Here is a 57,671-nt window from a genome sequence, read left to right on the forward strand (position 1 = left end):
GCGAGCGCGGGGAACTCGGCCGTCAGGTCGGGCGTCGCGGTGAACAGCACGCTGATCACGTCGTCCGGAGTCAGGCTGTTACGCTCCATGATCACGCTGACCAGCTCGGTCGTGCCCGAAATGATGGAGTCGCGGTCGTTGGCGTCCACCTGGATCGCACCACGGATGGCCCGCACCATGTGCTTCGTCCCCTTCCAGAGCCGTAGAGCCCGTACGGAGTTCCCGCACGGGCTCCTCGCGTCCGGCCAGATTACAGCTTCACCGCCGCGTAGAGGTCACCGACTTCCTTCAGCGTCAGCGCCCTGACGGTGCCCGGCTTCGTCCGGCCCAGCTTCACCGGGCCGAACTCGATCCTCGCCAGGTCGATCACGCGGTGGCCCACCGCTTCGAGCAGCCGCCTGACCACGTGCTTGCGGCCCTCGTGCAGTACCACCTCGACCAGCGCCTGCTGGCCGTGCTCCTGCACCACCGAGAACGAGTCGACCCTGACGATGCCGTCCTCCAGCTCGACGCCCTCCTTGAGCCTGCGTGCGAGGCTGCGCGGGATCGGGCCCGGCACCTTCGCCCAGTACTTCTTCGGCACGCCGTAACTGGGGTGGGTCAGCCGGTTGGCCAGCTCGCCGTCGTTGGTGAGCAGCAGCAGGCCCTCGGTCTCGGTATCGAGCCGCCCCACGTGGAACAGCCGGGGCGCCAGGTCCTCGACATAGTCGGCCAGGCACGGCCGGCCCTGGGGGTCGTTCATGGTGGACACGACGCCGATGGGCTTGTTGAGCGCGTAGTAGACGAGGTCGGGCGCGGTCGGGATGCGCCTGCCGTCGACGTGGATGACCTGCTTGGCCGGGTCCACCTTGGCGCCGAACCTGCGCACCACCTGGCCGTCCACGGTGACGCGGCCCTCGCCGATCATCTCCTCGCAGGCCCTGCGGCTGGCCACGCCCGCCTGGGCGAGCACCTTCTGCAGGCGTACGCCGTCGGGGACCTCGGTGGTGTCGCGCTCGTCGGTGTAGCCCTCGGGGTAGAAGTCGCGGTCGCGGATCGGCTGGCGGGCCGCCTTGACGCGGTCGCGCTGCGGGCTGCCGGTGCCGCCGCCGCGCCGGGTGCTGCCGCCGATGGTCTGCACGACGTCCTTGCGCCCGCCACGCGTGGCGGGGCGGCCGCTGCGCACGCTCCCCGGCCTGTCGCGCCTGACGGAGCGCTCCTGGCGGCCCGCGTACTCGTCGCGGTCGCGCTCGGGGCGGTCGGCCCGGTCGCGCCTGCCCGGCCTGTCGTCGTCACGCCGGCCGTAGCGGGCGCGGGTGGAGGTCACGGGCTTGGCGGCGACGTCCTCGCGGCGCCCGCCGCGTCCTGCCCTGAACGTGCTCGGGCCGCGCTCGTCCCGGCGGTCGTCGCGCCAGTCGTCATAACGGTCGTCGTAACGGTCGTCGTAACGAGTGTCGTATCGGTCGCCGTAACGATCGTCGTATCGGTCACCGTAACGATCATCGAAACGGTCGTCGCGCCGGCCGGACCGGTAGCCGTCCCGGCCCTCGTCGCGGAACCGCTCGTAACGCTCGGTCCTGTCGCCGCGGCCGTACCGGGCGCGGGTGCCGCCCCGGTCGGCGCGCAGGGAGTCGCGCGACGCACGGCCGCGGACGTCGTCCCGGCCACGGAAGTCGTCGTCGCGGAAGTCGCCCCGGCCGCCGCGGGCACCACGGGAGTCCCCTCCACGCGTGCCGCCGCCGCGGGTGTCACCGGAGCGGAAGGCGGGACGCCCGCCACGGCCGGAGCCGCCGGCACGTCCACGACCGCGTCCATCACCGGACGGGGTGCTACGCCTGTTGATCACTTTGTCGTCTCCTCGAGATTTTCCACGTCGTCGGGGAGGAAGGGGGCGAGCTCGGGAAGCTCGCTCAGGTCCCGCAGTCCCAGACGTTCAAGGAAGTATGAGCTTGTCCGGTAGAGCACTGCCTGGCTCTCCGGGTCGGTGCCGGCCTCCTCGACCAGCCCCCTGGCGACGAGCGTCCGCATGACGCCGTCGCTGTTGACGCCGCGCACCGCGGAGACGCGGGCCCGGCTCACCGGTTGCCGGTAGGCAACGACCGCGAGTGTCTCCAGCGCGGCCTGGGTGAGCCGCGTCTGCTGGCCGTCGCGTACGAACCGCTCGACCATAGGCGCGCACTCGGCGCGCGTGTAGAAACGCCAGCCGCCCGCGACTTCTCGCAAATCAAAACCCCGCCCTGCGGCGGTGTATTCCGCCGCGAGCGCGCGCAACGCAGCGGCCACCTCGTGCGTCGGCCGCTCCAGCACCTGAGCCAGCGTCACTTCGGCGACCGGCTCGTCGACCACCATCAGGATAGCCTCAAGCGCCGCCTCCAACGACGGGCCCTCCGCAGAGCCCCCGCCTTCGCGCTCCTCGGGGGCGCCTTCGCCGCCGACGGACGTCCCCGAAGCGCCGCCTCTCCTGCCCTCATCCCGCCGCTGGGAGCCCGAAGCACTACCGGCACCCGCCGCAGAGGGAATTCCCAGAGCGGCCGGCGGCACCGCCCCCTCCCCCGGGGGCTCACCGTCACCGACGGCGGCGAACGCCCCTGTGCCGAGGGCTTCACCGCCACCGGCGGCCCCCGCCATCGCGCCCGAGAGCTCGTCCGGCTCTCCGCCGGTGGAGGGCGCCGGCGCTGCGGTGCGCGGTCCGGCCGCCGTGGCGGACGCTGACGCCCTTGCCGCGGGCTCCGGGGCGGCGGGGACGGTCGGCTCCTCGGACGCGGGCACGGTGTCGTGCAGCGCCTCTCGGCCCCGGGCGCCGGTGCTCCCCGCGGCCTCCTCCTCGCCCGGCTCGGACGCACCCGGGCCCGCCACGCCCGGCTCGTCTCCGCCGCCCTCCGCGGGCGCGTCCGCGCCGCCGGAGCCCGTGTCGCGCGCGTCCGTGCCAGGGGTGTCCGCGGCGGCGGGGCGAGCGGGCGGCTCGCCGGGCTCCGGGTCCGCCGGCGCCGGGTCCTCCCCGCCCGTGATGGGGGGGAGGAGGTCGGGGGCGGGGCGGGGAGCGCCCGGCTGGGCGAGGGAGCCCGGGAGGGTCATCCAGGCGGGCAGCGGCGGCTCGGAGCCGGGCGAGCGGTGCGGTCCTGGCAGCCGGTTGTCGTCAGTCATGGGTCGCTTTCTCCGCCGATTCCTCGTAGTCGTCGCCCACCGAGACCTCGCCGTCGTCGGTGCCGGTCCAGGTCACGTGCAGCTCGCCGAGCGGCTCGGCCTGCTCGAACGTCACCGCCGACTCGCGGAACAGCTCCAGCACGGCGAGGAAGCGCGCGATGACCTCGAACGTGCCCTGGCAGTCGGCGGTCAGCGCGCGGAACGTGGCCCGCCGCAGCCGGCGCAGGTGGCTCACCAGGATGGCGGCCTGCTCCTTGACGCTGGCGAGCGGCTGGTAGATGTGGCCGACGCTGACGGTGGGCGGCAGCTTGGGGGCGAACGCCTTGGCCGCGATCTTCGCGAGCTGCTCGGGCCCGATGCCGAGCACCAGCTCGGGCAGCAGGTTGGCGAACTGCGGCTCCATCGGCACCGTACGCGGGTAGCGCAGGGACTCCTCGGCCATCCGCGCGGCGAAGATCTTCGCGACTTCCTTGTACGCCTTGTACTGCAGGAGCCGCGCGAACAGCAGGTCCCTGGCCTCCAGCAGCGCCAGGTCCTCTTCGTCCTCGACCTCGCCGGACGGCAGCAGCCTGGCCGCCTTGAGGTCGAGGAGGGTCGCCGCGACCAGCAGGAAGTGGCTGGTCTGGTCGAGGTCCCACTCCGGCCCCCGCGAGCGGATGTAGGCGATGAACTCGTCGGTGACCTTGGAGAGCGAGACCTCGGTGATGTCGAGCTTGTGCTTGGCGATGAGGCCGAGAAGCAGGTCGAAGGGTCCTTCGAAGACGTCCAGGTGGACCTGGAAGCCTTGGGGCTCGGTCTGCTCTTCGGTCACCTGGCCATTGTGGCAGGCTGGTGCCAGCGCGCGAGCACCTCGCGGGCCAGCTCACGGTAGGCGTTGGCGCCGAGCGACGACGGGTCGAACGTCGTGATCGGCTCGCCTGCCACGGTGGCGTCGGGGAAGCGCACCGTACGGTTGATCACGGTGTGGAACACCTTGTCGCCGAACGCCTCCACGACGCGGGCCAGCACCTCGCGGCCGTGCAGGGTGCGGGCGTCGTACATGGTGGCGAGCAGGCCCTCGAGCTCCAGGCCCTCGTTGAGACGTTCCTGCACCTTGGAGATGGTGTCCATGAGCAGGGCGACACCGCGCAGCGCGAAGAACTCGCACTCCAGCGGCACCATGACGCCGTGGGCGGCGGTGAGGGCGTTGATGGTGAGCAGGCCGAGCGACGGCTGGCAGTCGATGAGGCAGACGTCGTAGTGGGGCAGCAGCGGCTTGATGACCCGGCTCAGCACCTGCTCGCGGGCGACCTCGGTGACGAGCTGCACCTCGGCCGCGGACAGGTCGATGTTGCTCGGGAGCAGGTCGAGGCCCTCGACGCCGGTCTGCAGCAGGACGTCCTCGGCCGTGACCCCGCGCTCCATGAGGAGGTTGTAGACCGTGAGGTCGAGCTGCAGCGGGTTGATGCCGAGGCCGACGGAGAGCGCGCCCTGCGGGTCGAAGTCGACGAGCAGCACCTTGAGGCCGTATTCGACGAGCGCGGCACCGAGGTTGATGGTCGTGGTGGTCTTGCCCACGCCGCCCTTCTGGTTGACCATCGCAACGACGCGCGCCGGGCCGTGCACCGTGGGAGGCACCGGCTCGGGGAACACGGGTCTGGGCCGCTGGGTCGGGCCCAAGTTGACGCCGTTGGAGGGCGCGTTGGTCTTGGTGTCGCCCCAGGGGTTGTCGGGGGTCCCCGGGGTCGAACCGTTGGTCGTCACAGTCACCAGCTCGAACCTCCCTGACGATCCCGAACCGGACCGTCCGGACGGACACTATGGCGTCACCACTTAACGCGGCAAGGCGGCACGCCGTGGGCGGCGCACGTCCCAAAAGACTATAGATCACTGCCGGGCACGCGGATGCGCGGCGGCGTAGACCTCGCGGAGCTTGTCGACCGTGACCAGGGTGTACACCTGGGTGGTCGTCACCGAGGCGTGGCCGAGCAGCTCCTGCACAACCCTAACGTCCGCGCCGCCGTCCAAAAGGTGGGTTGCAAAGGAATGGCGGAGTACGTGGGGGCTTATCCCGTCGAGTCCGGCTCGCTCGGCGGCGGCCTGCAGCACCTCCCAGGCGCCCTGCCTGGTCAGACGTCCGCCGCGGGCGTTGAGGAAGACGGCGGAGGTGCCGCGCCCGTGGGCGAGCAGGCCGGGCCTGGCCCGCACCAGGTACGCGTCCAGCGCGGCGCGCGCGTAGCGGCCGAGCGGCACGATGCGCGTGCGGCCGCCCTTGCCGCGCAGGCGCACCTGGTCGTCCTCGAGGTCGTCGACGGCCAGCCCGACGGCCTCGGAGATGCGCGCGCCGGTGCCGTAGAGCAGTTCGAGAAGGGCGCGGTTGCGCAGCGTCAGAGGGGCGCCGTCGGGGCCCGAGGCGGCGATCAGGCGCTCGACCTCGTCCACGCTGATGGCCTTGGGCAGGCGGCGCAGCCGGCGCGGCGGGCGCACCTCGTGGGCGGGGTCGTGCGCCGTGACGCCTTCGCGCAGCGCGAAGCGGTGCAGCCCGCGCACGGCGGAGACGGCGCGGGCGGCGGAGCTGGCCACGAGGGCGGGGTGCTCGCCGTCGCCCTCGCGCAGCGCGGCGAGGAAGGCCTGGACGTCGGCCTCCCCCACCTCGTCGAGCCTCAGGCGGCCGCGCGCCCGGAGATGCTCGACATAGCGTTGCAGGTCACGGCGGTAGGACGCGAGCGTGTTGGCAGCCAGACCACGTTCCACCGCGAGGTGGGCGAGGTAGCTGGAGAGCACCGCCTCCACGAACAGGTCCTTCCGTCACGCCTCCGGGGCGTCGGCGGGGCGCAACCGGGCGAACCCCTCAGCCGAAGCCGCGTACGCGGCGAGGATACCGGCCACGGCCGTGGAATTGTGGATCATTCCCTGGAGGACCTTCTCGACCGCGTCGGCGAGCGGCACCCATTCGACCGGCATGCCGATCTCCTCGTGCCGGTGGACGAAGTCGTTCTCCTCGTCGGGGATCCTGGTGAGGCCGCGCGCCAGGAACACCCTGACCCGCTCGTCGGTCATGCCGGGCGACGAGCGCAGGTCGGCCAGGGTGTGCCAGGTCTCGGCGCGGTAGCCGGCCTCCTCGGCGAGCTCGCGCGCGGCGGTCTCGACCAGCGGTTCGCCCTCCACGTCGCGGATCCCGGCGGGCAGCTCCCACATCAGGTGGCGGGTGGGGTGGCGGTATTGCCTGATGAGCAGGACGCGGTCGTGCTCGTCGAGCGCGAGCGCGGCCACGGCGCCCGGGTGGACGACGTAGTCGCGCTCGGCGACCTCCTCGCGCGGCATTTTGACGGTGTCGGTGACGACCTCGATGATGTGGCCTTTGAAACGGTGCCGCGTTTCGACGACGTCCCACGACTCGGGCGTGTCGGCGATCAGCGGGCCGTCGGCGTGCCCGCTCACGGGTGCACCTTGGCGCTGCCGACGCGGCTGTCGGCGTAGACGAGCGCGGCGGCGATCAGGCCCTTGAACATCGGGTTGGCCCGGGTCGGCCGCGACTTGAACTCGGGGTGCGCCTGGGTGCCGATGAAGAAGGGGTGGACGTCGGTGGGCAGCTCGGTGTACTCGACCAGCCGGCCGTCGGGCGACAGGCCGGAGAAGACCAGGCCGACCTGCTCGAGGCGCTCACGGTAGGCGTTGTTGACCTCGTAGCGGTGGCGGTGACGCTCGTCGGCCTTGGCCTTGCCGCCGTAGAGCCGGCGGGCCAGCGTGCCCTCGCCGAGCTTGGCGGTGTAGCTGCCGAGCCGCATGGTGCCGCCCATGTCGCGCTCGCCGGCGATGACGTCCTCCTGGTCGGCCATCGTGGAGATGACCGGGTGCTTGGTGTCGGGGTCGAACTCCGAGGAGTTGGCGTCCTCGAGCCCGGCCAGGTTGCGTGCGGCCTCGATGACCATGCCCTGCATGCCCAGGCAGATGCCGAGCAGCGGGATCTTGTTCTCGCGGGCGTGGCGGATGGCGCCGATCTTGCCCTCGATGCCGCGCACGCCGAAGCCACCGGGGATCAGCACGCCGTCGACGCCGTCGAGCTCGCGCTCGGCGCCTTCGGGGGTCTCGCAGTCGTCGCTCTTGACCCAGCGGATGTTGACGCGGGCGTCGTTGGCGAAGCCGCCGGCGCGCAGCGCCTCGGTGACCGAGAGGTACGCGTCCGGCAAATCGATATATTTCCCGACCAGCGCGATCGTGACCTCCTTGGCCGGGCGGTGCACCCGGCGCAGGAGCTGCTCCCACTCCGTCCAGTCGACGTCCCGGAAGGGCAGGCCGAGCCGGCGCACCACGTACGCGTCGAGGCCCTCGGCGTGGAGCACCTTCGGGATGTCGTAGATGGAGGCCGCGTCGACGGCGGAGACGACCGCGTCCTCGTCGACGTCGCACATCAGGCTGATCTTGCGCTTGATCGCGGTCTGCACGGGACGGTCGGAGCGCAGCACGATCGCGTCGGGCTGGATGCCGATGCTGCGCAGCGCCGCCACGCTGTGCTGGGTCGGCTTGGTCTTGAGCTCGCCCGACGGCCCGATGTACGGCAGCAGCGACACGTGCAGGAAGAACACGTTGTCGCGACCCACCTCGTGCCGGATCTGGCGCACGGCCTCCAGGAACGGCTGGGACTCGATGTCGCCGACCGTGCCGCCCACCTCGGTGATGACCACGTCCACGTCAGGACCGGCCATGCCCCGGATGCGGTCCTTGATCTCGTTGGTGATGTGGGGGATGACCTGCACGGTGTCGCCCAGGTACTCGCCCCGCCGCTCCTTGGCGATGACGTTGGAGTAGACCTGGCCGGTGGTGACGTTGGCCGAGCCGTGGAGATCGGTGTCGAGGAAGCGCTCGTAGTGACCGATGTCGAGGTCGGTCTCCGCCCCGTCCTCGGTGACGAACACCTCGCCGTGCTGGAACGGGTTCATGGTCCCGGGGTCGACGTTGAGGTAAGGGTCGAGCTTCTGCATGGTGACCCTGAGACCGCGCCCCTTGAGAAGGCGACCGAGGCTGGATGCCGTGAGCCCCTTGCCGAGACTGGAGGCGACACCGCCGGTGACGAACAGATGCTTGGTTTGCGATGCGCTGCGCAAAGGGGCTCCCGTGGCTCGAGGTGTGGTCGGAATGTCCACGGGCTCTCAGGATATCAAACAACGCCCTTCACATGCCCGAACGGCTTGACCTAGCGGTAACTTTGGTCCCTATGTCACTCGTTCGGCGGGCTTTGGGGGCGTTGATTCACCGTACGTACGCGGCGATCCGCCATGCCGGAGCGATCACCCCGTCCACGCCATCGGGCTACCGGTTCCGGCGCATCGGTGACGGTGTCAGCATCGCCTTCCCCCCTGGCGCGATCTTCGGCGAGGAGTGGATCGAGATCGGCGATCACACGCTCGTCGGCGAGCGCGTGTCGCTGTCGTGCGGCATGGTGCCGGGCCACGACCTCGGCCCAGACTCCATCCTGCGCATCGGCGGCGGCTGCTCGATCGGCCGCGGCTCGCACATCGTGGCCCACCAGTCCATCGACATCGGCGACCACGTCTTCACCGGCCCGTACGTCTACATCACCGACCAGAACCACGTCTACGACGACCCCGACGTGCCGATCGGGCGGCAGTGGCCGCGCAACAGCCCGGTCTCCATCGGCTCGGGCTCCTGGCTGGGCGCCGGCGCGATCATCCTGCCCGGCACCACGCTCGGCCGCCAGTGCGTGGTCGCGGGCGGCGCGGTGGTGCGCGGCGAGTTCCCCGACCACAGCGTGGTCGCCGGGGTCCCGGCCAGGCGGATCCGCGGCTACTCGCCCGAGCTGGGCTGGCACACGCCCGTCACGCAGGACGCCACCACGAACTGAGCCCCGCCGCTCCCGGCCCTCGCACGCCGAGACCCGGCCCGCCGTCGCGGTCTCGCTCTCCGGCCCCCGCGCGCCGCGGCGCGTTCGGGCATGGACCGAACAACCTTCTGACGGTTAGCGTCGGTGCATGCGGACCGCGATATGTGAGCGTTTAGGGATCGAGTTCCCGCTGTTCGCCTTCAGCCACTGCCGCGACGTGGTGGCGGCCGTCACGAACGCGGGCGGGTTCGGGGTGCTGGGCGCGGTCGCGTACTCGCCCGAGCAGCTCGACACCGAGCTGACGTGGCTGGACGAGCAGGTGGGCGGCCGGCCGTACGGGGTGGACGTGCTCGTCCCCGGCAAGATCGACGCCTCGGCCCACGACCGCCGCGTGCACCTCATGGACGCCGTACCCGGCCGGCACCGCGACTTCGTCACGCACCTGATGAACAAGTACGGGGTCGGCACGCCCGTCAGGCCGATGGGCGCGACCGCCGACGAGATGGGCAGGCGGGTGACCGCGGCCGGCGCGACGGGACTGATCGACGTGGCGCTCAAGCACCGCATCGGCCTCATCGCCGGCGCCCTGGGACCGCCGCCGCCCGAGATGGTGACCAAGGCCAGGGAGGCGGGTGTGCCGGTGGCGGCCCTGGTGGGCACCGTCGAGCACGCGCGCAGGCAGGTCGCCGCCGGGGCCGACATCATCGTGGCTCAGGGCACGGAGGCGGGCGGCCACACCGGTGACATCTTCACGATGGTGCTGGTGCCGCAGGTCGTGGACGCGGTCGCGCCCGTCCCCGTGCTGGCGGCGGGCGGCATCGCGTCCGGCCGGCAGATGGCGGCGGCCATGGCGCTCGGCGCGGAGGGCGTGTGGTGCGGCTCGGTCTGGCTGACCACCGAGGAGGCGGAGACGTCGCCCGCGGTCAAGCGGAAGCTGCTCGCCGCCTCGTCGCTGGACACCGTGCGCTCGCGCTCCCGTACGGGAAAACCCGCCCGCCAGCTCAAGTCCGCCTGGACCGAGGAGTGGGACGGCGCCGAGGAGAGCCCGGGACCGCTGGGCATGCCGCTGCAGCTGCTGCTCGCCGAGGGCGCGATGGCACGGATCGGCGCGGCGGCGGAGAAGGGCGAGCCGGGCGCGATCGAGCTGGTCAACTACTTCGTCGGGCAGGTCGTCGGCCAGCTCGACCAGGTACGCCCGGCCAAGGACGTGGTGTACGACATGATCAGCGAGTTCGGCGCGGCGGTCGAGCGCCTGGGCGGGCTCACGGCGGAGTGACCCGCGAGATGGAGGAGCGCGACCGGGCGCTGACCGAATCCACCGAGCGGCGTCATGGACGAGGCGGTCAGGGCAGACTAGGGGGATGCTCGCCGCTCTGACCGGTTTGGGGCTGTCCACGGCGGCCGGCCTCAACGCCTACATCCCCCTCCTCATCGTGGGCGCTCTCGCCAACGTCACCGACGCCGTACGCCTGCCCGACGGCTACTCCTGGCTGTCGAACTGGGGCGTGCTCGCGATCATCGCCGTGCTGCTGATCGCCGAGCTGGTGCTGGACAAGGTGCCCGCCATCGACAGCGTCAACGACGCCATCCAGACCGTGATCCGCCCGGCGGCCGGCGGCGTGGTCTTCTCCGCCACCAACGCCGCCGCCGAGTTCGAGCGCTCGGCCTGGATGAGCGAGCACCCCTGGGCCGGGTGGCTGATCGGCATCGTGGCGGCGCTGGTCGTGCACGCGGTCAAGGCACTCGTCCGCCCGGTGGTCAACGCGGGCACGGCGGGGTTCGGCGCGCCGGTGCTGAGCACCGCCGAGGACGCGGGCTCCATCGGGATGAGCCTGGTCGCGGTCTTCGCGCCCGTGCTGGTGCTGGTCGCGCTGCTGGTGCTCGCCGTACTCGCCTTCCTGCTGATCCGGCGGGTACGCCGGGCGCGCGCTCGCAAGCGGGAGGCGCGCGCCCTTTGACCGCAGCGGCGACGGCTCGCCGCCGCCGGTGCAGAAGAGCCGGACGTCCGGACCGACCTGCGGCGTACGGCACCTGCCCCGCCGATCCGCCCTATGTGAACGCCGCTCCGCCCTATGTGAACGCCGATCCGCCCTATGTGAACATGGCCGCCCTGCCGCCCATGCCGGCACGGTGTCCGTGGCCGATCAAGAGCTTGCTCGGGTACGCCGTACGCGGTGCGCGCCGGAGCCGCCCGCGCGCACTATCCTTCAAAGCAGCAGCGCCAACAGGAGGTGGCAACGATCAGCGAGTTCCTCATCGTCGTCCTGGTGATCCTGGCGTTCCTCCTGCTCCTCGGCGGCATCGGCATCTTCCTCATCGTCAAGCTGGCCAAGAAGGCCGCGAACAAGGCCAGGGAGGCCACCGCCCGCATCACGACCCACGTCAACGCCATGGGCACCGGCGACGCCGCCGAGGTCGAGCGTCTCCGGCTCGAGATGCGCCGCGAGGTCTCGCTCACCCGCCAGTCCATCGAGCAGGCCCAGCGCCAGGGCTGGGACCTCGGCGAGCTGCCCCGGCTGCTGGCCGACCTCACCGCTCAGGCCGACGTCCACGACCAGCAGCTCGGCATGTACGCCCAGCAGCGCCGCATGTCCTCGTTCGCCGATCACGCCACGCTCGACCGGCTGCGCCAGAACCAGGCCACGCTGACCGCCATGTGCGCCCGCCTCCGCTCCGACCTGCTGCACACCCAGGTCCGGCACACCGGGGCCGGCATCGCCGACCTCACCCAGCGCGCCGACCTGGAGATCGAGGCCCGCCGCCCTGCCCCCGACCCGCTCGACGAGATCGACGACCTCTACCGCCGCACGATGCAGGAGCGCAAGGACCTCCCCTGACGGTCCCGGCTCTCAGGACGGCAGAAGGCCGGCCAGCGTGCGCGCGAACGCCTCCGGATTGTCGAGCATGATGTTGTGCCCCGACTCCGGGATGCCCAGCACGCGCACCCCGGCCGCCCGCAGCTCCTCGGCCCCCTCCGGCTCGGCGCCTTCAGGGAAGAGGAACGCGCGCGGGACGGACGTCAGCCCGACCAGCAGCTCGCGCATGGTCGGCGTGGTGCCCCGGGCCAGGCTGACCGCCGTACGGTGCAGGCCGCGCAGGTCGGCCAGGCGCATCGTGGACCACCAGTGCGGCCCCACCCGGTCGCGCACCTCCTTCCAGCCGCCCGACACGAACTCCTCCTCGCCGTAGGCGGCGATGCCGCTGGTGCCGGGCTGCGGGGGCGTCGCGGGATAGGGGTCGAGGTTGGCGTCCACGAGGATCAGGTCGGCCACCAGGCCGGGATGCCGCGCGGCCAGCACGATGGCGACGGCCCCGCCCATGCTGTGCGCGATCATCGCCGCGCCCTCCACGCCCGCCTTGCGCAGCGCCTCGGCGAGCGCGTCGGCATGGGCCTCCAGCGTGTACGGGAAATCCTGCGGGCGATCGCTGATGCCGAACCCGAGCAGGTCGATGAGGAGGGAACGGCGGCGCGGCAGCGCCGGGTGCGCCGCGACCTCCGCGTAGTAGGGGGCCGATGTGGCGCCGAGGCCGTGGACGTACACGCGGGCCGGCTCCGCGCCGGGCAGCTCGACCCAGCGCATGCGGGCGCCGCTGGGATGAACGATGGCATCGTGCATGACACCCCTCCTCATGTATCGGAGCCAATATACATCGACCCCGATGTATCATCGGAGCCATGCTGGAGCTGGCCATTCTGGGATTCCTCCGGGATCAGCCGTTGCACGGATACGACCTGCGCACGCGCGTGGCCGCCCTGATGGGCCACGTACGCCCGATCGCCGACGGCACCCTCTACCCCGCGATCAAGCGCCTGGCCGACGCCGGCTGGGTGCTCAGGAAGGACGAGCCCGGCGTGGCCGCGGCGCCCCGCCGCATGCTGTACCTGACACCGGAGGGGCAGGCCGAGCTCGAACGCCGCCTGCGCGAGCCCGCCGACCTCGACATCAGCGACGAGAACCGGTGGTTCACGCTGCTCGCGTTCCTGCGGCACCTCGGGAAGCCGAAGGAGCAGGCGGCGGTGCTGCGGCGGCGGCTCGCCTTCCTGGAGGAGCCGACCAGCTTCTTCTACGACGGCGACCGGCCGATGGCCGCCGAGGAGTTCCCCGACCCGTTCCGCCAGGGCCTCCTCACCATCGCCCACGCCACCAGCCAAGCCGAGCTGACCTGGCTCCGCACCACCCTCGCCACCCTGGAAGCCCCGGGTTGAACCGCCCTCCTGCAGCGAGGAGGCCCCAGCACGGCGCTTGGACCGCCGCACATCGCCCTCACATCTACGCGACCCAAAGGCGCCCAGCCGCCCCCGGCCTCCGCCGCGCCGAACGCCCCGCCCCAAGCCCCGGAACAGACCGCTGGAATCCCGCCTCGAACCGCCCGATGCGCAGGCCAGGCCACCAAAGACCACGCGAGACGCACGGCGGTACGAGGCGGGCAGACACGAGCAGCGCGGCGTGACCGCGCGTTGTCGTGGCACGAGGCGGGCGGCCACAGGCACCGCGGTGGAGGTGCGGGCCGGACCACCGCGAGTCGCGCGTCACGCAGGAGTGGCCCTCCGCAAGCCACGAGAGCAAACGTCCGCGAGGGCGCGCCCGCCACGCGAGACGCAGACCGGACCCGCCGCGGAAAGCATGGACACGGGCCGGTCCTCCGCAAGCACCTGACGCCTGACGAGCGAAGAGCGCGTGCCGGGCCGCACAACACGCAAAGGGCATTGAGCGAGCCGCCACAAGCCGCGCGAGGTGCGAAGACACACGGGCGAACCGCGCAGAACACGCGAGGCACACAGAGGCGCCGGCGAACCACGCAAGACACGCGGAGCGCGAAGAGACACGGGGCAAACCGCAGCAAGACGGCGGGAGGCGCGTAAGAGCCGGGGGTGGGCCGCCACCACGCTCGGGGTGGTCGGTGCGCGGCGGCCCCAAAGGGGTTCTCGAAGTGAAAAGTCAGGACGGACTGGGGCTGGTGCGGGTGACGTCGCCGGTGACGGCGTCGACGGTGACCTCATGCTTGGTGCCGTCAGTCGTGACGACGTCGGACTCCCAGACGGTCTTGTCGCGCTCGTCGTCCAGCGCCAGCTCCGTGATGCGCCCCTCGGGCACCGCGGTGGCGATCTTGTCGGCGGCCTGGGCGTAGTCGAGCTTGGCCGCGGCCACCCGGTCGCGGAGCTCGGCCTTGTCGTCGGCGTCGTCCTGCTCGATGGTGGGGCCGGTGACGACCTTGCCGCCCTCCACGTCGAGCTCGTACTCCGTGCCGTCCTCGCTGACGACCTGGATCTCCCAGCGGCTGCCGTTCTCCTCGGTCTCCATGGAGATCACCTTGGAGCCGGGCACGGCCGCCACCGCCGCCTGCCCGGCCTGCTTCAGGTCCTCCAGGCTCTGCTCGGCGGAGCCCGGCGTGCCGGGGCTGCCGTTCGGTGTGGCCGGGCTGCCGTTCGGCGTGGCGGTGCCAGGGCTGATCGGTGTGTCGGTACTTTCGGCCGTAGGCGTGCCGAGGCTCGGCGACGACCGTACGGACAGCCGCTCGGCCTCGCTCGTCACCGCGCCGCAGCCTCCCGCGAGCACCGTGGCGCCGACCAGGGCACCGATGATCGACTTGTTCATACCCTGGACGCTGCCCGCTGGCAGGTAAAGCATTCTCCCAGGTCAGCCCACCCGCAACTGCCACTTACGCCGCCATCACCACACCTGGCGCCCCCACCGGGCACCACCACCGTCACCGCACCTGGCACCCTGATCAGACGTCACCACCGTCGCCGCACTGGCACCCTGATCGGGCCGCGCCGCCGTCGCCGCACCTGGCACCTGATCAGACACCACCGCCGTCGCCGAACACGCCTGCGCACTCGACGGCCCAACGCATCCGGCCATCGGCCAGGCAAGCCTCCCGCGCCGGACCATCGCCGAGCACACCTCCGTGCCCGTACAGCCCAACGCCTCCGAGCACCACCGGCAGACCCGCGCCCAGCCGTCACCGAGCGCGCCCCCCGTGTCCGGCCACCTCCACACCCATCCGCGCCCACGCTCGGGCATCCCCGCGGCTCAGCAGGCGCGAGCACGGGATCCGGGCACGCACACGGGAGCCGGCGAGGTGGCAGGCACCAGCGGCGGGCATAGCGGACACAGGCACGGGGCAAGCCGACGCGGGCGCGGGCACGATCACGGGCACGGGAGACGGGACGGCAGGCGCGAACGCGGACGTGAGCGCGGCAGGCACCGGCACAAGCGCAGCGGGCACAGGCATGGGGCGAGCCGACGCGGGTGCAGGCACGAATACGGGCACGGCAGGCACGAGCATGAGCACGGGCGCAGGCACGGGAGGCGAGGCGGCAGGCGCGAACGCGGACGTGAGCGCGGCAGACGCCGACACGAACACGGCGGGCACGACCGGCGAGCGCTGGCCCGAGCACAACCACGGCAAGCACCGGCACAGGCACGGCGGGCACAGGCACGGCGGGCACAGGCACGAGCGGTGTGCACGGCGGGCACAGGCACGGGGCGAACCGGCACGAGCACGGGCACGGGAGACGGGGCAGGCACGAACGCGGGCGTGGGCACGGCAGGTAGGAGCGGTGGGCGCGACAGGTGTGGGCACGGGATGCACGGGCGGCGAACGCGGGCGCCTTGGTCGGCGCTGAACCGTGCCCGGCGCGCAGCGTGGCGCCGTCTCCTGCGACGCTGCGCCACATCCGGTGAATAGCCCGGCGCCGCCAGCCCAGTCCTGCCCTGCGCGGGACTGCGCTACACCGGACCGCCCAGCCTGAGACCGCCCAGCCCGGGACCGCCCGGCCCGAGACCGCCCAGCCCGGGACCGCCCGGCCCGAGACCGCCCCTGCGCGAAACCGCTCAGCCCGGGACCACCCGGCTCGGGTCCGCCCCGCCCAGGGCCGCCGCGTTCGGTGTCGCCCCGCGTCGGTTACTCGACGCCCGCCTCGCGCATGTCGCGCAGCTCGCGCTTGAGCTCCTTGATCTCGTCGCGCAGCCGTGCCGCCACCTCGAACTGCAGGTCGGCCGCCGCCTGGTGCATCTGCTCGGTCAGCGACTCGATGAGGGACTCCATCTGCGCGCGCGGCATCTCGCCCGCGATGGCCTTGGCGTGCTGGCCGGCCTGGCGGGCGCTGAGGCCGGGCACGGGGGCCTTGCCACGGGACTGCTGGCGGCCGCCGCCCATGAGCTGCTGGGTGTCGGCGTCTTCGCGCTGGAGCGAGTCGAGGATGTCGGCGATCTTCTTCCGCAGCGGCTGCGGGTCGATGCCGTGGGCCTCGTTGTAGGCGATCTGCTTGGCCCGGCGCCGGTTGGTCTCGTCGATCGCCCGCTCCATGGACGGGGTGATCTTGTCGGCGTACATGTGGACCTGGCCGGACACGTTTCGGGCGGCGCGGCCGATGGTCTGGATGAGCGACGTCTCCGAGCGCAGGAAGCCCTCCTTGTCGGCGTCGAGGATGGCCACCAGCGACACCTCGGGCAGGTCGAGGCCCTCGCGCAGGAGGTTGATGCCGACCAGCACGTCGAACTCGCCGGTGCGCAGCTCGCGCAGCAGCTCGATGCGGCGCAGCGTGTCGACCTCGCTGTGGAGGTAGCGGACGCGGATGCCGAGCTCCAGAAGGTAGTCGGTGAGGTCTTCCGCCATCTTCTTGGTCAGCGTGGTGACGAGCACGCGCTCGTCGCGCTCGGCGCGCTCGCGGATCTCGTGGACCAGGTCGTCGATCTGCCCCTTGGTGGGCTTGACCACGATCTCGGGGTCGACCAGGCCGGTCGGGCGGATGACCTGCTCGACGACCTCGCCCTTGACCCGCCCCAGCTCGTACGGCCCCGGCGTGGCCGACAGGTAGACGGTCTGGCCGATGCGCTCCAGGAACTCCTCCCACTTCAGCGGCCGGTTGTCGAGCGCCGACGGCAGCCGGAAGCCGTGCTCGACCAGCGTGCGCTTGCGGGAGGCGTCGCCTTCGTACATGGCGCCGATCTGCGGGACGGTCTGGTGGGACTCGTCGAGGACCAGCAGGAAGTCTTCGGGGAAGTAGTCGAGCAGCGTGTTGGGCGCGCTGCCCGGCGGGCGGCCGTCCATGTGGCGCGAGTAGTTCTCGATGCCGTTGCAGGTGCCGATCTGGCGCATCATCTCGATGTCGTACGTGGTGCGCATGCGCAGCCGCTGGGCCTCCAGCAGCTTGCCCTGCCGCTCCAGCTCGGCCAGCCGCTCGGCCAGCTCGGCCTCGATGCCCGCGATGGCGGCGGCCATGCGCTCCTCGCCCGCGACGTAGTGGGAGGCGGGGAAGATGTAGAGCTCTTCGTCCTCCGTGATGACCTCGCCGGTGAGCGGGTGCATGGTGGAGAGCTTTTCGATCTCGTCGCCGAACATCTCGATGCGGACGGCGAGCTCTTCGTACTTCGGGATGATCTCGATGGTGTCGCCGCGCACCCGGAACGTGCCGCGGGTGAAGGCCATGTCGTTGCGGGTGTACTGCATGTCGACCAGGCGGCGCAGCAGCTGGTCGCGGTCGATGTCCATGCCGACGCGCAGGCGGGTCATGCGGTCGACGTATTCCTGCGGCGTGCCGAGGCCGTAGATGCACGACACCGATGCGACCACGACGGTGTCGCGGCGGGTGAGCAGGGAGTTGGTGGCCGAGTGGCGCAGCCGCTCGACCTCGTCGTTGATCGAGGAGTCCTTCTCGATGTAGGTGTCGCTCTGCGGGACGTACGCCTCCGGCTGGTAGTAGTCGTAGTAGGAGACGAAGTACTCGACCGCGTTGTTGGGCAGCATCTCGCGCAGCTCGTTGGCGAACTGCGCGGCGAGCGTCTTGTTGGGCTGCATGACCAGGGTGGGCCGCTGCAGCCGCTCGATCAGCCACGCGATGGTGGCGGTCTTGCCCGTGCCGGTGGCGCCGAGCAGCACGCTGTCCTTCTCCCCGGCCTTGATGCGGCGCTCCAGCTCGGCGATGGCCGTCGGCTGGTCGCCTGATGGAGTCATCTCGGTGACGACCTTGAACGGCGCCACCTTCCGCTGCAAATCAGTGACCGGTCGCATGGTGCCACTGTAGGCGGCCCGACCGACAGAAAAAGTCAGGCCGGAGGCCCGCGCGGGCGCCGGCGGCGACGGCGCGCCGGGATCCCTTACCGGGCAGGGGATGCGGCGCCGTGATGATCGCCGTTGGTCGCCTCACCGCTACAGCCAGCAATACCCATATGGCATCACATTGCAAGCGAACCGTAAGCCATACCCGATACGGTCGAATCCGCCTGTAGCGGAAAAGGAAGGTTCGATGTCACGACCCAGAGAGGCACTGATCCAAGCAGGACGGGGTGTAGCCCAAGCGGTGGCCCAAGGGGGTGACGTCCGCCAGGCCGTCGGACAGGCCATGGGACAGATGGCCGGCCAGGCCGGAGGAATGCCGAACCAGGGCGGTCAGCCGGGCCAGGGCTTCGCGCTGAACCCCCACGACTTCGCCGCGGCCCGCGACGGCGGTCAGGCGCTGGGCACGTCGATCGAGGCGAGGAGCGCCTCGCTGAACGAGGCCGGCGAGATCGTCAACCGCAGCTGGACCGAGAACGGGATGCACGTCATCTCCCCGGTGGTGATCCCCAAGAGCAGCACCGCCAAGGTGGTCGTGCCGCTGAGCATCCTGGTGCTGCTCGGCCTCATCGGCGCGCTCGGCAACATCATCCCCAACGCCGACGTGCTCTTCGGCCTCCACTACTGGATCGTGCTGGTGCTCGCCGCCGCGTTCCTGTGGTGGCGGCGCAGCGTCGTGATGGTGCCCGAGGGCTGCAAGGCGCTCATCACGCAGTTCGGCAAGCTGGTGCACATCGCCGACCCCGGGCGGGTGACGCTGTTCAACCCGTGGAAGCGGGTCAGCTACATCGTCAACACCACGCGCGAGTACCCGTTCAACGCCCCGATCAGCGAGGCGCCGACGCAGCAGGGCGTCAAGGCCAGCGTTGACCTGTTCCTGCAGTTCAGGATCGAGAACCCGGCCGAGTTCATCTTCGTGCTCGGCTCGGTCAGCGGTTTTCAGTCCAAGCTGCAGAACGCCATCAGCGAGGTCACCCGCTCCCTGATCTACGCCCAGCGGGCCGAGGAGATCTACGACCTCGTCGGCGAGAGCACGGTCGGCATGCTGGAGACCCTCAACCAGCAGTTCCTGCCCGCCGTACGGCTGACCGACGTCAACATCACGCACGCCGAGCCCTCCAGCCAGGAGTACCGCATGGACCTGGCCGCGCCCGAGATGGTGCGCGTCGCCAAGGAGGCCTACACCTACGAGTACGAGCTCCAGCTGCGCAAGGAGCAGAACGAGGGTGACCTGGTCAAGGAGCTGGCCGGGCTGCAGGAGACGCTGAGCGCCATCCAGGCGGAGATCGCGAGCTACCAGGCCCGCATGGACACCGCGCTCGAACGCGCCACCCACCAGGCGACCGCGCAGGCCAGGCAGCGCCTCATCGAGGCGGAGTCCAAAGCGAACGCCAACGCCGCGCTCCTGGAGGCGCAGGCGCTGGACATCAGGGCGCTGTCGGCAGCCGAGGCGCCCGAGATCCTCGACTACCGCTTCCAGCAGGACCTGCTGAACAAGCTGGAGTCCGTCGCCGCCAGGCTGCCCCAGGTGGTGCAGGTGGGCGACGAGACCGAGATCGACTTCCTGGCCCTCGCCCAGCAGCTCGTGGGCGGCAAGGACGCGGCGCTGTTCTCCGAGGAGGACATGGCCGCCATCCGCGGCAGGCTCGACGAGATCGCCGCGCGCGTCCGGGCCCGCGAGCCCGAGATCGCCGGTCTGCTGCAGAAGGCCGCGGCCGACGTCGAGGAGCCGCCGGACACGCCGCCGCAGACGCCGGCGGCCGACGCCGACCTCGAGCGCACGGTCGAGCGGCTGCTGCCGAACGGCCCGCACCGCGGACAGCCTGGGGGTGCCATCTGATGAGCAGGGAATTCTCGAAGATCAAGGAGTCGCTGGCCTCCTGGGGTGAGATCCGCCAGCTCCTGCGCGGCGGCGAGCAGGGCCAGCTCGTGCCGGTCGTCATCCCGAAGGACCGGCGCGGCTTCGCGTGGATGACGCTCATCTTCCTGGCGATCTACTTCGCCGGCATGGCCGTGCTGACCGATTTCACGCTCATCGCGGCGTTCGCCGCGCTGGTGTTCCTGCTGCTCGCGCTGCTCACGATATGGCGCAAGGCGATCATCGAGATCGAGGAGGGCACCACCGGCGTGCGCAGCCGCTGGGGCGCCATCACCGGCACGCTCCCGCCGGGCCGCCACTACCTGTGGCTGCCGTGGGACCGGGTGGACGCGGTGGTGGACACCTCGACGGAGATCCCGTACTCGGCGCCGATCGTGGCCTGCCCGACGGCCGAGAACGTGCCGCTGAAGTCGATCGAGTTCTTCCTGAAGTTCCGCATCGTGGACCCGGTCGCATTCGTGCGCACGATCGGCGCGAGCAACTTCGACCTGGTGCTCTCCAGCGCCGTGCAGGACGCCATCAGGCAGCGCAGCCGCAAGGTCCACACCGAGCGGGCCTACGACCTGCGCGGCTCCGACGTCGGCGACATGCAGGACGCGCTCAACCGCCAGCTCGGCCGCTACGGCGTGCGCATCACCGGCGCGAACATCCCCGACGTGCAGCTGCCCGACCAGTACCAGCAGCACCTGGCCACCCGCGAGAAGGTCGCCAAGGAGATGTCGGCCTACGAGCGCGAGTGGGAGCTGACCCGCAAGCGCCGCATCGACACGCTGCTGATGGAGATCGAGCGCTCGAAGAAGACCCGTGACGCCCGCGTGGTCGAGGTCAAGGCCGCCTACAACACCGCGCGCAAGGACGTGGCGCGCATGCTGGAGGAGCAGGAGACCGAGGCGCAGCGGGTGACGTGGGAGATCGAGGCGCGCGGCAGGGCCGAGCTGACCGCCGCCGAGAACGAGGCCAAGGCGCTGCGGCGGCTGGCCGAGTCGTACCGCGACAACCGGGCCGTGCTGCAGTACGAGCTGGCCCGCAAGCGTCTCGACGTGGGCGCCAAGCTCGCGGAGAACGCGCCGCAGCCGCTGGTCGTGCGCACCCAGCAGGGCCAGTCGGACTCCGCGCTCAGCACCCTCCTGCTCGCCCAGCTCCTCCCCCGCATCTCGGGAGCCGGAGCGGGAAACGTGAACGGTCACACGCCTTCCGCTTCCGCTTAGGAGAACCTCCATGGTGTTCCGCAGGCTGATGGCCGCGCTCGGCGCGGGCGTCGAGGTCGACACGGTGCTGGCCAACAAGGACGTACGGCCGGGAGAGCTGCTGCGCGGCGTCGTCCACTTCCGTGGCGGCAAGTCCGACTACAAGGTCGAGGGCATAGTCATCGACCTCACGGCCGTGGTCGAGGTCGAGTCGGGCGACAGCGAGTACAAGACGAGCTACAGCTTCCAGCGCACGCAGGTCGCCGGGGCGTTCCAGCTCGCGGCCGGGGAGCAGCACCAGCACCCGTTCGAGGTGCCGATCCCGTGGGAGACGCCGATCAGCGCGGTGGGCGGGTATCCGCTGCACGGCATGAAGCTGGGCGTGCACACGGAGCTGGCGCTGGCGGGCGCGCTCGACAAGAGCGACCTCGACCCGCTGTACGTCAGCCCGCTGCCGGCCCAGGACCACCTGCTCGCGGCGGTGGACCGGATGGGCTTCCGTTTCAAGAGCGCCGACCTGGAGCGGGGCACGCTGTACGGCTCGACGATGCCGTTCTTCCAGGAGATCGAGTACTACGCGGGAGGCCAGTGGCGGCGCCACTTCAACGAGCTGGAGCTGACGTTCATCGCCGGGCCGCGGCAGATGGACGTCATCCTGGAGGCCGACAAGAAGGGCGGTCTCCTGACCTCCGGCCACGACGCGTACAACCGCTTCACCGTGCGCTACGACGACCCGCCGCAGGCGGCGGAGGCGGCGCTGCAGCGCGGCCTGGAGGCGATGGCCCGGCGCAGGGGCTGGTTCTAGCGCGTCCTACAGCCGCGCCACCGCGAGCAGGTGGCCGCTGACCCCCAGCAGCGACGGCACGGACTCCACCCGGCGGGCGGCGTCGAGCAGCAGCTCGCGCCGCCCTTCGTCGTCCAGCCAGTCGTTGACGTCGCCGTAGAGCCAGAAGGCGCCCTCGAGGCCGTAGCGTCGCGGCTCGGGCAGCCCGGCGTCGGCGAACTCGCCGGGGATGTCGTCGGGGTCGTGCAGGTAGGCACGGAACCCGCTGTCGGCCGCGCCCTCCCCGGTGATGAGGATGCCGGTCTCCAGCGAGGCGTGCACGGCCGCGCGCCAGTCCTCCCGGGGGTAGATGCCGAGGTGCACGGTGTCGTGGAGCGCGGCGTACCGGCTGATGAAGGCGGCGGTGATCATCCCGCCCGGCTTGGCGGCGCGGCGGGCCTCGCGCAGCGCGCGCAGCCGGTCGTCGCGCTCGGGCAGGTGGTAGAGCGGGCCGAGCAGCAGCACCGCGTCCGCCTCGCCGTCGGGGACCGGCAGGTCACGGGCGTCGCCGAGGCGCGCCGTCACGCCGGGCAGCTCGCCCGCCTCGGCCACGTGCAGCGGCACCGGGTCGATCACCTCGACCTGGTAGCCCTCCTCGGCCAGCCATTCGGCGTGCACGCCGGTGCCGCCGCCCACGTCGAGCACGCGGGCGGGCGCCGGGGGCAGGGTGCGGCGCAGGACATCGCGCGTGCGCCAGTACTCCAGCCGGCCGCGTCCCTCTCGCAGCCGTGTACGCTCGCCGCCGCGCTCGTAGTAGGCCATGAGGACGGGATCTTCGATCATGGCTGGGGATCCTACGCGCCGCCGTGCGGGCCGGGCGAGCGAATATCCCCGGCGCAGGAGGGGATTCGCTCCTTTGCGCGAGCTGGCAGGGCCTTGGTGCGATCGTTACCATGACGTCAGGCACTGACTGATCATGAGACGGCGGGGCGGGGGCGCATGGGACGGTTCAAGGCGGCGATGCGCACGACCGCCCTGTGGGGGGCGCGCAACGCCGACGGCGCCATCGCGCTCGGGCTGGCGTTCGTGGTGGGCGTGCTCGGCATCCTGCCGCCGGAGCTCTTCGGCCCCGAGGGCGAAGAGATCCAGACGCAGCTCGTGAACGCGTCCGCCCTGGTGATCATGGCGCTGGTGGCCACCGCGCTGCTGCGCGACCGCGCCCGCCAGGCCCCCGTGGAGAAGACGATCACCTCGGGCGCGCTGGCCGAGCTGCCGATCAGGCTGGCCCGCCTGGAGGAGATCGAGACGCTGGTCCACAGCACCCGGCACGCGCTCGACGCGCTGCAGCTCGTCCGCGTGCTGGGCAGCAAGCAGGAGATCGCGCAGTGCCACGCCGAGGCCAGGCGCGACACCACCCGGTGGATCTTCAAGGGCGGCACCGGCACCTACCTGCGGGCCGTCACGCTGCCGGAGTGCGTGGCCGCCGCCCGCAGGGACAAGCGCCACCTCACCGTCCGCGTCGAGGTCATCGATCCCTCCGACCTCGAGGTGTGCGAGACGTACGCCCACTACCGCCGCTCGCTGTCCGACGCCCCCGACGGCACCGGCGAGATGTGGACGACCGACCGGGTCAGGAAGGAGTCGTACGCGACGGTGCTGGCCGCCTTCTGGCACCGCCAGCGCTACGGCCTGCTCGACATCGGCGTCGCGCTGTCGTCCACGATGACCACGTTCCGCTGGGATCTGTCGTCCAGCCGCGTGATCATGACGGTCGAGGACCCCAACAAGGCCATGACGGCGCTCAGGGGCACCTTCTACTACGAGAACTGCGACACCGAGCTGCGGCTCAGCTTCGAACAGGCGCGGCGGGTGCCGCTGGAGATGTACCGGAAGGTGCCGCTGAGCGACGAGCCCACCATCGAGGAGGTGCAGGAGCTGTTCGAGCGCGTGGGCCTGCCCCTGCCCAGGTCGTACAACGGGCGCGACGTCGTCGACATCACCCGCAAGGCGCTGCGAGCCATGGACCCGTACGCATGAGCATCGAAGGGGTGCGGCGGCTGGTGGACGAGGGGCGCGCGAGGTCGTGGGCCTTAGCGGAGCTGTCGCGGCCCGGCCTGACCGCGGTGCGCCACCCGCTCGGGTTCGTCTGCCTGCCGATCGAGCGCGACGGCGGCGACGGCGTGTGCCTGCACGTGTGGTCCGGGTCGCTCGCCCACACCGAGGTCACCACCTCGCAGATCCACTGCCACAGCTGGGACCTCGTCAGCCACGTGCTCTACGGGCAGGTCCGCAACGTGCACGTCGTCGTCACCGACGCGGGAGCCGACGCCACCCACCGCGTCTACGAGGTGGTCAGCGGCGCCGACGGCGACCGCATCTCCCCCACCGGGCGCACCGTGCGCCACGCGACGGGCTCGGTGGAGGTGTTCGGGCCCGGTGACACGTACACGCTGGCCGCCGACCGCTTCCACAGCAGCGTCGTGCCGGAGGATGGTGAGGCGGCCACCATCGCGCTCGGCCGCGGCAGGCCGGGCGCCCGCGACCTGTCGCTGGGACCGCTCGACGGCGCCGCCCACCACGTGGCGCGGCAGCCGCTCGACGCCGAGGAGACGGCGCTGGCCGTCCGCCTGATCACCGCGCATCTGACCTGAGAGGGCAACGCCGATGGACCTGGACCACGCTCGCACGGTCGCCGTCGAAGCCGCCGAGGCCGCGGGGGCGCTGATCCGGGAGGGCACGCGGCGCAGCCTGCGGGTGCACGCCAAGGGCGACGCCGGCGACGTCGTGACCGACCTCGACATCGCGTCGGAGAAGCTGCTGCTGGAGCGGATCCTGACGGCCTTCCCGTCGCACGCGGTGATCGCCGAGGAGTCGGGGCTGAACGGCGCGGCGGGCTGCGAGTGGACGTGGCTGGTCGATCCGCTCGACGGCACCAACAACATCGCCATCGGGCTGCCCGCGTACGTGGTGGGGGTGGCGCTGTGCCGGGCCGGACGGCCGCAGCTCGGCGTGGTGCACGACCCGGTCTCGGCGCAGACGTGGTCGGCCATCAGGGGCAGGGGCGCGCTGTCCTCGTCGGGCCGGCGGCTGTCGGCCCCGTACGCGCCGAGCCCGCACGGGCCGCTGCTGGCCTGGATCCAGGGGTACGGCATCGCCAGGGACGACGCGACCGTGCTGAGGCTGAAGGCGGCGCTCGAGTTCCACGCCCGCCGGGTGCTGCAGCTGTGGACGCCGCTGCTGTCGTGGGCGATGCTGGCCCGCGGCGACATCGACGGCATCGTGGGCTACCGCACCGGCGTGGTGGACCTGCCGGCGGGCGCGCTGCTCGCGCAGGAGGCGGGCATCGAGATCAGGGCGCTGGACGGCGGCCCGTACGACGACCGCATCCAGGGCGCGGCCGAGGAGCGCAGCTACGTGGCGGCCCATCCGCGCGCCCTGCCCGGCCTGCTCGCGCTGCTGCGATGACGCCCTGAACTGGTCAGCCGGACGCGACGAGCGCCCACACCGTCGCCGCCGTGCCCACGATCGCGAGGCCGGCGCCGGTGAGCAGGAAGCGCGGCATCGGCACGGCCACGTCGTGGCGGCGGCACGACTCGAACCACAGCAGCGTGGCGAGCGACGCCCACGGCGTGATGACCGGGCCGACGTTGGTGCCGGCCAGCAGCGCCAGCAGGTGGTCCTGCTGGACCGCCGGGATGACGATCTCGACCGCCTTGTACGCCGGCAGGTTGTTGATCAGGTTGGCCAGCCCGGCCCCCACGGCGGCGATGCGCAGCGGGTCGTCGTCGGTGCCGATCAGCCAGGTCATCAGCGCCGACAGGCCGTGCCCGCTGAGCGTGGGCACCACCAGGAACAGCCCGGTCACGAAGACGACGAGCTGCCACGGGATGAGGCTCCACGTCAGCCGCTCGCGGGCGCGCACCACGAACGCGGCCACGACGATCACCGCCGCCGCCACGGCCGCCACCGCGACGTGCGCCCCGAACAGCAGCAGCACGATGAACAGCAGGCAGCCGGCCGCCGCCGCCGCGAACAGCACCCGGTCGGCCACCGGCTCCAGCACCGGTGGGACGTAGCGCAGGTCGCGCCGCTCGCCCCTGCGCCAGAAGAACACCCACAAGAACGCCATCGTCACCGCGATCGCGGCGAGCTGGGGCGCCCACATGCGGGCGGCGAACTCCTGCGTGGTAAGACCGATCTTGGTCATGCCGAGGAGGTTCGTCAGGTTGGAGACCGGCAGCAGCAGGCTCGCGGTGTTGGCCAGCCAGATCGTCGTCATCGCCAAAGGCAGGGCGGCGATGCGGGCGCGGGGTGCCAGGGCCAGCATCACGGGGGTGAGCAGGACGGCCGTCGTGTCCAGGTTCAAAAAGATCGTGACGAGGGACGCGAAGGCCGTGCAGAGGAGGAAGAGCGCGGCGTAGTTGCCGCGGCCGAGCACCGCCATCCTCGCCGCGATCGCGTCGAAGACCTGCGCCTCCTTGGTCAGCTCGGCCACCACGATGATCGCCACCAGGAAGACGAGCAGCGGACCGATCTCGCTCAGGCTCTCGACGGCCGCCTCCCACGGCAGCAGCCCGGTCGCCACGAAGACCAGCCCCAGGATCAGCAGCCCGATCCTGATCCAGTCGAGTACGCCAAGACGCCGCAACACCCGACGATGATCGCACACGCGCTGCGAAACGCCGATCCCACAGGAGATACTGAACAGATGGCACGTGACGGCAGGCCGACCGACATCTTCGTCAGCTACTCCCCGGCCGACACGGCCTGGGCGACCTGGATCGCGTGGGAGCTCGAGGCGGCGGGCTACAAGACCATGATCCAGGCGTGGGACTTCGTGCCCGGCACCAACTTCATCGACTTCATGGACCGCGGCGTCAGCGAGGCCAAGCTCGTCGTGGCCGTGCTCTCGCGCAACTACCTGGGCTCGCGCTACGGCCGCATGGAGTGGCAGGCCGCGCTGCGCGCCGACCCCGACAACCCGTCCAACAAGCTCGTCACCATCCGCCTGGAGGACGTGCCGCTCGAAGGGCTGCTGTCCACCATCACCTGGGTGGACCTGCTGGGCGTCACCGACCCGGGCCAGGCCAGGGCGCTGCTGCTCGGCAGGGTCAGGGAGGCGCTGGCGGGCCGCGCCAAGCCGGAGGTCCCGCCCGCGTTCCCCGACGGCTCGTCGGTGCCCGCCGCGCCGCCGGCCCCGCCCGCGCTGCCCGAGCCCGCCGAGCCGGCCAGGGCCAGGCGCAGGCCGGTCACCGCGCCGGCGTTCCCGCCCGCCGCGGCCACCGCGCGCGGGCGCGAGACGATCAGCGTGCTGCACATCGGCGGCCCCCGCTTCGGCCGGGCGCTGCCCGACCCGGGCGACCCGTTCACGCCCGAGGACATGCAGGCCCGCATCTGGGCCGACCTGACCGCCATGTACGACCGCGGCATGCCGCGCCCCGACCTCATGGTCATCGCCGGCGACCTCACCGAGTCGGGCACGCTCGGCCAGTTCGGGCAGGCCACCCGGTTCGTCACCGACCTGCGGCTGCTGCTCGGCCTGGAGCCGCACCGGCTCATCCTGCTGCCCGGCCCGCGCGACGTCACCAAGGCCGCCGCCAGCGCCTACTTCCTGACCTGCGAGGCCGACGACGTCGCGCCGCAGCCGCCCTACTGGCCCAAGTGGCGGCACTTCGCCTCCCTGTTCGGCGAGGTCTACCAGGGCCTGGACGACCGGGTGTTCGACGGCGGGCAGCCGTGGACCCTGTTCGAGGTGCCCGACCTGCAGGTGGTCGTGGCGGGGCTCAACTCCACGATGGCGATGAGCCATCTGGAGCGCGACGCGTACGCGATGATCGGGGAGGCGCAGGCGGCCTGGTTCGCCGAACGGCTGCGCCCCTACGAGGAGCGCGCCTGGCTGCGCCTGGGCGCGATGGGCCACCCGCCGGCCGAGCTGCGCGACGCCGCCACCTACCAGCGGCTCCTCGGTCACCGCATCAACCTGCTCTTCCACGGCGGCACGGGCCCGGCGGGCGAGGGCCACATCGCCGCGCCGCGCGCCGGACGCCACCAGGTGATCGAGATCGGCCCCGACGGGCTGCGCACGTGGCTGCCCGACGCGGGCCGGCCCGAGCGGGTGCGCGCCAGGTGGCGCTCGGCGCAGACCACGTTCACCGGGCAGACCCCGCCCGCGCCGCCGCCCGCGCCCGAGCCCGAGCGGCGCGCGCCCAGCCCCGTCGAGCTGCTGCTCGACCGCATCGCCGAGGTGTGCGAGGCGCGGCACGAGCGGGCCAGGATCCGCAGGTTCGACGCCCATCTCGTGGTCACGCACCCCGAGGACGGGTTCGTCAGGCAGACCATGATCGGCGCGTACGTCGGCGAGCCCACCGTGGAGAGCGCCGCCCCGTTCGTGCGGACGGCCCACGCCGCCGGGCTCTCGGCCGAATTGGTCTACCAGGGGCCGCCCGCGCCGCGCGCGGTCCGCGACGAGCTCATGCGCAAGGGCGTGCGGCTGCGCAGCTTCACCGAGTTCCAGGGCCTGCTCGACCTGAGCGGCTACGTCGCCGAGCAGACCGCGCGGCTCGCCTCCGACCGCCGCTACCCGCCCAGCCTGTACGTCCCCCAGCGCTACCGCGAGCTCGACCGCCCCGGCAGCCAGGTCAAGTCGGGCCTGACCGACGAGCTGATGCGGCTGCTGTCGGCCGACCACGGCCGTTTCGTGCTGCTGCTCGGCGACTTCGGTCACGGCAAGACGTTCGCGCTGCGCGAGCTGGCCCGCCGCATCCCCACGGAGCTGCCGCACCTGACGCCGATCCTCATCGAGCTGCGCGCGCTCGACAAGGCGCACTCGGTGGACGCGCTGGTGGCGGCCCACCTGGCGAGCCACGGCGAGGAGGTCATCGACCTCAAGGCCTTCCGCTACCTGCTGCGGCAGGGGCGGATCGTGCTGCTGTTCGACGGTTTCGACGAGCTGGTGACCCGCCTGACCTACGACCGCGCGGCCGACCACCTGGCCACGCTGCTCGCCGCCGCCGAGGACAAGGCGAAGATCGTGGTGGCCAGCCGTACCCAGCACTTCAAGTCGCACAGCCAGGTGCTGACCTCGCTGGGCGAGATGGTGGGCGTGCTGCCGCAGCGCAGGGTGCTCGGCGTCGAGAACTTCGCGCCCGACCAGATCAGCTCCTACCTCGCCAACAGGTTCGGCGACGACGCCGAGGCGAGCGCCCGCATGGCGCTGATGCGGGAGATGGAGGACCTGCTCGCGCTGGCCCAGAACCCGCGCATGCTGAGCTTCATCGCCGACCTCGACGCCGACCGCCTCCGTACGGTGGCCCGCGCCCGCCACACGATCAGCCCGGCCCTGCTGTACGAGGAGATCCTCACCTCCTGGCTGACGTTCGAGGAGCGGCGGGCCAAGGTGCCGGGCTCGACCGGCGGGCTGAGCGTGGACGAGCTGTGGCAGGCGGTGACGGCGCTGGCGGTGCGGCTGTGGGAGTCGGGCGAGTCGCTGCTCGGCATGGACGAGCTGACCGAGATCGGCGAGACGCTGACCGACCTGGCCGACGGGCAGCTCACGGCCGCGCACGCGGCGTTCCGCATGGGCTCGGGCAGCCTGCTGGTGCGCACCGAGGAGGGCATGTTCGGGTTCATCCACACCTCGGTGATGGAGTGGCTGATCGCCCGCCACATCGCCGCGACCATGGACGACCCCGAGCTGCTGTCGCGCCGGCCGCTGTCGGCGCTGACCGTGGAGTTCCTGTGCGACCTGGCCGACGTGCGGGCGCTGCGCGCCTGGGTGAACGACCCGCCGCCGGACGACGTCTCGCGCGCCAACGCCGTCAAGATCGCCGCCAGGCTGCGCACGCCCGCGCGTACGGACCTGCGCGGCGCCAACCTCAAGGGCGAGGACCTGTCGGCCCGCGACCTGCGCGAGGTGGACCTGACCGGCGCGGACCTGTCGGAGGCGACGCTGGTCGGCACCAACCTGTCCAGGGCCGTGCTGCGCGACGCCCGCCTGGCCGGGGCCCGGCTCGACGGCGCCCAGCTCACCGGGGCCGACCTGCGCGGCGCCGACCTGTCGGGGGCGCGCCTCGCCCGCGTCGATCTGAGCGACGCGGCCGTCGAGGGCGCCCGCTGGCACCGCGCCACGCTCATCGACGTGACCGGCACGCTGCCGCGCCTGCCCGGCGCCGCCGTGGTGCCGGGGCAGCCGGTCGAGGTGGAGTTCGCACCGGCCGGCATCGGCGTCCCGTACGGCTACCACTTCCAGACCAGCCGCCTGCCGGAGCCGATCGCCTACAGCCCCGACGGCGCGACCATCGCGGTCGGCAACGAGGACGGCGGCGTGCTGCTGTGCGTCGGCGGCGCGCCCGTGCGCACGCTGCAGGGCCACCGGGGCCGCGTCTACGCCGTGACGTTCGCCGGCGACCTCATGGCGACCGGCGCGAGCGACGGCGTGGTGCTGCTGTGGGACGCGCTGACCGGCGAACCCGTGCGCCGCCTCGACGGCCACCCGGGTGGCGTCTGGCCGCTGCGGCTCAGCCCCTCGGGCGACCTGGTGGCGGCGGGCGGCGGCGACGGCGTCGTACGCGTGTGGGAGACCGCCACGGGGCGGCTGCTGCACGAGCTGACCGGGCACCAGGCGCCGATCTACACCGCCTCGTTCGGCCGCTCGGCCCTCGTGACCGGAGACGCGGCGGGCGTCGTACGCGTGTGGGACATCGGATCGGGGCAGATGAAGGAGACGCTGGGCGAGCATCGCGGCAGCGTCTACCGCGTCGTGCACAGCCCCGACGAGCGGCTGCTCGCCACCGGCGACGAGGCGGGCACCGTACGCCTGTGGGACACCGCCACCTGGACCCGCCTGCACGAGCTGACCGGCCACTTCGGCAGCGTCTACTCGCTGGCGTTCTCGCCCGACGGGACGCTGCTGGCCAGCGGCGACACGGCCGGCGCGGTACGCCTGTGGACCTCGACCGGCGAGACTCGCGGCGTGCACGCCACCCACGCCACCAACGTCTACCAGGTCGCCTTCAGCCCCGGCGGGCAGATCCTGGCCAGCGGCGACGCCAACGGCGTCGTGCGGCTGCAGCGCGTGGGCGACTCCGGCAAGATCGAGCTGACCGGCCACCGCAGCTCGGTGTGGCCGTTCGTGTTCAGCCCCGACGGGCAGCAGCTCGCCACCAGCAGCAACGACGGCACCGTACGCCTGTGGGACCCGCAGACCGGCCAGTGCCAGCGGGTGCTGCGCGGCCACGGCCGCCGCATCTCCTCCGTCGCCTTCAGCGCCGACGGCTCGATGCTGGCCACCAGCGGCAACGACGGCATCGTACGGCTGTGGGAGCCGCGCACCGGCCGCCGGCTGCGCGAGTTCACCGGCAGCTCCGACCGGCTCATCTCGGCCTCCTTCTCCCCCGCCGGCCCGGTGCTCGCCACCGCGAGCAACGACGGTGGCGTGCACTTCTGGAACGCCTCCACCGGCGACTACGAGCGCGAGCTCAACGCCGAGACCGAGCACGTGTGGGCCGAGGCGTTCAGCCCCGACGGCGACCTGCTCGCCACGGCCAACGACGACGACACCGTGCGCCTGTGGTACCGGCCGACCGGGCGGCCCTCCGGCAACCTGGCCGAGCATCGCGGCCGGGTGCGCTCGATCGCCTTCAGCCCGGACGGCGCCTACGTGGCCACCGGCTGCGACGACACGCTCGTCCGCATCTGGCACATCCGCACGGGCCGCCGCGTCGCCGTCCTGGAAGGACACACCGACCGGGTCTACTCCGTCTCCTACTCCCCCGACGGGCGCCACCTCGTCAGCGCCGGCAACGACGGCCGGGCCCTGGTGTGGGAGCTGCCGCCCGGCCTGGCGCCGCGCCTGGTGCACACGCTGCGGCACGAGGGGCGGCTGTGGAGCGCGGCGTTCAACGGAACGGGCTCGCTGCTGGCCACCGGAGGCGACGACGCGCTCATCCGCGTCTACGACGCCGCCACCGGCGACCTGCGGCGCATCCTGGCCGGGCACAACCGCCGCATCTGGTCGGTCGCCTTCAGCCCCGTGCCCGACTCCGAGCTGCTGGCCAGCGCCGGCGACGACGGCGTGGTCATCCTGTGGGAGGGCGACCGGCGGCTGGCGACGCTGCTGGGCCTGCCCGAGGGGTGGGCGGCCATCGCGCCCGACGGCCGCTACAAGGTGCAGGGCGAGCCCGGCGGGCAGTTCTGGCACGTGGTCGGGATGGAGCGGTTCGAGCTGGGCGAGCTGGACGCGTACCTGCCGGAGGTGCGGCAGGTGCCGCTCGACGAGCCGTTCTAGCGCTCTGTGCCGCCCGGTGCCGGCGCGCGTGAGCCGTTCGACCAGGCTCAGGCGCGACCGGCGCGCCGCAACAGCTCGTCCCAGACCTCGGACACGCGAGCGTCGAGATCGTCGAGCGAGCCGTCGTTGGGGATCACGATGTCCGCGGCGGCCAGCCGCTCGTCCCGGCTCGCCTGGGCGGCGATGCGGGCCTTGGCGTCGGTCTCCGCCATGCCGCGGTGCTCGGCCAGGCGGCGGATGCGCAGCTCGTCGGGGGCGTCGACGACGATCACCACGTCGTACATGGAGGCCAGGTCGTTCTCCACGAGCAGCGGCACGTCGTACACCACGATCGCGTCGTCGGGGGCCGTGCGCAGCAGCTCCGCCACCCGCTCCCCCACCAGCGGATGCACGATCGCGTTGAGCGCCGCCAGCTTCTCCGAGTCGTTGAAGACGATCGAGCCGAGCTTCTCGCGGTTGAGCGAGCCGTCGGGACGCAGCACGTCCTCGCCGAACGTCTCCACCACCCGCGCCAGCCCCGGCGTGCCGGGCTCGACCACCTCGCGGGCGATCACGTCGGCGTCGATCACCATCGCGCCCCTGGCCGCGAGCCGCTTGGACACCTCGCTCTTGCCGGAACCGATCCCGCCGGTGAGCCCGATCTTCAACATGCGGGAAAGCCTATCGCCCGCCGCCCCAGCGGCTCCTCAAGCCGCCGGCTGCGGCGTCATGCGCAGGTGGATCAGGGTCAGGTGGTCGTCCATGCGCTCGCGGTGGGTCTCGCGGTAGCCCAGCCTGCGGTACAGGCGCAGGTTGGGCTCCGACAGGTGGCCGGTGAACAGGTCGAACGCCTGCGCGTCCGGCACCCGCTCGTGCAGGGCGCGCAGCAGGGCCGTACCGATGCCCCTGCCCTGGAGGTCGGGGGCGACGACCAGCCGGCCGACCAGGCAGGTGGTGCCGGCCAGGCGGCCGCGTACGGCGCCGACGATGCGGCCCGACTCGACGGCCTTGAGCACCACCGCGTCCTCGATGACCTTGCGTACCTGCTCCAGCGACTCGACCAGCGGCGGGATGTAGGGGTCACCGTACAGCTGGGCCTCACTGACGTAGGCCGCCCGCTGCACGGTCAGGACCTCGCCCGCATCGCCGGGCACCGCCTGCTCGATCACCACCCGCCGCAGCCTACCCTCAGCGGCCCTCCCCCGCCGTGAGCTCGCCGGGGCACACCGTACGCGCCGCGGGCGCCACGCCGTTCACCAGGAAGTCGTGCACGCGTGCCCGCAGGCAGGCGGCCCGCAGCTTGGCGGCCCCTTGCAGCAGGTACGCGTCGTGCCCGTCCCCGTGCCACAGCACCACCGCGCCGGGGATCCGCCCGGCCAGCCGAGCCGCCGCGGCAGGCGGGCTCTCCAGGTCCAGCCGCCCGATCCCGACCAGCACGACCGCCCCGGCCCCTCTCCCCTCGGGCCGCGATCCCCGGCCGCTCCGTGACCCTCCACGCTCGGCCCCCGCCGTCGCACCGCCGCTGGAACCCGCCGTCGCACCGCCGCGGGAACCCGCCGTCGCATCACCACCGGCCTCCGCCGAGCCGGTGGCAGCGCTCTCCGGCTCGCGACCGCCTCCGAGCTCACCCGGTTCGCCGCCGCTCCGGCCCGGGAAGCCGGCACCACCGGCGTCGCTTTCCCGGGGCGAGGAATCGACGGCACCGGCCTCCGGGCCGTCCCCGTAACGGGGCGAGGCGCCGAGGGCGCTGGGCTCGGGGGCGTCACCGGCTCGGGGCGTGGGGAGCACCGCACCGGGCTCCGGCTCCCCATAGGGCGCGGGGCCGGTGGCGCCGGTCCGCGCCGGCCGGTCCCCGGCCGCTCCCGGGGAGGGCCGGCCCTCGCCACCGCCGGTCGGCGCGGGCTCCTCACCACCGGTCAGCCGGGACCGGTCGATCCGCAGGGGGTGAGGCCGCCAGCTCGGGCGGGTGTCCAGGCCCAGGCACTTGCCGACCTCGTAGCGGGCGGTGAGCCACCCCACCCGGGGCGCGATCTCGCGCAGCCGGGACTCCATGCGCAGGAAGCTCCGGTGACCGGGCACCGCGGGCATGAAGTCGTGGCAGTACATGGCGCGGGAGACGGTGGCAGGCGCGTCGGGCCGCCGCACCCCGGCCAGCGCCGCCAGCGCCCGGGCATCGCCCTCCTCGGCGGCGGCCAGCGCCCTGGCCAGCTCCGGCCACCGCCGCGCTTCGAGCCCGGCGAGCACGGCGGCGGTGATCCTCCGCTCGTCGATGACCCGCCCGGCCCGGACGCCCTCATCCGCCCGCCCGTCACCCGATGACGGCCTGTGCTCCCCGCCTCGCGCCGCAGCGTGGCCAGAAGGCGGCCTCTTCACCGAGCCGCCACGCCCGGGAGCGATGACGGACGGCCTTCCGTCCAGCAACCCACCGGCCCCAGAAGCGACGGCCGACGGCGCCGCACCGAGCAGCCGCCCGAGCCGGGACCCCGCCACCCGCGGCCCCTCGCCGAGCAGCCGACCGATTCTAAGCCCCGCCTCCGAAGAGACACCGCCGCCCCGCGCCGACGGCCCGGCGCCCGCCCTCGAAGACGTGCCACCGATCCGGGCACCCTCGCGAGGGCTCACCGACGGCTCCCCGCCGGGCGAGGCACCGCCGCCAGGGCTCGCCGTCTGCGCGGGGACGCCGGCCGGACCACCGACCCCGGAAGCCGCAACGGCAGGCGCGCCGCTCAGCAACCCGCCGAGCCCGCGCTCCGCAACGAGCGGTGACCTGCCGAGCAGCGCGTCCAGATCGGGACCTGCAGCGGAACGCGGCCCACCGGGAGAACCCGCGCGCACATGCCCGCGCGCCGCATCCTCACGTGCGGAACCCGCCGGCAGGGGCGCGCGTTCGCGCCCAGGCCCAGCGGACGGAGGAGCGGACGGCTCGCTCCCCGTACCGACAGACGGAGGAGCAGGTGATTCACTCCCCGGACCAGCGGACGGAGGAGCGGGTGATTCGCTTTCCGGGCCAACGGACGGCGTGGCAGGGCCGCGTCCCGGACCGGCAGGCGGAGAGGCGCGCCCGTGCCCAGGCTGGACCGGCAAGGGGGCGCGCTTGAGAAGGTCGTCCAGGACCGCGATCGCGTCGCCGTCGATCGGACACCCCGGCTGGGCGGCGCACCAGTCGCGGAAGAAGCGCAGCTGCCGCTCGGCCGCACGGGCGCGGGCGATGAGCCGCCTGCCCAGGCTGGGCTCGGAGTGGTCAGGTACGCCCTCCAGGTACATCCGCCCGACCCTGCCGGGGAACAGCTCCAGGTACGCCTGCCCGTAGACGGCCCCGTACCCGTTGCCGACGTACCGGAGCCGGCGCCGGCCGAGCGCGTCGCGCAGGGCGTCGAGGTCGTGTGCCACCTGCCAGGCCGTGAGGCCGTCGTAGGCGGGCCCGGAGGCGATCCGGCAGCCTCTGTCGTAGGCGGCGTTGTCATCGGCGTAGGAGCGCCATGCGGCCTCTGTAGCGGCCATCTGGAGCCGCCGGGGGTCGGGCGGCGGCACCGAGCAGCGCACCATGGCGGCGCTTCCCCGGTCGCCGATGCCGCGCGGCTCGAACAGCACCACGTCGAACCACCGGGCGAGCTCGCTCACGGTGTCCGGCCGGGCGCGCACACCCTGGATGGTGGAGCCCTCGCCGGTGTTGACGACCAGCGGGCCGAGGCTGCGGAGCGGGTCGCGGGCGGGCAGCCAGGCCAGGTCGATCTCCGTACGCGTCCCGGCGGGCCGCTTCCAGTCGACGGGCACCGAGAGCTTCCCGCACCGGAGCCCGTCGCCGCACTCCCGCCACCGCACCCGCCCGAGCCGGCCGCTCGCCGCGCCGGGCGGCTCCGCCCACAGCCCGCCGTCGTCACGCCCTCCCGGCGCGCCCGCCGGGTCCGCCGCGCCCGACGCGGCCGGTACGGCGGCAGCGAGAACGGCGATGACCGCCGTGAGACCTGCCGCCGCCCGGATGACCGGCTGAACCATGCCCACGTACGTCGCTCCTGACAGTCGCAGCCACCAAGCGCCGCCCAGTGTCGCAGCGACCATCACCGCAGGTCACAGGTTTGCAAAGACCCTCAAGTAAAATCTCCGCGCCCCGGCGCGAAGAGTCCGGAAATACCCGCTTACGTCCCCCACGAGCCGAGCGGGCTGGCGCTCCGCACCACGCAACCGCGACCGCCTCCACCACGCAACAACTGTGACCGGCTCCACCACGCGACCGTGACCGGTTCCGGCACGCCGCCATGAACGGCCGCATCACGCGACCGTGACCGGCTTCATTCACGCGACCGGAACCGGGCAGTCGCCCAGCACCTGCCAGATCACGAGCCCGGCCCGCGCCAGGCCCTGCGCACCTGCCTCAGCCAGGCCCCGGTCCAAGCGCGCGACCCACCGCCAAACCCGGCACCAAGCGCGCGACCCACCGCCAAACCCGGGACCAAGCGCGCGACCCACCGCCAGACCCGGGACCAAGCGCGCGACCCACCGCCAGACCCGGGACCGAGCAGGGCCCGCGACCGGGGTCCGGACCACTCGCCTCAAACGCATCCTCTGGCTTCTGCCACCGGCTCGGCCGAAACACCGCCCGCTCGGAAACGCGTGCGCTTGCTGGAGCGTGGCTCAGGCGCTGTCGGGCGCTGTGCCCTCGGCTGAGGCGGGCTGTGCCTCTTTCCGGCTCCGCGTGCCCGACGGGCGGGGGCCAGGCCCCGCCGGGTAGTGCGGCGCGCTTGCGGGAGCATGCCTCTGGCGCTGCTGGGCTCCGCACGCTCAGCTGAGACGAGCCAAGACCCTCTCCAGCGCGGTGCGCCCGCAAAGCGGGGATCTCAGCCCGCCGAGCAAGGCGAACCCGCCGAGACACACCCCAGGCGCCGCTCGACTCCATGCACTCAACTGAAGCGAGCCAAAACCCTCCCCGGCACCGTATGCCCGATATAGCGGGGATCTCAGCCCGCCGAGCAAGGCGAACCCGCCGAGACACACCCCAGGCGCCGCTCGGCTCCATCCGCTCGACCGAGAGCCTTCCTCACACCAAAGGCCCGACCAGGCGGGGACCTGGCCCGTCGAGCGAGTGCACGCCTGCCGGGGCGTGGCCCTGGGGCGGTGCGCTCGGCTGGGCCGGTTCCTGGGACCGCCGGGCACTAACGCACCTGCTGGGTCTCGGCGCGCCCTTCGCCGCCCGGCCGCACAGGTGCGCCGTCGCGCTGGTGGTGAGGCTCGGGTGCCTGGCGTAGGGGCCCCAGGGGCTCAGCGGGGGAAGCCGGGCCGGTAAAACAGCGAAAAGTCTCCCCCAGCACGCGGAAGGCCCCGCACGGTGATCCGTGCGGGGCCTTCCGCCACTTCTCTTCGGCCACGAGCCGGAGGCGGCTAAGCCTCAGGCGGCGGCCGATGCCCGGTGCGGGATGTCAGCTCTGGCCGCCCGCGAGCTTCTCGCGCAGCGCGGCGAGCGCCTCGTCAGAGGCGAGCGCACCGCTGGCCGGAGCGGACGAGCCGCCCTGCTGGCCCTGGCTCTCGCCGCTGTAGGACGAGGACGCGGCCTCGCCGGCCTCGGCCTCGGCCTTGCGGGCCTCCTCGATCTGCCGCCTGTGGGCCTCGTAGCGCTGCTGGGCCTCGGCGTACTGCCGCTCCCACTCCTCGCGCTGCTTGTCGAAGCCCTCGAGCCACTCCCCGGTCTCCGGGTCGAAGCCCTCGGGGTAGATGTAGTTGCCGTGCTCGTCGTAGGTGGCGGCCATGCCGTAGAGCGTCGGGTCGAACTCGACCTCGGCACCCACGCCCTCGTTCGCCTGCTTCAGCGAGAGGCTGATGCGGCGACGGTCGAGGTCGATGTCGATGATCTTGACGAAGATCTCGTCGCCGACCTGGACGACCTGCTCCGGGATCTCCACGTGGCGCTCGGCCAGCTCGGAGATGTGGACCAGGCCCTCGATGCCCTCCTCGACCCGGACGAACGCACCGAACGGCACCAGCTTGGTGACGCGGCCGGGCACGACCTGGCCGATCTGGTGGGTGCGGGCGAACTGCTGCCAGGGGTCTTCCTGGGTGGCCTTGAGCGACAGGGAGACGCGCTCGCGCTCCATGTCGACGTCGAGGACCTCGACCGTGACCTCCTGGCCGACCTCGACGACCTCGGACGGGTGGTCGATGTGCTTCCAGGACAGCTCGGACACGTGGACCAGACCGTCGACACCGCCGAGGTCCACGAACGCACCGAAGTTGACGATCGAGGAGACGACGCCCTTGCGGACCTGACCCTTCTGCAGGGTGTTGAGGAAGGTCTGGCGAACCTCGGACTGCGTCTGCTCGAGCCAGGCGCGGCGCGACAGGACGACGTTGTTGCGGTTCTTGTCAAGCTCGATGATCTTGGCCTCGAGCTCACGACCCACGTACGGCTGCAGGTCGCGAACACGGCGCATCTCGACCAGGGAGGCGGGGAGGAAGCCCCGCAGGCCGATGTCGAGGATGAGACCACCCTTGACGACCTCGATGACGGTGCCGGTGACGATGCCGTCCTCGTCCTTGATCTTCTCGATCGTGCCCCAGGCGCGCTCGTACTGAGCACGCTTCTTGGACAGGATCAGACGGCCCTCCTTGTCCTCCTTCTGGAGAACGAGAGCCTCGACGTGTTCGCCGACCTCCACGACGTCAGCGGGATCGACATCGTGCTTGATCGAAAGCTCACGCGAGGGGATGACCCCCTCGGTCTTGTAGCCGATATCGAGAAGAACCTCGTCTCGATCGACCTTGACGACGGTGCCCTCGACGATGTCGCCGTCGTTGAAGTACTTGATGGTCTCGTCGATCGCCGCGAGGAAGGCTTCCTCGGACCCGATGTCGTTGACCGCTACCTGCGGGGTGCTCGAGGTGGCCTCAGTGCTGGACGTCATGTGTGGAATTGCTCCGAACGCGGACAGGATGTCGATGTGGCGGATGCGCGGCAGGCCCTCTTCCGCATCAAGCCGAGGAATTACGACATCGACGTGACCGAGCGCGAGCCCGCTCCGTCTGAGGCGCGCGCGAGCCCACAGCGCAGCGATCAGCATATGAGACCAACGCCACCGGGTCAATCCGGGGAGGTCTCAGTAGGTGATGACCTGGAGCCCATGCTTGGCGCCGATATTACCCCGAGCTTTCTTCGGAATGGAGATTCTTTCCGGGTCGCCGTCGCTCACGTAGCGCTTGCGGGGATGGCGATCCAGCCAGTCGAGCCAGTATTCGGAGCACCACTTGCGGCACTCCCCCTTCCTGCCGTTGCTCTGGATGCGCTGGATCGCCCCGCGGTCGAAGTTTTTCGCGTACGGCGAAACGGACGGCTCGGCCCCGGCGAGGAACACGCCGGCGAAGTCGTAGCGCGTGCCCTTCCACGAGCCCTTCCTGGCCGCCTTCTTGCCCCGGGGCAGCGACCCGTACGGTAAAGCCATGGTCTGGGACGGCGGCGCGCCGAGCTTCTTCAGCAGCCGCTCCAACCGGACGATCTGCTCCTCGACCTTCTTCCGCGTGAGCGTGCGCAGGTCGGGGTGGCTCCAGGTGTGGTTGGCCACCTCGTAGCCGTGGTCGGTGAGCCACCGCACGGCCGCCTCCTGCGCCTTGCGGTCGCGCAGCCCGAACGGATCCTTGCTGACCCAGAACGTGGCCACCGGCCGGAAGCCCGGGTAGCGCGCGGCCACCTCCTGGATGACGCCCACGGCGGTGTCGGGCCGCGGCCGGCCGGCGGCGTCCAGCGCGAAGTGGCTGGGGTGGCCGTCGTCGAACGTCAGCACGACGGGGAACTTGCCGGCCGGCACCCTGATGTCGCCCCTGACGAACTCGGCCGCCGTGATGGGCACGTAGCCGCGTTTGGCCAGCTTCTCCAGCTCCTTGCGGAGCTGGGCGGGCGTGCGGTCGAGCGAGGCGCGCCGCTTGGCGAGGATGCGGTGGTACATCAGCACCGGCACCAGCCCCGCCTCGTTGGCCCGCACCTGCCTGGCGAACTCGGGCGTGGACACCACTCCCGGCGGCTGCCCGACGGGGGTGGGCGCGGGCGGCTCGGCGCTGCCCTGGACGGTGGCGGCGGCGTCGGGCCTGGCATGCGGCCGCTGCTCGCCTGGCATGAGGACGAGCCCGATGACGGCGACCGTGATCACCACCACGTTCGCGATGACGATGATCCGCGTGAGTGACGCTGGTAACCGCACGAAACTCCCGGCCGCTCGGTGATGACGGCTCCACAGGTTAGTGCAGAACCGCCCGCGGCGCGGCTTTCGCGGCTAGCGTCCCAAGCCCGCCCGGCTCCGCCCGGCCGGCGTCCAGAGCTCTCCCCGGTCCCTGTGGCCGGCGTCCAGCGCCCTCCCGTCCAGGGACCGGCCGCCGGCTTGCTACCCGTCCAGGGACCGGCCTCCGGCACCCTCCCGTCCAGGGACCGGCCGCCGGCTCGCTACCCGTCCAGGGGCCGGCCTTCGGCGCGCTTCCCGTCCAGGGGCCGGCCTCCGGCGCTCACCAAGGCCCGGGGGCAGTGTCCGGCGGGCTCCCGGCCCGGGCGAGCCCGGCTAGTGCCCCGCGTCCTCCCAGGTGCGGCCGACGCCCACCGAGACCTCCAGCGGGACCCGCAGGTGGTAGGCGGCCCCCATCTGCTCGCGTACGAGCCGCGTGAGCCGCTCCAGCTCACCCGGCGCCACCTCGAACACCAGCTCGTCGTGGACCTGCAGCAGCATCCGCGAGGCCAGCCCTTCCTCGGCGAGCGCCCGGTGCACGTTGAGCATGGCGACCTTGATGATGTCGGCCGCCGAGCCCTGGATGGGGGCGTTGAGCGCCATCCGCTCGGCCATCTCGCGGCGCTGGCGGTTGTCGCTGGTGAGGTCGGGCAGGTAGCGGCGGCGGCCCATGATCGTCTCGGTGTAGCCGTCTTTACGCGCCTGGGCCACGATGGCCTGGAGGAAGTCGCGGACCCCGCCGAACTCCTCGAAGTACTCCTCCTTCAGCGCCCGCGCCTCGGCGACCGGGATGTTGAGCTGCCCGGCGAGCCCGAAGTCGGACAGGCCGTAGGCGAGGCCGTAGTTCATCGCCTTGATGCGGGCCCGCAGCTCGCCGTCGATCTGCTCGGGCGGCAGGTCGAACACGCGCGCGGCGGTGGCCTGGTGGAAGTCGTGGCCGGACTCGAACGCCTCGATCAGCGACTCGTCGCCCGACAGGTGGGCCATGATGCGCAGCTCGATCTGGCTGTAGTCGGCGGTCAGCAGCGTCTCGTAGCCCTCGCCGACCACGAAGCCCTGCCGGATGCGGCGGCCCTCGGCGGTGCGGATCGGGATGTTCTGCAGGTTGGGCTTCTCCGACGACAGCCGGCCGGTGGCGGCGATGATCTGGTTGAACGTGGTGTGGATGCGCCCGTCGTCGCCGATCTCCTTGATGAGGCCCTCGACCGTGGTGCGCAGCTTCTGCTGGTCGCGGTGGCGCAGCATGATCGTGGGCAGCTCGTGGTCGGTCTGGGTGGCGAGCCAGGCGAGCTGGTCGGCGTCGGTGCTGTAGCCGGTCTTGATCTTCTTCGTCTTGGGGAGGTTGAGCCGGACGAAGAGGATCTCCTGCAGCTGCTTGGGCGAGCCGAGGTTGAACTGCTCGCCGACCGAGCGGTGCGCCTCCTCCACCGCCTGCTTGACCGCGGCGCCGAACTCGGCCTCGAGGGCGGCGAAGTAGTCGCGGTCGACCGCGATGCCGGTCCGCTCCATTTCGGCGAGCACCGACAGCAGCGGCAGCTCGACGTCGGAGAGCAGCTGGGTGCCGCCGCGGCCGGCGAGGAACCTCTCCAGGGCGCCGGCCAGCTCGAGCACGACGTGGGCGCGCAGCGCGAGGTCCTTGGCCGGGGCGTCCTCGTCGTCGCCGAAGAGCGCGGCCTGGCCGTTGTCCTCGTGCTCGGCGCGCAGGTCGCGGTGGAGGTAGCGGCGGGCGAGGTCTTCGAGCGCGAACGTGCGCTGGCCCGGCATCGCGAGGTAGGCGGCGAGCGCGGTGTCGCAGCTCAGCCCGCGCAGCTCCATGCCCTGCGCCCACAGCGCCAGGATGGGCCCCTTGGCGTCGTGGACGGCCTTGGGCTTGGTGTCGTCGCCCAGCCAGGCGCGCAGGGCCGCCTCGTCCTCCTCGGTCAGCTTGACCGGGTCGATGTGGGCGGCGGTGCCGGCGGGCGAGGCGATGGCGATGGCGTCGATGCGGCCGGTGCCGCTGCCGTAGACCCCCTTGAACGCGAGCCCGGCGCGGCCCTCGGGCAGCGCCGCGAGCCAGCCGGCCACCTCTCCCGGGCCGAGCAGCACGGTCTCGACCTCGAAGCCCTGCTCGGGCTCCTGCTCGCCGGTGCCGAGGACCTTGAACACCCGGTCGCGCAGCTCGCCGCGGATCTGCAGGGTGTCGAACAGCTTGTCGATCTCCTCGCGCTCCCAGGCGCCCTGCTTCAGCTCGGCGGGCTCGACGTCGATCGGGACGTCGCGCAGCAGCTCGGTCAGCCGGCGGTTCATCAGCACCTGGGCGACGTGCTCGCGCAGCCTGTCGCCGACCTTGCCCTTGACCTCGTCGACCCGGTCGACGAGCGCGGCGAGCGAGCCGTATTCGCGCACCCACTTGGCGGCGGTCTTCTCCCCCACGCCGGGGATGCTGAGGAGGTTGTCGCTGGGGTCGCCGCGCAGGGCGGCGAAGTCGGGGTACTGCGCCGGGGTCAGACCGTATTTCTCCTGGACCGCCTCGGGGGTGAAGCGGGTCATGTCGCTGATGCCGCGCCGCGTCATCAGGACCGTGACGTGCTCGTCGACGAGCTGCAGCGCGTCGCGGTCGCCGGTGACGATCAAAACGTCCATGCCCTCCTCGCGCGCGCGGGTGGCCAGGGTGGCGATGATGTCGTCGGCCTCGAAGCCGGCCTTGGACAGGCGCGGGATGCGCAGCACGTCGAGCAGCTCGAAGATGAGCTGCATCTGGCCGCGGAAGTCCTCGGGCGTCTCTGCCCTGTTGGCCTTGTACTCGGTGTACTCCTCATGGCGGAACGTCGGCTCCGACCGGTCGAAGGCCACCGCGACGTGCGTGGGGCGCTCGTCGCGCAGGACGTTGGTCAGCATCGAGGTGAACCCGTAGACCGCCTCGGTGTGCTGACCGTCGGTGGTCATGAGGTTGGCGTCTTTGAGCGCGTAGAACGCGCGATAGGCCAGCGAATGCCCGTCGAGCAGCAGCAGGCACGGGCGGCTGGGGGTCACTTCACTCTTCGGCACACCCGCAGCCTAGTCTGCGTCTCCGACAGAAAACCCGAGCTCGGAAGAGTGGAGGCGTCACTTTGACGCAGACCGACCCTATGGACGTCTCGATGATCGGCGATATGCACAAGAACACGCTCGCCGACCGCATGGGCATCGAATTCCTCGAGGTCTCGGCGGAGCGCGTGGTGGGCCGCATGCCGGTCGAGGGGAACACGCAGCCGTACGGGCTGCTGCACGGCGGGGCCTCGGCGGTGCTGGCCGAGACGCTGGGCTCGGTGGGCGCGGCGGTGCACGCCGGCGCCGGCCGGATCGCCGTGGGCATCGAGATCAACGCCACCCATCACCGCTCGGCCCGCGAGGGCTGGGTCACGGGGGTGGCGACCCGGCTGCACGGCGGCAGGACGCTGGCGACGTACGAGATCGAGATCACCGACGAGCAGGGCCGGCGGCTGTGCACCTCGCGCCTCACCTGCATGCTCCGTGACGCTTGACCGAAGAGTCCCTTACGTCACTTTCTTCGACCCTTTGCGCACGCCCCCCGCGGGTCGCTACGGTGGTTTCACCAGAGCCCGCGGGGAGGCCAAGTAGAAAACGTGTCCGGCCCCGCGTATGCGGGGTGCTCCCGTGTACGGCCGACGGCGCCTGACATGGCCCCAACGGCCGCCCCCGCGGGCTCGTCAATCCTCATCTTCCGATCGTTACGCGATCGTTCCCCGAGCGCGCCAGGTGTCTACCCCGATTTAGCCCCTGACCTGCCACGTTGTTTGCTCACATCAGTGACACACGCATGTCACTAATTGGTGACGAACGATACTGAAACGGGCGTAGCCGCAATAAGCTCCCGCCATTGCATCCCAGTTGTGCCTGCGATGCGCGCGTGTCGAGATGGATGGGGCACAACCCCGCCTTGACCTACTTGAGGGAGCACCATTGCGCAGAGCCGTGATCGCGTTCACGGCCTTTCTGAGTGGACTCATCTTCCTGCTTGCCGGCCCCGCGCACGCGGATCCAGCCGATTGCCAGGGGTTGAGGGGAACGCTCAAACTCCAAGGCCAGCCAGTGAACGGCGCCAAAATCGCCGTGACCACCGAAAACGGGCAACCCGTCGAGGAGGTCACCACCAATCCCCAGGGCACGTGGGAAGTACAGGTCGACAAACCGGGTAAGTACCAGGTCACGCTCGATGTCAGCACCCTTCCGCAGAACGCGGAGGTGCGCGGCGGCAACAACACCCGTACGCCGACCGTTTACGAAGGCAACTGCTCGACCGTCCTCTTCGCGCTCCAGCCCAAGGGCGCGGCCGGCGAGCAGCAGCAGGAGGAGGGCGGCACCAGCGGCGGCAGCACGTTCTGGGCGCAGGCCGCCCAGCTCACCTTCGAAGGCCTCAACCTCGGCCTGATCATCGCGCTGGCCGCGCTCGGCCTGTCGCTCATCTACGGCACCACCGGCCTGACCAACTTCGCCCACGGCGAGCTGGTCACCCTGGGCGCCCTGCTGGCCTACGGCTTCAACGTCGGCCTCGGCCTGCACCTGATCCCGGCCGCCGTCATCGCCGTCCTCGCCGCAGCGGTGCTCGGCTACCTCCAGGACCGGCTGTTCTGGGGCAAGCTCCGTAAGCGGGGCACCGGCATCATCGCCATGATGATCATCTCGATCGGTGTGGCGCTCTTCATGCGCTACCTGTTCCTGATCTTCTTCGGCGGCCAGACCGAGGCGTACGCCCAGTACAACGCACAGCCGGGCATCGAGATCGGCCCCATCTCGGCCGCTCCCAAGAACCTGGTCGCCATGGGCATCGAGCTCGTCGTGCTGATCATCGTCGGGTTCGCGCTGCTGCGGACCAGGACCGGCAAGGCGGCCCGCGCCGTGGCCGACAACCCGGCGCTCGCGGCCTCCTCCGGCATCAACGTCGACCGCGTCATCAGGATCATCTGGACTGGCGGCGCCGCCATCGCCGCGCTGGCCGGCATCATGCTGGCGCTCTCCCAGAACCTGAAGTACACGATGGGCCAGGAGATCCTCCTGCTCATCTTCGCCGGCGTGACGCTCGGCGGCCTGGGCACCGCGTTCGGCGCCCTGGTCGGCTCGCTCGTGGTCGGCCTGTTCATCCAGGTCTCCACGCTCTGGGTGCCGCCGGAGCTGAAGAACGTCGGCGCCCTGGCCGTGCTCATCATCGTGCTCCTCGTCCGGCCGCAGGGCATCCTGGGCCGCCGCGAGCGGATCGGCTGATCGGGGGAGGATCAGAATGGACTGGATCACGATTCTCAGCACCACCATCAAGTCCGCGGTCAACGTGGAGACGGTGCTGTACGGCCTGGCCGCGATCGGCCTCAACATCCACTTCGGCTACACCGGCCTGCTCAACTTCGGCCAGGCCGCATTCATGGGCGTGGCCGGCTACGGCATGGCGGTCATGGTCACCGTCATGGGCCTGCCGTTCGGGGTCGGCATCGCGGTCGGCATCGCCGGCGCGATCATCCTGGCGATCCTGCTCGGCATCCCCACCCTGCAGCTGCGCGCCGACTACCTCGCCATCGTCACCATCGCCGCGGCCGAGATCGTCCGGCTCATCTTCCGCTCGGTGACGTTCAAGGAGATCTTCGGCGGCTCCGACGGGCAGCGCGGCTTCAGCGACGGCTTCTACGCGCTGAACCCGTACCCCGAGGGCGACTACGGCTTCAACCTCGGCCCCATCCCGCTGTTCTTCAACAACCGCTCGATGTGGGTGCTGACCGTCGGCTGGGTGCTCATCGCGCTGTGCTGCCTCATCGTCTTCATGCTCATGAAGAGCCCGTGGGGCCGCGTGCTCAAGGCCATCCGCGAGGACGAGGACGCGGTGCGCAGCCTGGGCAAGAGCGTGTTCTCGTACAAGATGCAGGCGCTCGTCCTCGGTGGCGTCATCGGCTGCCTGGGCGGCTTCATCTACGGCCTGGCGTACGGCTCCGTGCAGCCCGACGTCTTCGGCACCGAGACCACGTTCTACCTGTACACGATGATCATTCTGGGCGGCGCCGCCCGCGTGCTCGGCCCGGTCGTCGGCGCGATGCTCTTCTGGGTGCTGCTGGTCCTGGTGAACGGCGTCCTCAGCGAGGCCGTCGCCGCCGGCTACATCACCATCATCGACGTCAACCAGGTCGGCGCCCTGCGGTACGTCCTGGTCGGTCTCGGCCTCATCCTGTTGCTCGTCTTCCGGCCACAGGGCATCTTCGGTGACAAGAGGGAGATAGCGATCGATGCACGCTGAGACCCAGACGACGACCAGCGAGCGCAAGGCCGCCGCACTGGCCGCGTTCGCCGACCTGCCCCGCGACCCGGGCGTGCCCAAGCCGGACCCCATCCTCGTGGTCGACAAGGTGGTGCGCCGCTTCGGCGGCCTCACCGCCGTCAACGTCGAGCACGTCGAGATCCAGCGCGGCTCCATCACCGCGCTGATCGGGCCCAACGGCGCCGGCAAGACGACGTTCTTCAACCAGCTCACCGGCTTCGACACGGCCGACTCCGGCACGTGGACCTTCAACGGCAAGCCCATGAACGGCGTGCCCGCGCACAAGGTCGCCCGTGCCGGCATGGTGCGCACGTTCCAGCTCACCAAGGCGCTGTCCCGGCTGACCGTGCTGGAGAACATGCGCCTCGGCGCCCAGCGGCAGAAGGGCGAGAGCTTCTGGCGCGCCATGTTCCCCGCCTTCTGGCGCGACCAGGAGGCGGAGATCACCGAGCGGGCCGAGGAGCTGCTCGCCCGGTTCAAGCTCGACGCCAAGCGCGACGACTTCGCCGGCTCGCTCTCCGGCGGCCAGCGCAAGCTGCTGGAGATGGCCCGCGCGCTCATGGTCCAGCCGGAGCTGGTCATGCTCGACGAGCCCATGGCCGGCGTGAACCCGGCGCTGACGCAGTCGCTGCTCGGCCACGTCAAGGACCTGCGCGAGCAGGGCATGACGGTGCTGTTCGTCGAGCACGACATGGACATGGTCCGCGACATCAGCGACTGGGTGATCGTCATGGCTCAGGGCGCGGTCATCGCCGAGGGCCCGCCCTCGACGATCATGTCGGACGAGCGCGTCATCGACGCCTACCTTGGCGCGCACCATGACGCGCCGCTGTCCGACACCGAGCTCGAGTCGCAGCTGCACGAGGCCGAGGAGGCCCTCGAAGCCGAGATCGAAGAGGAGACGCAGAAGTGAGCGCCGACGAATCGCCGACCCCGGCGAACGGGCAGGCCGAAGAGCCCACCCCGGCGGCCGCCCCGGCGCAGTCGGCGCGGGCCGTCACCGACCGCAGCGCCCACCTGGAGGGCGCCAAGGACGCGGTGCTGCGCTGCGACGAGCTCATCGCGGGCTACCTGCCGGGCGTCAACATCCTCAACGGCACCGACCTGTACGTGAAGCCGGGCGAGCTGATCGGCATCATCGGCCCCAACGGCGCCGGCAAGTCGACGCTGCTGAAGGCCCTGTTCGGGCTGGTCACCATCCGCAGCGGCACCGTCCTGCTCAAGGGCGAGGACATCACGAACATGAAGGCGCACGACCTGGTCTCGCGGGGCGTCGGCTACGTCCCGCAGACCAACAACGTCTTCCCCAGCCTCACCATCGAGGAGAACCTCGAGATGGGCGCCTTCCAGGTGCCGGGGAAGTTCAAGGAGCGCTTCGAGTTCGTGGCCGAGCTGTTCCCCGCGCTCAAGGAGCGGCGCAAGCAGCGCGCCGGCTCCCTGTCGGGCGGCGAGCGGCAGATGGTGGCGATGGCGCGGGCGCTCATGACCGAGCCGTCCGTGCTGCTGCTCGACGAGCCGTCCGCGGGCCTGTCGCCGAAACTGCAGGACCTGGTCTTCATCCAGGCCCAGCAGATCAACAAGGCGGGCGTGACCGTGATCATGGTGGAGCAGAACGCCCGCCGCTGCCTGCAGATCTGCCACCGCGGCTACGTCCTCGACCAGGGCCGCAACGCCTACACCGGCACCGGGCGGCAGCTCGCCCACGACCCCAAGGTCATCGAGCTGTACCTCGGCACGCTCGCGAAGGCGTAACGTAACGGATCATTTGCAAGACGGGGAAGGGCCTCCCGTGGGAGCCCTTCCCCGTCCTTTAATGTGCGCTGTGAAACGATTTGCGGCAGTCGCACTCCTCGTCCCAGTCCTCCTCGTCGGATGCCAGGAGGCCGCGTCCTCCTCGGCCAAGTACAGCACCGGCGGCGACCCCACCGACGACCCGTGCGCGCGCGTGGTCTCCGCCATCGGGTACGCCGACCTGCTGCTGGAGCCGAAGGGCCAGGAGGAACGGCAGAACTTCGAAGACGCCGTCATCGGGCGCCTGGCCGAGGCCTACGGCATCACGGCCGAGTTCGCCGGACGGCTGCCCGGCTCGCTGCAACCGGCCGCCGAGACCGTCAAGTCCGCCACCGCCCGCCTGTCGAAGAGCGACGTCCCGCGGGAGCGGCAGGTGGCGCTGCTCAAGCAGTACCGCGCGGCCGCCGACCAGATCGTGGCGGGCTGCACGTGACCGCAGGCCCTCCGCGCCGGTCGGGGCACGCCCCGCCCCCGGTGACGCACGAGCCCCCGCGCCGGTGAGCGCCCGCTTCCGGTGCCGGGAAAGGGCCCGTGACACGGGAAAGGGCCCGGCCGTGACGGCCGGGCCCGCAATGTCGAGTGCCGGGTGCTGCTCAGCCCTCGATGTTGCCCGTACGGTACTCCAGCGCCTTGGCCGGGTACTTGTTGTCGTCGCCGTACTGGTAGATGCCGATGGTGGCGACGGCCGGGTCACCGGCGTCGTTGAACTCGACCGGGCCGCTGACGCCCTCGTAGTCGATGTCCTTGCCGGCCTTCAGCAGGTCGACGCACTCCTTGAAGTTCGAGCACTTCTCGCCGCCCTTGCTGACCTCGGCCAGCTTGGCCGCGATGTCCGGGCCGGCGTCGCTCTTGGCGGCCTCGGCGGCCAGCGCGATCAGGTTCGCCGCGTCGTACGACTCGGGGGCGTAGGTGAAGTCCTCGAGCTTCGGGTTCACGGCGAGCAGCTTCTCGCGGAAGGCGTCGGGAGCGGCCGCGCCGGGGAAGGTGCCCTTGACGCCCTTCAGCGTGCCCTTGGGCATCTTCACGTAGTTGGTGTTCGACATGTTGCCGTCCACCATGTACCACTTGTGCTTGCTGGCCGGCAGGCCCTGCTTGACGAGCTCCTGGATGACCTTGGAGGTCTCCTCGAAGCCGATGAGCACGATGCCCTTGGGGTTCTTGGCCTTGATCTTGGCGACGTCGGCCGAGAAGTCGGCCGCCTTCGGGTCGTAGTCGACGCGCTCGACGACCTCGCCACCGCCGTCGGTGACGGTCTTCTGGACCTGATCGGCCAGGCCGGTGCCGTACGAGTCCTGCATCGCCAGGATGCCGACGGTGTCGTTGCCGTCGGAGATGATGAGGTCACCGAGGACGCGGCCCTGTAGCTTGTCCGGCGGAGCCGTACGGAAGTACAGGCCGTGGTCGTTGATCGTGGTGAACTTGTCGGAGGTGTTGGCCGGCGAGAAGTGCACCACGCCCGCACCGGTGATCTTGTCGATGACCGACTCGGACACCGACGAGGACGCCGCACCGATGATGGCGTCCGCGTTCTGGGCGAGCAGCTTGTCCACCGACTGCGAGGCGATGTTCGTCGTCGTGTCACCGGAGTCGGTGTCGTGCTTGACGACAGGCTTGCCGAGCACGCCGCCCGCCTCGTTGATCTCCTTCACCGCCAGGTCGACGCCTGCGAACTCGGGCGGGCCGAGGAACGCCAGGGAACCGGTCTGGGGCAACAGGGTGCCGATAGTGAGCGTGCCATCGCCCTTCGCCGCGGGAGCGGAAGAGGCCGGAGCGGCACTCTCGGAAGTCTGCGTGGCGGTGTCACCGCCACCACCGCAGGCTGTCAGGGCGAGGCTGGTGGCAGCCACGACAGCCAGCGCCCGTCCCACGGGAGCAATGCGGATCATGAAGTGTCTCCTTCATTCCAGGCCGGGATCCGTCAGCACCGCCGAGCGTTCCCGATCGAATGCAGGAAACGTACAAAACCGTCGCATGATCCAACCAGATGCGGTGGGGAACTGTCGGCACTTGGATGCGGAGTCGTAATCACTCCTCAACTTACGGACCTGCGGAAGGACGCTTAATGTGCAACAGGTGAAGCGCATAACCTCCGTACTCGCGACGGTGCTGCTCGCGGCCGGTTGCGGCGCCGCCGAACCGGCTTCGCCTCCCCCCGCCGAGCCGCCGCCCGGGGTGACGGTCTCGCTGGCGCAATATCGCTCGGATGAAGCGGCCCACCGGCTTCTCGTGGCCGTCCGAAATATTAATGAAACACGCGTTTATTTCGCCGATGTCCAACTCGTGTCGGCGTCCTTCGAGACCCGGCCCCCGCAGCGCGCCGACGCCGTCATCGGCAGAACCGAACGCACCGACCTCCCCCTCGACTACGGCCGCGCCAACTGCCTGCCGAAGGGCCTGCCCGAGGTCGCCCCCGCCAAGATCCTCGCCAGGATCAGCGTCGGCGACGAGCCGCTCAGAACCGTCGCCTTCCCCGTGCCGCACCCCGACCCGCTGCTGGCCAGGCTGCTGCGCGACGAATGCTCCGAGTACCTGGTCAAACAGGCCGTCACCATCGAGTTCGGGCCGGAATGGAAGGAGACCGGCTCCGGCGCGGACGCGATCATGCGGGGCGACCTCATCGTCACGCGGCGCGGCCCCGGCGCCGTCCGCCTCGTCTCCATGGGCGGCACCACCCACTACATCGTCGACCACGAGCAGCCGCTCGGCGTGCTCGACCCGGGAACGCAGCAGATCCGGACCCCGATCCGGCTCTCCCCCGGCCGCTGCGACGTCCACGCCTTCGCCGAGGCCAAGAAGGCGTTCCTGTTCCCCGTACGCGTCACGCTCGACGGCGGAGACGAGCGCGTCGTGATCGTCTCACCGCCCAAGCCCCTGCAGGACCGGCTCATCCTGTACGCCGCCCGCACCTGCGGCCTGCCACAGGAACCCGGGTGAGACATGAGAAAACCGCCCCTCCCGCGGGCGCGGCGCGGGAGAGGCGGTCATCGGCGGCAGGCGAGATCAGCCCGCGATCTTGCCCGTCCGGTACTCGAGAGCCTTGCTCGGGTACTTGTTGTCGTCCCCGTACTGGTAGACACCGATCGTCGCCACCTGCGGGTCACCGTTGTCGTCGAACTCGACGGGGCCGCTGACGCCGTCGTAGTCGATGTCCTTACCGGCCTTCAGCAGGTCGACGCACTCCTTGAAGCTCTTGCACTTCTCGCCGTCCTTGCTGACCTCGGGCAGCTTGGAGGCGATGGAGCGGCCGCTGTCGTCCTTGGCGGCCTCGGCGGCCAGCGCGATCAGGTTCGCGGCGTCGTAGGACTCGGCGGCGTAGGTGTAGTCGTCGAGATCCTTGTTGATCTCCTTGAGCTTCTCCCTGAAGGCGTCCGGCGCCTCGGCACCGGGAATGGTGCCCTTGACGCCCTTCATCGTGCCCTTCGGCATCTTCACGTAGTTGGTGTTCGACATGTTGCCGTCCACCATGTACCACTTGTGCTTGTCCGCCGTCAGGCCCTGCTTGACCAGCTCCTGGATGACCTTGGCGCCCTCCTCGAAGCCGATCAGCACGATCGCCTTCGGGTTCTTCGCCTTGATCTTGGCGACGTCGGCCGAGAAGTCCGCCGCCTTCGGGTCGTAGTCGACCCGCTCCACCACGCTCGCACCGGCCTCCTCGGCGGTCGCCGTCACCTGGTCGGCCAGGCCGGAGCCGTACGAGTCCTGCATCGCCAGGATGCCGATCGTGTCGTTGCCGTCGGCCGCGATCACGTCACCGAGCACCCGGCCCTGCAGCTTGTCCGGCGGAGCCGTACGGAAGTACAGGCCGTCGTCCTTGATGGTGGTGAACTTGTCGGAGGTGTTGGCCGGCGAGAACTGCACGATGCCCGCACCCGTGATCTTGTCGATGATCGACTCCGACACCGACGAGGACGCCGCACCGATGATGGCGTCGGCGTTCTGCGCGATCAGCTTGTCCACCGACTGCGAGGCGATGTTCGTGCTGGTGTCGCCCGAGTCCGTGTGCACCACGTTGATCGGCTTGCCGAGCACGCCGCCGGCCTCGTTGATCTCCTTCACCGCCAGGTCCACGCCTGCGAACTCGGGCGGGCCGAGGAACGCCAGCGAGCCGGTCTGGGGCAGGACCGTACCGAGCGTCAAGGTGCCGTCGCCCTTCGCCGCCGGGGCCGAGGAGGCCGCCGAGGACGCCGGGGCGGCGGACTCCTGCGCGGCCGTGTCGCCGCCGCCACCTCCACATGCCGTCAAGGCCAGGCTCGCCGCGGCCGCGACCGCCAGGACACGCCCCGCCGGAGCAATGCGGTTCATCAAAATGAGACTCCCCCTATCTCAACGAAGGGACGATCGCCTTCGCCGGGTTTTAACGGGGCTCAGCATGCCCGGTGTGGGGTGAAATGGGGAGTTCTCCGGGTGTTTTTATGCTGATTCGTAATGTCGCAATCACGGATGGTAATGGCATGTTTCATGAGCGTTACGAGCATGGCCGGCGCCGGTGACTGGGAGGTGAGATATCAGGACCAGGGACAAAAAGCCCCAATAGTCGCATCTGTCCCAGTTTTGCTGCGAGCAGCCCCGGCGCTCCAGGCCGCGGGGCTACGTACCGGCCAAAACTCCCCGGAACACGCCGAAAGGCGTACGCGGCCGCGCTCCGCAGAGGACCGCGACCGCCCACGCCCGACGGCAGGAGACCAGGCGTCACCCGCCCAAGACCCGGGGACCCGCCTTCCGTGGGCCTCGCCCCGGGAACACCGGGCCGGCCCCCGGAGAAAGAGCCGCCCTCAGGAACGCTCCGCCGCGTCCTGGATGACGATCTGCGCGACCTCGCGCATGCTCAGCCGCCGGTCCATCGACGCCTTCTGGATCCAGCGGAACGCCTGGGGCTCGGTCCACCCGTGCTGCGCCATCAACTGACCCTTGGCCCGCTCGACCAGCTTGCGGGTCTCCAGACGCTCGGACAGGTTCGACACCTCGTTCGCGAGCGCCACCATCTCGTCGTGCCTGCTGATCGCCATCTCGATCGCCGGCACCAGATCCGCCTTCGTGAACGGCTTGACCAGATAGGCCATCGCCCCTGCATCCCGTGCCCGCTCCACCAGATCACGCTGGGAGAACGCGGTCAGGATGAGGCACGGGGCGATGCGCATCTCGGTGATCCGCTCGGCCGCCGAGATGCCATCGAGCACGGGCATCTTCACGTCGAGGATGACCAGGTCGGGTTTCAGCTCGGCGGCCAGCCGGATCGCCTGCTCACCATCACCGGCCTCGCCCACGACGACGTAGCCGTCCTCCTGGAGCATCTCCTTGAGGTCGAGGCGGATCAGGGCCTCGTCTTCCGCGATCACTACTCGCCGCTGCGTACTCACGAGCAGAAGAGTACCGACGTCCGGTAGATTAGATCCACGCTGACGCCCTACCGATCACATCGGCGGTGAGGTTCGTCGCGAATCCGGACAAGTCCGGATATACCAGCCGGAATGATGGAATGGCAGACATGGACGCCTCAAAAGCGTCTGCTCGCAAGGGCGTGCGGGTTCGAATCCCGCTTCCGGCACCTAGCCTCGCGCTCGTCACCGTAGCAGCCCGGAAACTGTCGGTGACGTTCGCCACACTGAGCGTGTGCATCCTCGAGAAACTGTTGACCGTGCCCTGCGTCCGTCCGCCCAAGGGCTGAGCGATCGCCGGGTGGCGCACGCATGCGGCGTGCCGATCGGCGCGGTTCAGAAGCGGCGCACCGGAGCCCGCCGCGCCCGCGACGACGATTCCCCGAGCGGCCACCGGTGCCCCCGCTGCCATGGCCGCGCACTCGACGCCGTCGCCTACGCCCACCTGCTGGGGCTTCACCTCGGCGACGGCCACATGGTGCGGGTCAGGGCGGTGCACCGGCTGTCGATCTTTTGCGACAACGCCTGGCCAGGGCTGATCGACGAGGCGGCCCGGTCGATGGCGCTCACCATGCCTGCCTCCTCGGTCAGCCGGCGGCAGCGCCAGGGGTGCATCGAGGTGATGAGCTATTCCCTACATCGGCCGTGCCTGTTCCCGCAGCACGGCCCCGGAAGGAAGCACGAGCGAGAGATCAAATTGGCCCCTGACAGGAGGAGATCGTGCGGGCGCATCCAGGCCGGTTCGTCCGCGGGCTCATCCATTCCGACGGCTGCCGCGGGCTCAACCGGGTGCGCCGCGAGCTTTCCAGCGGCGTCCGCTGGTACTCCTATCCCCGCTACCACTTCAAGAACGAGTCCCCGACATCTTGGCCCTCTGCGGCCAAGCGCTCGACCTGCTCGGCGTGGCCTGGCGGTTGAACAACCGCAACGAGCCGTCGGTGGCGCGGCGGGAAGCCGTCGAGCTGCTCGATCGCCACGTCGGCCCGAAATACTGACCGTTTCTGCGCCAGCTGGGGCGGGTGGGCGCGGAGATGCCCGGGAGAGAAAGGCGAAGGATGGTGGGTTCGGGACTTTTCGGGATCTCGCGCAGCGGGAATAGCCGTTCCAGATCGACGAACGCACGGGGGTGGGGTGGCATGCCGTTGAGCCTGGCTGACCGGGAGGCGTTCCTGGCGGAGCCGCACATCGCGAGCCTGGCGGTGGAGTCGGGCGACGGGCGGGGCCCGCTGACGGTGCCCGTCTGGTACGACTACACCCCGGGCGGCGACGTGAGGTTCCTGACCGACGGCGACTCCGTCAAGGCCAGGCTGATCGCGAAGGCCGGGCGGTTCTCGCTGCTGGTGCAGCGCTCGAGCCCGACGTACCGGTACGTGTCCGTGGAGGGCCCGGTGGTGCGGTCGGGGCCGACGACGCTGGAGGACCTGACCAGGATCTCCTCCCGTTATCTGCCGCCCGACGCCGTGGACGGCTACGTGCAGGGGTCCGATCTGCACGTGCTGGTGACGTTCAGGATGCGGCCGGAACATTGGCTCTCGGCCGACCTGGGCGCGCTGAGCTGACCTGCGGACCGGTATTTTTGGGCCCGTGACTGCTATCGACCCGACCTCGATCGGTGCCTTCGGCACCGGCCTGGCGACCATCGCCGCTGACGGCACCGTACTCGACACCTGGTTTCCCGCCCCCGAGCTGGGCGACGCGCCGGCCGCGGGCACGCGGCGGCTGTCCGGCGATGAGGCCGGGGAGCTGGCCGAGCTGACCGGCCCCGACGCGGCGCGCGGGGTGGAGGTGGTGGCGGTGCGCACCGGCATCGCCAAGCTCTCCGAGCCTCCGGCCGACGCGCACGACGTCTACCTGCGCCTGCACCTGCTGTCCGCGCGTCTGGTCCGCCCGCACGGGGTGAACCTCGACGGCATCTTCGGCCTGCTGGCCAACGTGGTGTGGACCAACTACGGGCCGTGCCCGGTGCCGGACTTCGAGCGGACCCGGCTGCGGCTGCGCGGGCGCGGGCCGGTGACGGTCTACGGGGTGGACAAGTTCCCCCGGATGGTCGATTACGTGCTGCCTTCGGGGGTGCGCATCGCCGACGCCGACCGCGTACGGCTCGGCGCCCACCTCGCCCCTGGCACCACGGTCATGCACGAGGGCTTCGTCAACTTCAACGCCGGCACGCTGGGCGCCTCGATGATCGAGGGCCGGGTGTCGGCCGGTGTGGTCGTCGGCGACGGCTCCGACGTGGGCGGCGGCGCCTCGATCATGGGAACGCTGTCGGGCGGCGGCAAGCAGGTCATCTCCATCGGCGAGCGCTGCCTGCTGGGCGCGAACGCCGGGCTCGGCATCTCGCTGGGCGACGACTGCGTGGTGGAGGCCGGCCTGTACGTCACGGCGGGCACCCGCGTGTCCCTGCCGGACGGCACCGTCGTCAAGGCGGCCGAGCTGTCGGGGTCCAACGGGATTCTGTTCCGGCGCAACTCGCAGACGGGCGTCGTGGAGGCGCTGCCGCGCCAGGGCGGCAAGGTCGAGCTCAACGCCGCCCTGCACGCCAACGACTGACCCCGCTCCACGGGGCGACACCTCTCGGCGGGCCGCCGGCGAACAGGCGGCCCGCCGCAGGGCGACCGGCCTGGTTCACTCTCCCGGTTCTTCGCCTGCTGGCGGCGGGCGTGGTGGTGCCGGGCCTGCGCCATACCGGGCGCCGGGCTGCCGGGCCCGCTACGACGGACGTCGCGGCGCCGGCGACCGCAGCGCTCCCATCCACACTGGCCGCAGCGCTCCCGCCGCCAGTGGCCGTAACGCTCCCGTCCGCGGCGGCGACGCAGCGGCATGCCCGGCCGCTGCCTCAGCGGGTATCGCGGCGGAGCCGACGGGACCAAGCGGGCCGGGTGAGCGCCGGGCGGGTCAGACCGCCGCCAGGCGAGCGGGCGAATCGGCTGCTCGGCTGTGCGAGCCGGGCGGGGTGCGGCCTTGTGCGGAGGACGTGCCCGGCCGCGCGCCACGCCGTCGCCGGACAGGTCCGGCGGGCCTGGTCGGTCGCCGGACGGCCCGGAGCGGCGGATGTCAGTGAGCGTGGGAGACGGCGGAGCCGATGGTGTGGACGCGGAGCGCGTTGGTGGAGCCGGGCGTGCCAGGAGGCGAGCCGGCCACGATGACGACCTTGTCGCCCTTCTCCAGCCGTCCGAGCGAGAGCAGCGACGCCTCGACCTGGCGCACCATGTCGTCGGTGTGGTGCACGAACGGCACGTGGAAGGTCTCCACGCCCCAGGTCACCGAGAGCTGGCCGCGCACGTGAGGTGCGGAGGTGAAGGCCAGCAGCGGGATGGGCGAGCGGTAGCGGGCCAGGCGGCGGGCGGTCTCGCCGGACATGGTGAACGCGATCAGCGCCTTGGCGCCGACGATGGCGCCGACCTCGGCCGCGGCCCTGGCGATGGCGCCGCCGGTGGTCTCGGGCATGCGGTCGAGGGTGTGGGTGGCCTGCAGGGAGGACTTCTCCGCGGCGCAGGCGATGCGGTCCATCGTGGAGACGGCCTCGACCGGGTAGTTGCCGACGGAGGTCTCGCCGGAGAGCATGATCGCGTCCGCGCCGTCCATGACCGCGTAGGCGACGTCGGAGGCCTCGGCGCGGGTGGGGCGCGGGGAGTTCATCATGGAGTCGAGCATCTGGGTGGCCACGATGACGGGGTGGGCCTTCTCGCGGCACAGCTCGATGATGCGGCGCTGGACGATCGGCACCTGCTCGAGCGGCAGCTCGACGCCGAGGTCGCCGCGGGCGACCATGATGCCGTCGAAGGCGTCGACGATCTCGGGGAGGCGCTCGACGGCCTGCGGCTTTTCGATCTTGGCGAGCAGCGGCAGGCGTACGGCCTCCTGCTCCATGATGTTGCGCACCACGTCGGCGTCGGACGGGCGGCGCACGAAGGACAGAGCGATCATGTCGAA

Annotated in this window: 45 protein-coding genes and 1 tRNA gene (2 of these 46 only partly in view); 23 read left to right on the plus strand and 23 right to left on the minus strand. The window is 71.2% G+C overall.

Translation table 11 applies throughout. From position 1 onward, the window contains the following. From aroH to ACGFIM_RS08460, 8 genes are all read right to left on the minus strand, one after another. Positions 1 to 179, minus strand: the start of a protein-coding gene (gene aroH / locus ACGFIM_RS08425) for a chorismate mutase (protein ID WP_364054508.1). The gene continues 181 nt to the left of window position 1, outside the view; 179 of the gene's 360 nt are visible here — the first part of the coding sequence; its start codon is at positions 177 to 179; its stop codon lies beyond the left edge, outside the window. A gap of 71 nt (positions 180 to 250) precedes the next feature. Then, a complete protein-coding gene (locus ACGFIM_RS08430) occupies positions 251 to 1,825 on the minus strand; it encodes a pseudouridine synthase (protein WP_393196691.1) in 1,575 nt (524 codons plus the stop codon). Next, complete coding sequence (gene scpB, locus ACGFIM_RS08435; RefSeq protein WP_393196694.1) at positions 1,822 to 2,328, minus strand: SMC-Scp complex subunit ScpB; 507 nt, start codon at positions 2,326 to 2,328, stop codon at positions 1,822 to 1,824. Before scpB ends, ACGFIM_RS08430 begins: the two co-directional genes overlap by 4 nt. A 787-nt stretch (positions 2,329 to 3,115) precedes the next feature. After that, a complete protein-coding gene (locus tag ACGFIM_RS08440; protein ID WP_393196697.1) occupies positions 3,116 to 3,934 on the minus strand; it encodes a segregation and condensation protein A in 819 nt (272 codons plus the stop codon). Then, a complete protein-coding gene (locus ACGFIM_RS08445; RefSeq protein WP_393196700.1) occupies positions 3,931 to 4,872 on the minus strand; it encodes a ParA family protein in 942 nt (313 codons plus the stop codon). Before ACGFIM_RS08445 ends, ACGFIM_RS08440 begins: the two co-directional genes overlap by 4 nt. A 117-nt stretch (positions 4,873 to 4,989) precedes the next feature. Then, on the minus strand, positions 4,990 to 5,895 hold the full coding sequence (gene xerD / locus ACGFIM_RS08450) for a site-specific tyrosine recombinase XerD (RefSeq protein WP_393196703.1): 906 nt from the start codon (positions 5,893 to 5,895) through the stop codon (positions 4,990 to 4,992). 15 nt (positions 5,896 to 5,910) lie between these two features. After that, positions 5,911 to 6,543, minus strand: coding sequence for an NUDIX domain-containing protein (locus ACGFIM_RS08455; protein ID WP_393196706.1), 633 nt, complete (start codon positions 6,541 to 6,543; stop codon positions 5,911 to 5,913). Beyond that, positions 6,540 to 8,207: a CTP synthase gene (locus ACGFIM_RS08460; protein ID WP_393196709.1), complete on the minus strand. Its 1,668-nt coding sequence runs from the start codon at positions 8,205 to 8,207 to the stop codon at positions 6,540 to 6,542. Before ACGFIM_RS08460 ends, ACGFIM_RS08455 begins: the two co-directional genes overlap by 4 nt. A 110-nt stretch (positions 8,208 to 8,317) precedes the next feature. On the opposite strand from ACGFIM_RS08460, the gene ACGFIM_RS08465 reads away from it, so the two are divergent. The 4 genes from ACGFIM_RS08465 (at position 8,318) to ACGFIM_RS08480 (ending at position 11,781) form a co-directional block, all read left to right on the plus strand. After that, positions 8,318 to 8,965, plus strand: a complete 648-nt coding sequence (locus ACGFIM_RS08465) for an acyltransferase (protein WP_393196712.1) — start codon at positions 8,318 to 8,320, stop codon at positions 8,963 to 8,965. Between the two features lie 127 nt (positions 8,966 to 9,092). Then, the gene (locus tag ACGFIM_RS08470; RefSeq protein WP_393196715.1) at positions 9,093 to 10,220 is read left to right on the plus strand and encodes an NAD(P)H-dependent flavin oxidoreductase; all 1,128 of its coding nucleotides are present in this window, start codon (positions 9,093 to 9,095) and stop codon (positions 10,218 to 10,220) included. 85 nt (positions 10,221 to 10,305) lie between these two features. Next, the gene (locus ACGFIM_RS08475; protein WP_393196718.1) at positions 10,306 to 10,902 is read left to right on the plus strand and encodes a DUF4126 domain-containing protein; all 597 of its coding nucleotides are present in this window, start codon (positions 10,306 to 10,308) and stop codon (positions 10,900 to 10,902) included. A 273-nt stretch (positions 10,903 to 11,175) separates the two neighbouring features. Continuing rightward, a complete protein-coding gene (locus ACGFIM_RS08480; protein WP_393196721.1) occupies positions 11,176 to 11,781 on the plus strand; it encodes a hypothetical protein in 606 nt (201 codons plus the stop codon). 12 nt (positions 11,782 to 11,793) lie between these two features. Here the strand turns inward: ACGFIM_RS08480 and ACGFIM_RS08485 are convergent, their stop codons facing one another. Next, positions 11,794 to 12,561 carry an alpha/beta fold hydrolase gene (locus ACGFIM_RS08485; protein WP_393196724.1) on the minus strand — a complete coding sequence of 256 codons (768 nt, stop codon included), beginning with the start codon at positions 12,559 to 12,561 and terminating at the stop codon, positions 11,794 to 11,796. A 59-nt stretch (positions 12,562 to 12,620) separates the two neighbouring features. On the opposite strand from ACGFIM_RS08485, the gene ACGFIM_RS08490 reads away from it, so the two are divergent. Further along, the gene (locus ACGFIM_RS08490; protein ID WP_393196727.1) at positions 12,621 to 13,151 is read left to right on the plus strand and encodes a PadR family transcriptional regulator; all 531 of its coding nucleotides are present in this window, start codon (positions 12,621 to 12,623) and stop codon (positions 13,149 to 13,151) included. A 733-nt stretch (positions 13,152 to 13,884) separates the two neighbouring features. Here ACGFIM_RS08490 and ACGFIM_RS08495 read toward each other — a convergent pair. Together ACGFIM_RS08495 and uvrB are read right to left on the minus strand one after the other, a co-directional pair. Then, positions 13,885 to 14,541, minus strand: coding sequence for a PepSY domain-containing protein (locus tag ACGFIM_RS08495; RefSeq protein ID WP_393196730.1), 657 nt, complete (start codon positions 14,539 to 14,541; stop codon positions 13,885 to 13,887). Between the two features lie 1,312 nt (positions 14,542 to 15,853). Continuing rightward, positions 15,854 to 17,962, minus strand: coding sequence for an excinuclease ABC subunit UvrB (gene uvrB / locus ACGFIM_RS08500; protein ID WP_393196733.1), 2,109 nt, complete (start codon positions 17,960 to 17,962; stop codon positions 15,854 to 15,856). 235 nt (positions 17,963 to 18,197) lie between these two features. Here uvrB and ACGFIM_RS08505 point away from each other — a divergent pair, with 235 nt between their 5' ends. The 3 genes from ACGFIM_RS08505 to ACGFIM_RS08515 are packed head-to-tail and all read left to right on the plus strand — an operon-like array spanning position 18,198 to position 21,878. Further along, positions 18,198 to 19,847 (plus strand): SPFH domain-containing protein, encoded by a 1,650-nt coding sequence (locus ACGFIM_RS08505; protein WP_393196736.1) that lies wholly within the window; start codon positions 18,198 to 18,200, stop codon positions 19,845 to 19,847. Next, positions 19,847 to 21,094, plus strand: a complete 1,248-nt coding sequence (locus tag ACGFIM_RS08510) for an SPFH domain-containing protein (protein ID WP_393196739.1) — start codon at positions 19,847 to 19,849, stop codon at positions 21,092 to 21,094. Before ACGFIM_RS08505 ends, ACGFIM_RS08510 begins: the two co-directional genes overlap by 1 nt. A gap of 10 nt (positions 21,095 to 21,104) precedes the next feature. Continuing rightward, a complete protein-coding gene (locus ACGFIM_RS08515; RefSeq protein ID WP_393196742.1) occupies positions 21,105 to 21,878 on the plus strand; it encodes a sporulation protein in 774 nt (257 codons plus the stop codon). A 6-nt stretch (positions 21,879 to 21,884) separates the two neighbouring features. On the opposite strand, the gene ACGFIM_RS08520 is transcribed toward ACGFIM_RS08515, so the two are convergent. Continuing rightward, positions 21,885 to 22,679: a class I SAM-dependent methyltransferase gene (locus tag ACGFIM_RS08520; RefSeq protein ID WP_393196745.1), complete on the minus strand. Its 795-nt coding sequence runs from the start codon at positions 22,677 to 22,679 to the stop codon at positions 21,885 to 21,887. A gap of 156 nt (positions 22,680 to 22,835) precedes the next feature. On the opposite strand from ACGFIM_RS08520, the gene ACGFIM_RS08525 reads away from it, so the two are divergent. Genes ACGFIM_RS08525 through ACGFIM_RS08535 form a run of 3 tightly spaced genes read left to right on the plus strand, consistent with a single transcriptional unit; the run spans position 22,836 to position 25,301 of the window. Next, positions 22,836 to 23,873 carry a hypothetical protein gene (locus ACGFIM_RS08525; RefSeq protein WP_393196748.1) on the plus strand — a complete coding sequence of 346 codons (1,038 nt, stop codon included), beginning with the start codon at positions 22,836 to 22,838 and terminating at the stop codon, positions 23,871 to 23,873. After that, on the plus strand, positions 23,870 to 24,487 hold the full coding sequence (locus ACGFIM_RS08530) for a hypothetical protein (RefSeq protein WP_393196751.1): 618 nt from the start codon (positions 23,870 to 23,872) through the stop codon (positions 24,485 to 24,487). Before ACGFIM_RS08525 ends, ACGFIM_RS08530 begins: the two co-directional genes overlap by 4 nt. Before the next feature lie 13 nt (positions 24,488 to 24,500). Then, positions 24,501 to 25,301, plus strand: a complete 801-nt coding sequence (locus ACGFIM_RS08535) for an inositol monophosphatase family protein (RefSeq protein WP_393196754.1) — start codon at positions 24,501 to 24,503, stop codon at positions 25,299 to 25,301. Positions 25,302 to 25,314: 13 nt separating this feature from the next. Here ACGFIM_RS08535 and ACGFIM_RS08540 read toward each other — a convergent pair whose 3' ends face one another. Further along, positions 25,315 to 26,487 (minus strand): SLC13 family permease, encoded by a 1,173-nt coding sequence (locus ACGFIM_RS08540; RefSeq protein ID WP_393196757.1) that lies wholly within the window; start codon positions 26,485 to 26,487, stop codon positions 25,315 to 25,317. 57 nt (positions 26,488 to 26,544) lie between these two features. Between ACGFIM_RS08540 and ACGFIM_RS08545 the strand changes: the two genes are divergently transcribed. Next, complete coding sequence (locus tag ACGFIM_RS08545) at positions 26,545 to 32,121, plus strand: TIR domain-containing protein (RefSeq protein ID WP_393196760.1); 5,577 nt, start codon at positions 26,545 to 26,547, stop codon at positions 32,119 to 32,121. 47 nt (positions 32,122 to 32,168) lie between these two features. Here ACGFIM_RS08545 and coaE read toward each other — a convergent pair whose 3' ends face one another. The 6 genes from coaE to polA all read right to left on the minus strand — a co-directional run bounded on the left by coaE (position 32,169) and on the right by polA (position 43,322). Then, positions 32,169 to 32,771: a dephospho-CoA kinase gene (gene coaE, locus ACGFIM_RS08550; RefSeq protein WP_393196763.1), complete on the minus strand. Its 603-nt coding sequence runs from the start codon at positions 32,769 to 32,771 to the stop codon at positions 32,169 to 32,171. Between the two features lie 36 nt (positions 32,772 to 32,807). Beyond that, positions 32,808 to 33,269, minus strand: coding sequence for a GNAT family N-acetyltransferase (locus ACGFIM_RS08555; protein WP_393199660.1), 462 nt, complete (start codon positions 33,267 to 33,269; stop codon positions 32,808 to 32,810). 19 nt (positions 33,270 to 33,288) lie between these two features. Then, entirely contained in the window at positions 33,289 to 36,096 is a 2,808-nt protein-coding gene (locus ACGFIM_RS08560) for an alpha/beta fold hydrolase (RefSeq protein ID WP_393199663.1), read from the minus strand. A 1,418-nt stretch (positions 36,097 to 37,514) separates the two neighbouring features. Then, positions 37,515 to 38,993, minus strand: coding sequence for a 30S ribosomal protein S1 (gene rpsA, locus ACGFIM_RS08565; RefSeq protein ID WP_393196766.1), 1,479 nt, complete (start codon positions 38,991 to 38,993; stop codon positions 37,515 to 37,517). A 192-nt stretch (positions 38,994 to 39,185) separates the two neighbouring features. Then, positions 39,186 to 40,280 carry a polysaccharide deacetylase family protein gene (locus ACGFIM_RS08570; protein WP_393196769.1) on the minus strand — a complete coding sequence of 365 codons (1,095 nt, stop codon included), beginning with the start codon at positions 40,278 to 40,280 and terminating at the stop codon, positions 39,186 to 39,188. A gap of 351 nt (positions 40,281 to 40,631) precedes the next feature. Continuing rightward, positions 40,632 to 43,322, minus strand: a complete 2,691-nt coding sequence (polA, locus tag ACGFIM_RS08575; RefSeq protein WP_393196772.1) for a DNA polymerase I — start codon at positions 43,320 to 43,322, stop codon at positions 40,632 to 40,634. A gap of 104 nt (positions 43,323 to 43,426) precedes the next feature. On the opposite strand from polA, the gene ACGFIM_RS08580 reads away from it, so the two are divergent. The 6 genes from ACGFIM_RS08580 (at position 43,427) to ACGFIM_RS08605 (ending at position 48,796) form a co-directional block, all read left to right on the plus strand. Next, positions 43,427 to 43,798 (plus strand): PaaI family thioesterase, encoded by a 372-nt coding sequence (locus ACGFIM_RS08580; RefSeq protein ID WP_393196775.1) that lies wholly within the window; start codon positions 43,427 to 43,429, stop codon positions 43,796 to 43,798. A 568-nt stretch (positions 43,799 to 44,366) separates the two neighbouring features. Beyond that, on the plus strand, positions 44,367 to 45,536 hold the full coding sequence (locus ACGFIM_RS08585) for a branched-chain amino acid ABC transporter permease (protein WP_393196778.1): 1,170 nt from the start codon (positions 44,367 to 44,369) through the stop codon (positions 45,534 to 45,536). Positions 45,537 to 45,552: 16 nt separating this feature from the next. Next, entirely contained in the window at positions 45,553 to 46,551 is a 999-nt protein-coding gene (locus tag ACGFIM_RS08590; protein WP_393196781.1) for a branched-chain amino acid ABC transporter permease, read from the plus strand. Further along, positions 46,541 to 47,485, plus strand: a complete 945-nt coding sequence (locus ACGFIM_RS08595) for an ABC transporter ATP-binding protein (protein WP_393196784.1) — start codon at positions 46,541 to 46,543, stop codon at positions 47,483 to 47,485. The genes ACGFIM_RS08590 and ACGFIM_RS08595 overlap by 11 nt, the downstream gene beginning before the upstream one ends. Further along, complete coding sequence (locus tag ACGFIM_RS08600; RefSeq protein WP_393196787.1) at positions 47,482 to 48,324, plus strand: ABC transporter ATP-binding protein; 843 nt, start codon at positions 47,482 to 47,484, stop codon at positions 48,322 to 48,324. The genes ACGFIM_RS08595 and ACGFIM_RS08600 overlap by 4 nt, the downstream gene beginning before the upstream one ends. 70 nt (positions 48,325 to 48,394) lie before the next feature. Continuing rightward, positions 48,395 to 48,796, plus strand: coding sequence for a hypothetical protein (locus tag ACGFIM_RS08605; RefSeq protein WP_393196790.1), 402 nt, complete (start codon positions 48,395 to 48,397; stop codon positions 48,794 to 48,796). 160 nt (positions 48,797 to 48,956) lie between these two features. Here ACGFIM_RS08605 and ACGFIM_RS08610 read toward each other — a convergent pair whose 3' ends face one another. Next, entirely contained in the window at positions 48,957 to 50,249 is a 1,293-nt protein-coding gene (locus ACGFIM_RS08610; protein ID WP_393196793.1) for an ABC transporter substrate-binding protein, read from the minus strand. A gap of 187 nt (positions 50,250 to 50,436) precedes the next feature. Here ACGFIM_RS08610 and ACGFIM_RS08615 point away from each other — a divergent pair, with 187 nt between their 5' ends. Then, positions 50,437 to 51,297, plus strand: a complete 861-nt coding sequence (locus ACGFIM_RS08615) for a hypothetical protein (protein ID WP_393196796.1) — start codon at positions 50,437 to 50,439, stop codon at positions 51,295 to 51,297. A 66-nt stretch (positions 51,298 to 51,363) separates the two neighbouring features. Here the strand turns inward: ACGFIM_RS08615 and ACGFIM_RS08620 are convergent, their stop codons facing one another. Continuing rightward, positions 51,364 to 52,665 carry an ABC transporter substrate-binding protein gene (locus ACGFIM_RS08620; protein ID WP_393196799.1) on the minus strand — a complete coding sequence of 434 codons (1,302 nt, stop codon included), beginning with the start codon at positions 52,663 to 52,665 and terminating at the stop codon, positions 51,364 to 51,366. A gap of 470 nt (positions 52,666 to 53,135) precedes the next feature. After that, positions 53,136 to 53,720, minus strand: a complete 585-nt coding sequence (locus ACGFIM_RS08625; protein ID WP_393196802.1) for an ANTAR domain-containing response regulator — start codon at positions 53,718 to 53,720, stop codon at positions 53,136 to 53,138. Between the two features lie 105 nt (positions 53,721 to 53,825). Here ACGFIM_RS08625 and ACGFIM_RS08630 point away from each other — a divergent pair. The 4 genes from ACGFIM_RS08630 (at position 53,826) to dapD (ending at position 56,288) form a co-directional block, all read left to right on the plus strand. Next, a tRNA-Leu gene (locus tag ACGFIM_RS08630) sits at positions 53,826 to 53,908 on the plus strand. A 696-nt stretch (positions 53,909 to 54,604) separates the two neighbouring features. Next, positions 54,605 to 54,733 (plus strand): hypothetical protein, encoded by a 129-nt coding sequence (locus ACGFIM_RS08635; RefSeq protein ID WP_393196805.1) that lies wholly within the window; start codon positions 54,605 to 54,607, stop codon positions 54,731 to 54,733. Positions 54,734 to 54,874: 141 nt separating this feature from the next. Then, on the plus strand, positions 54,875 to 55,297 hold the full coding sequence (locus ACGFIM_RS08640; protein WP_393196808.1) for a pyridoxamine 5'-phosphate oxidase family protein: 423 nt from the start codon (positions 54,875 to 54,877) through the stop codon (positions 55,295 to 55,297). A gap of 25 nt (positions 55,298 to 55,322) precedes the next feature. Continuing rightward, positions 55,323 to 56,288, plus strand: a complete 966-nt coding sequence (dapD, locus tag ACGFIM_RS08645) for a 2,3,4,5-tetrahydropyridine-2,6-dicarboxylate N-succinyltransferase (protein ID WP_364054632.1) — start codon at positions 55,323 to 55,325, stop codon at positions 56,286 to 56,288. Positions 56,289 to 56,792: 504 nt separating this feature from the next. Here dapD and pyk read toward each other — a convergent pair. After that, positions 56,793 to 57,671 carry the 3' portion of a pyruvate kinase gene (gene pyk, locus ACGFIM_RS08650; RefSeq protein ID WP_364054635.1) on the minus strand. Its footprint extends 552 nt past the window's final position, so the window shows 879 of its 1,431 coding nt (coding positions 553–1,431); the start codon falls outside the window, past its right edge — the gene reads right to left on this strand; its stop codon occupies positions 56,793 to 56,795.

The organism is Nonomuraea sp. NPDC049309, from assembly GCF_043196965.1.
In the GTDB taxonomy this organism is placed as follows: Bacteria; Actinomycetota; Actinomycetes; order Streptosporangiales; family Streptosporangiaceae; genus Nonomuraea; species Nonomuraea fastidiosa.

Excerpts from the sequence above, each read along its gene's own strand:
- scpB (WP_393196694.1), bottom strand. The coding sequence starts at position 2,328 with ATGGTGGTCGACGAGCCGGTCGCCGAAGTGACGCTGGCTCAGGTGCTG.
- ACGFIM_RS08465 (WP_393196712.1), top strand. The coding sequence starts at position 8,318 with ATGTCACTCGTTCGGCGGGCTTTGGGGGCGTTGATTCACCGTACGTAC.
- ACGFIM_RS08470 (WP_393196715.1), top strand. The coding sequence starts at position 9,093 with ATGCGGACCGCGATATGTGAGCGTTTAGGGATCGAGTTCCCGCTGTTC.
- ACGFIM_RS08475 (WP_393196718.1), top strand. The coding sequence starts at position 10,306 with ATGCTCGCCGCTCTGACCGGTTTGGGGCTGTCCACGGCGGCCGGCCTC.
- ACGFIM_RS08485 (WP_393196724.1), bottom strand. The coding sequence starts at position 12,561 with ATGCACGATGCCATCGTTCATCCCAGCGGCGCCCGCATGCGCTGGGTC.
- ACGFIM_RS08490 (WP_393196727.1), top strand. The coding sequence starts at position 12,621 with ATGCTGGAGCTGGCCATTCTGGGATTCCTCCGGGATCAGCCGTTGCAC.
- ACGFIM_RS08495 (WP_393196730.1), bottom strand. The coding sequence starts at position 14,541 with ATGAACAAGTCGATCATCGGTGCCCTGGTCGGCGCCACGGTGCTCGCG.
- uvrB (WP_393196733.1), bottom strand. The coding sequence starts at position 17,962 with ATGCGACCGGTCACTGATTTGCAGCGGAAGGTGGCGCCGTTCAAGGTC.
- ACGFIM_RS08505 (WP_393196736.1), top strand. The coding sequence starts at position 18,198 with ATGTCACGACCCAGAGAGGCACTGATCCAAGCAGGACGGGGTGTAGCC.
- ACGFIM_RS08510 (WP_393196739.1), top strand. The coding sequence starts at position 19,847 with ATGAGCAGGGAATTCTCGAAGATCAAGGAGTCGCTGGCCTCCTGGGGT.
- ACGFIM_RS08515 (WP_393196742.1), top strand. The coding sequence starts at position 21,105 with ATGGTGTTCCGCAGGCTGATGGCCGCGCTCGGCGCGGGCGTCGAGGTC.
- ACGFIM_RS08520 (WP_393196745.1), bottom strand. The coding sequence starts at position 22,679 with ATGATCGAAGATCCCGTCCTCATGGCCTACTACGAGCGCGGCGGCGAG.
- ACGFIM_RS08525 (WP_393196748.1), top strand. The coding sequence starts at position 22,836 with ATGGGACGGTTCAAGGCGGCGATGCGCACGACCGCCCTGTGGGGGGCG.
- ACGFIM_RS08530 (WP_393196751.1), top strand. The coding sequence starts at position 23,870 with ATGAGCATCGAAGGGGTGCGGCGGCTGGTGGACGAGGGGCGCGCGAGG.
- ACGFIM_RS08535 (WP_393196754.1), top strand. The coding sequence starts at position 24,501 with ATGGACCTGGACCACGCTCGCACGGTCGCCGTCGAAGCCGCCGAGGCC.
- ACGFIM_RS08545 (WP_393196760.1), top strand. The coding sequence starts at position 26,545 with ATGGCACGTGACGGCAGGCCGACCGACATCTTCGTCAGCTACTCCCCG.
- coaE (WP_393196763.1), bottom strand. The coding sequence starts at position 32,771 with ATGTTGAAGATCGGGCTCACCGGCGGGATCGGTTCCGGCAAGAGCGAG.
- ACGFIM_RS08560 (WP_393199663.1), bottom strand. The coding sequence starts at position 36,096 with ATGGTTCAGCCGGTCATCCGGGCGGCGGCAGGTCTCACGGCGGTCATC.
- rpsA (WP_393196766.1), bottom strand. The coding sequence starts at position 38,993 with ATGACGTCCAGCACTGAGGCCACCTCGAGCACCCCGCAGGTAGCGGTC.
- ACGFIM_RS08580 (WP_393196775.1), top strand. The coding sequence starts at position 43,427 with ATGCACAAGAACACGCTCGCCGACCGCATGGGCATCGAATTCCTCGAG.
- ACGFIM_RS08590 (WP_393196781.1), top strand. The coding sequence starts at position 45,553 with ATGGACTGGATCACGATTCTCAGCACCACCATCAAGTCCGCGGTCAAC.
- ACGFIM_RS08595 (WP_393196784.1), top strand. The coding sequence starts at position 46,541 with ATGCACGCTGAGACCCAGACGACGACCAGCGAGCGCAAGGCCGCCGCA.
- ACGFIM_RS08610 (WP_393196793.1), bottom strand. The coding sequence starts at position 50,249 with ATGATCCGCATTGCTCCCGTGGGACGGGCGCTGGCTGTCGTGGCTGCC.
- ACGFIM_RS08620 (WP_393196799.1), bottom strand. The coding sequence starts at position 52,665 with ATGAACCGCATTGCTCCGGCGGGGCGTGTCCTGGCGGTCGCGGCCGCG.
- ACGFIM_RS08640 (WP_393196808.1), top strand. The coding sequence starts at position 54,875 with ATGCCGTTGAGCCTGGCTGACCGGGAGGCGTTCCTGGCGGAGCCGCAC.